This window comes from Rhodobacteraceae bacterium Araon29 (assembly GCA_039640505.1).
Classification (GTDB): Bacteria; Pseudomonadota; Alphaproteobacteria; order Rhodobacterales; family Rhodobacteraceae; genus CABZJG01.
Window position 1 is genome coordinate 1322074 of the sequence record CP046865.1, and the last position, 57671, is coordinate 1379744.

At 49.2% G+C, this 57671-nt stretch carries 57 protein-coding genes, 1 tRNA gene and 1 pseudogene (1 of these 59 running past the window's edge); 40 read left to right on the top strand and 19 right to left on the bottom strand.

Going from position 1 to position 57671, the window contains the following annotated elements:
* A protein-coding gene (arsJ, locus tag GN278_06170; GenBank protein XAT60442.1) for an organoarsenical effux MFS transporter ArsJ crosses the window boundary here: on the top strand, positions 1 to 145 show its end. It extends 1103 nt beyond the left edge of the window; only the last 145 of its 1248 coding nucleotides appear in the window; the start codon falls outside the window, past its left edge; its stop codon occupies positions 143 to 145.
* Positions 146 to 181: 36 nt separating this feature from the next.
* Here the strand turns inward: arsJ and GN278_06175 are convergent, their stop codons facing one another.
* A complete protein-coding gene (locus GN278_06175) occupies positions 182 to 1213 on the bottom strand; it encodes a histone deacetylase family protein (GenBank protein ID XAT60443.1) in 1032 nt (343 codons plus the stop codon).
* Positions 1214 to 1361: 148 nt separating this feature from the next.
* Positions 1362 to 1913, bottom strand: a complete 552-nt coding sequence (locus tag GN278_06180) for an NADH ubiquinone oxidoreductase (protein XAT60444.1) — start codon at positions 1911 to 1913, stop codon at positions 1362 to 1364.
* 198 nt (positions 1914 to 2111) lie between these two features.
* Here GN278_06180 and GN278_06185 point away from each other — a divergent pair, with 198 nt between their 5' ends.
* The 4 genes from GN278_06185 to GN278_06200 all read left to right on the top strand — a co-directional run bounded on the left by GN278_06185 (position 2112) and on the right by GN278_06200 (position 6395).
* Complete coding sequence (locus tag GN278_06185) at positions 2112 to 2576, top strand: 2Fe-2S iron-sulfur cluster binding domain-containing protein (GenBank protein XAT60445.1); 465 nt, start codon at positions 2112 to 2114, stop codon at positions 2574 to 2576.
* A gap of 3 nt (positions 2577 to 2579) precedes the next feature.
* Positions 2580 to 4772 (top strand): molybdopterin-dependent oxidoreductase, encoded by a 2193-nt coding sequence (locus GN278_06190; protein ID XAT60446.1) that lies wholly within the window; start codon positions 2580 to 2582, stop codon positions 4770 to 4772.
* Between the two features lie 7 nt (positions 4773 to 4779).
* On the top strand, positions 4780 to 5757 hold the full coding sequence (locus GN278_06195) for a hypothetical protein (GenBank protein ID XAT60447.1): 978 nt from the start codon (positions 4780 to 4782) through the stop codon (positions 5755 to 5757).
* 101 nt (positions 5758 to 5858) lie between these two features.
* Positions 5859 to 6395 carry a redoxin domain-containing protein gene (locus tag GN278_06200; protein XAT60448.1) on the top strand — a complete coding sequence of 179 codons (537 nt, stop codon included), beginning with the start codon at positions 5859 to 5861 and terminating at the stop codon, positions 6393 to 6395.
* Between the two features lie 373 nt (positions 6396 to 6768).
* Here GN278_06200 and GN278_06205 read toward each other — a convergent pair whose 3' ends face one another.
* From GN278_06205 to GN278_06215, 3 genes are all read right to left on the bottom strand, one after another.
* The gene (locus GN278_06205) at positions 6769 to 8193 is read right to left on the bottom strand and encodes an NAD(P)H-hydrate dehydratase (GenBank protein ID XAT60449.1); all 1425 of its coding nucleotides are present in this window, start codon (positions 8191 to 8193) and stop codon (positions 6769 to 6771) included.
* A 192-nt stretch (positions 8194 to 8385) separates the two neighbouring features.
* Positions 8386 to 9135 (bottom strand): hypothetical protein, encoded by a 750-nt coding sequence (locus GN278_06210; protein ID XAT62566.1) that lies wholly within the window; start codon positions 9133 to 9135, stop codon positions 8386 to 8388.
* A 57-nt stretch (positions 9136 to 9192) separates the two neighbouring features.
* Positions 9193 to 10506: an aminopeptidase gene (locus tag GN278_06215; protein ID XAT60450.1), complete on the bottom strand. Its 1314-nt coding sequence runs from the start codon at positions 10504 to 10506 to the stop codon at positions 9193 to 9195.
* Between the two features lie 247 nt (positions 10507 to 10753).
* On the opposite strand from GN278_06215, the gene GN278_06220 reads away from it, so the two are divergent.
* Entirely contained in the window at positions 10754 to 11494 is a 741-nt protein-coding gene (locus GN278_06220; protein ID XAT60451.1) for a DUF2652 domain-containing protein, read from the top strand.
* A gap of 23 nt (positions 11495 to 11517) precedes the next feature.
* Here the strand turns inward: GN278_06220 and GN278_06225 are convergent, their stop codons facing one another.
* Positions 11518 to 12678 (bottom strand): MFS transporter, encoded by a 1161-nt coding sequence (locus GN278_06225; protein ID XAT60452.1) that lies wholly within the window; start codon positions 12676 to 12678, stop codon positions 11518 to 11520.
* A gap of 500 nt (positions 12679 to 13178) precedes the next feature.
* On the opposite strand from GN278_06225, the gene GN278_06230 reads away from it, so the two are divergent.
* The 5 genes from GN278_06230 to GN278_06250 all read left to right on the top strand — a co-directional run bounded on the left by GN278_06230 (position 13179) and on the right by GN278_06250 (position 16112).
* Complete coding sequence (locus GN278_06230) at positions 13179 to 13925, top strand: hypothetical protein (GenBank protein ID XAT60453.1); 747 nt, start codon at positions 13179 to 13181, stop codon at positions 13923 to 13925.
* Positions 13926 to 14078: 153 nt separating this feature from the next.
* On the top strand, positions 14079 to 14558 hold the full coding sequence (locus tag GN278_06235) for a sel1 repeat family protein (GenBank protein XAT60454.1): 480 nt from the start codon (positions 14079 to 14081) through the stop codon (positions 14556 to 14558).
* A gap of 118 nt (positions 14559 to 14676) precedes the next feature.
* A complete protein-coding gene (locus GN278_06240) occupies positions 14677 to 14940 on the top strand; it encodes a DUF4389 domain-containing protein (protein XAT60455.1) in 264 nt (87 codons plus the stop codon).
* Positions 14941 to 15033: 93 nt separating this feature from the next.
* The gene (locus GN278_06245) at positions 15034 to 15594 is read left to right on the top strand and encodes a heme-binding protein (GenBank protein XAT62567.1); all 561 of its coding nucleotides are present in this window, start codon (positions 15034 to 15036) and stop codon (positions 15592 to 15594) included.
* Positions 15595 to 15779: 185 nt separating this feature from the next.
* Positions 15780 to 16112, top strand: a complete 333-nt coding sequence (locus GN278_06250) for a nuclear transport factor 2 family protein (GenBank protein XAT60456.1) — start codon at positions 15780 to 15782, stop codon at positions 16110 to 16112.
* Positions 16113 to 16188: 76 nt separating this feature from the next.
* Here the strand turns inward: GN278_06250 and GN278_06255 are convergent, their stop codons facing one another.
* Positions 16189 to 16506: a hypothetical protein gene (locus GN278_06255; protein ID XAT60457.1), complete on the bottom strand. Its 318-nt coding sequence runs from the start codon at positions 16504 to 16506 to the stop codon at positions 16189 to 16191.
* A gap of 215 nt (positions 16507 to 16721) precedes the next feature.
* On the opposite strand from GN278_06255, the gene GN278_06260 reads away from it, so the two are divergent.
* Both GN278_06260 and GN278_06265 read left to right on the top strand, forming a co-directional pair.
* Positions 16722 to 17336, top strand: a complete 615-nt coding sequence (locus GN278_06260) for a hypothetical protein (protein XAT60458.1) — start codon at positions 16722 to 16724, stop codon at positions 17334 to 17336.
* 73 nt (positions 17337 to 17409) lie between these two features.
* Positions 17410 to 17673 carry a hypothetical protein gene (locus GN278_06265; protein XAT60459.1) on the top strand — a complete coding sequence of 88 codons (264 nt, stop codon included), beginning with the start codon at positions 17410 to 17412 and terminating at the stop codon, positions 17671 to 17673.
* 336 nt (positions 17674 to 18009) lie between these two features.
* Here GN278_06265 and GN278_06270 read toward each other — a convergent pair.
* The 4 genes from GN278_06270 to GN278_06285 form a co-directional block, all read right to left on the bottom strand.
* Positions 18010 to 18084 (bottom strand) — tRNA-Glu (locus GN278_06270).
* Positions 18085 to 18214: 130 nt separating this feature from the next.
* Positions 18215 to 19954, bottom strand: coding sequence for a single-stranded-DNA-specific exonuclease RecJ (recJ, locus tag GN278_06275; GenBank protein XAT60460.1), 1740 nt, complete (start codon positions 19952 to 19954; stop codon positions 18215 to 18217).
* Between the two features lie 45 nt (positions 19955 to 19999).
* Positions 20000 to 20977 carry a class II fructose-bisphosphatase gene (gene glpX / locus GN278_06280; GenBank protein XAT60461.1) on the bottom strand — a complete coding sequence of 326 codons (978 nt, stop codon included), beginning with the start codon at positions 20975 to 20977 and terminating at the stop codon, positions 20000 to 20002.
* Positions 20978 to 21017: 40 nt separating this feature from the next.
* The gene (locus GN278_06285; protein XAT60462.1) at positions 21018 to 22304 is read right to left on the bottom strand and encodes a homoserine dehydrogenase; all 1287 of its coding nucleotides are present in this window, start codon (positions 22302 to 22304) and stop codon (positions 21018 to 21020) included.
* Between the two features lie 143 nt (positions 22305 to 22447).
* Here GN278_06285 and GN278_06290 point away from each other — a divergent pair, with 143 nt between their 5' ends.
* The 18 genes from GN278_06290 to ribD all read left to right on the top strand — a co-directional run bounded on the left by GN278_06290 (position 22448) and on the right by ribD (position 40548).
* The gene (locus GN278_06290) at positions 22448 to 23053 is read left to right on the top strand and encodes a TetR family transcriptional regulator (protein XAT60463.1); all 606 of its coding nucleotides are present in this window, start codon (positions 22448 to 22450) and stop codon (positions 23051 to 23053) included.
* Positions 23054 to 23240: 187 nt separating this feature from the next.
* On the top strand, positions 23241 to 24182 hold the full coding sequence (locus GN278_06295; GenBank protein ID XAT60464.1) for an NAD-binding protein: 942 nt from the start codon (positions 23241 to 23243) through the stop codon (positions 24180 to 24182).
* A 178-nt stretch (positions 24183 to 24360) separates the two neighbouring features.
* Positions 24361 to 25791 carry a glutamate dehydrogenase gene (locus GN278_06300; protein XAT60465.1) on the top strand — a complete coding sequence of 477 codons (1431 nt, stop codon included), beginning with the start codon at positions 24361 to 24363 and terminating at the stop codon, positions 25789 to 25791.
* Between the two features lie 41 nt (positions 25792 to 25832).
* Positions 25833 to 26810, top strand: coding sequence for a threonine dehydratase (locus GN278_06305; GenBank protein XAT60466.1), 978 nt, complete (start codon positions 25833 to 25835; stop codon positions 26808 to 26810).
* Between the two features lie 35 nt (positions 26811 to 26845).
* Complete coding sequence (locus GN278_06310; protein ID XAT62568.1) at positions 26846 to 28099, top strand: sarcosine oxidase subunit beta family protein; 1254 nt, start codon at positions 26846 to 26848, stop codon at positions 28097 to 28099.
* A 75-nt stretch (positions 28100 to 28174) separates the two neighbouring features.
* Positions 28175 to 28456 (top strand): sarcosine oxidase subunit delta, encoded by a 282-nt coding sequence (locus GN278_06315; protein XAT60467.1) that lies wholly within the window; start codon positions 28175 to 28177, stop codon positions 28454 to 28456.
* Positions 28453 to 31386 carry a sarcosine oxidase subunit alpha family protein gene (locus GN278_06320; protein ID XAT60468.1) on the top strand — a complete coding sequence of 978 codons (2934 nt, stop codon included), beginning with the start codon at positions 28453 to 28455 and terminating at the stop codon, positions 31384 to 31386. The genes GN278_06315 and GN278_06320 overlap by 4 nt, the downstream gene beginning before the upstream one ends.
* Positions 31379 to 31927 carry a sarcosine oxidase subunit gamma gene (locus tag GN278_06325; protein ID XAT60469.1) on the top strand — a complete coding sequence of 183 codons (549 nt, stop codon included), beginning with the start codon at positions 31379 to 31381 and terminating at the stop codon, positions 31925 to 31927. Before GN278_06320 ends, GN278_06325 begins: the two co-directional genes overlap by 8 nt.
* 92 nt (positions 31928 to 32019) lie before the next feature.
* Complete coding sequence (locus tag GN278_06330; protein XAT60470.1) at positions 32020 to 33966, top strand: DNA primase; 1947 nt, start codon at positions 32020 to 32022, stop codon at positions 33964 to 33966.
* A 109-nt stretch (positions 33967 to 34075) separates the two neighbouring features.
* Positions 34076 to 36055 carry an RNA polymerase sigma factor RpoD gene (rpoD, locus tag GN278_06335; GenBank protein ID XAT60471.1) on the top strand — a complete coding sequence of 660 codons (1980 nt, stop codon included), beginning with the start codon at positions 34076 to 34078 and terminating at the stop codon, positions 36053 to 36055.
* 227 nt (positions 36056 to 36282) lie between these two features.
* On the top strand, positions 36283 to 36657 hold the full coding sequence (locus GN278_06340) for a hypothetical protein (GenBank protein XAT60472.1): 375 nt from the start codon (positions 36283 to 36285) through the stop codon (positions 36655 to 36657).
* 3 nt (positions 36658 to 36660) lie between these two features.
* Complete coding sequence (locus GN278_06345; protein ID XAT60473.1) at positions 36661 to 36894, top strand: hypothetical protein; 234 nt, start codon at positions 36661 to 36663, stop codon at positions 36892 to 36894.
* Between the two features lie 125 nt (positions 36895 to 37019).
* A complete protein-coding gene (locus GN278_06350) occupies positions 37020 to 37250 on the top strand; it encodes a hypothetical protein (GenBank protein ID XAT60474.1) in 231 nt (76 codons plus the stop codon).
* A 98-nt stretch (positions 37251 to 37348) separates the two neighbouring features.
* Positions 37349 to 37831, top strand: coding sequence for a hypothetical protein (locus GN278_06355; GenBank protein XAT60475.1), 483 nt, complete (start codon positions 37349 to 37351; stop codon positions 37829 to 37831).
* Positions 37832 to 37958: 127 nt separating this feature from the next.
* A complete protein-coding gene (locus GN278_06360) occupies positions 37959 to 38333 on the top strand; it encodes a VOC family protein (GenBank protein ID XAT60476.1) in 375 nt (124 codons plus the stop codon).
* A complete protein-coding gene (locus GN278_06365) occupies positions 38330 to 38752 on the top strand; it encodes a YjbQ family protein (protein XAT60477.1) in 423 nt (140 codons plus the stop codon). The genes GN278_06360 and GN278_06365 overlap by 4 nt, the downstream gene beginning before the upstream one ends.
* A gap of 218 nt (positions 38753 to 38970) precedes the next feature.
* Complete coding sequence (nrdR, locus tag GN278_06370; GenBank protein ID XAT60478.1) at positions 38971 to 39438, top strand: transcriptional repressor NrdR; 468 nt, start codon at positions 38971 to 38973, stop codon at positions 39436 to 39438.
* Positions 39439 to 39465: 27 nt separating this feature from the next.
* The gene (ribD, locus tag GN278_06375) at positions 39466 to 40548 is read left to right on the top strand and encodes a bifunctional diaminohydroxyphosphoribosylaminopyrimidine deaminase/5-amino-6-(5-phosphoribosylamino)uracil reductase RibD (protein XAT62569.1); all 1083 of its coding nucleotides are present in this window, start codon (positions 39466 to 39468) and stop codon (positions 40546 to 40548) included.
* A gap of 8 nt (positions 40549 to 40556) precedes the next feature.
* On the opposite strand, the gene GN278_06380 is transcribed toward ribD, so the two are convergent.
* The 3 genes and pseudogenes from GN278_06380 to GN278_06390 form a co-directional block, all read right to left on the bottom strand.
* On the bottom strand, positions 40557 to 42491 hold the full coding sequence (locus GN278_06380; GenBank protein XAT62570.1) for a capsular polysaccharide biosynthesis protein: 1935 nt from the start codon (positions 42489 to 42491) through the stop codon (positions 40557 to 40559).
* 101 nt (positions 42492 to 42592) lie between these two features.
* The gene (locus GN278_06385; GenBank protein ID XAT62571.1) at positions 42593 to 43687 is read right to left on the bottom strand and encodes a polysaccharide export protein; all 1095 of its coding nucleotides are present in this window, start codon (positions 43685 to 43687) and stop codon (positions 42593 to 42595) included.
* Positions 43688 to 43810: 123 nt separating this feature from the next.
* Positions 43811 to 45120: pseudogene (locus GN278_06390) on the bottom strand (capsule biosynthesis protein CapA).
* Positions 45121 to 45229: 109 nt separating this feature from the next.
* Between GN278_06390 and GN278_06395 the strand changes: the two are divergent.
* Entirely contained in the window at positions 45230 to 45844 is a 615-nt protein-coding gene (locus GN278_06395) for a riboflavin synthase (protein ID XAT60479.1), read from the top strand.
* Positions 45845 to 45920: 76 nt separating this feature from the next.
* Here GN278_06395 and GN278_06400 read toward each other — a convergent pair whose 3' ends face one another.
* Positions 45921 to 46952: a helix-turn-helix domain-containing protein gene (locus GN278_06400; protein XAT60480.1), complete on the bottom strand. Its 1032-nt coding sequence runs from the start codon at positions 46950 to 46952 to the stop codon at positions 45921 to 45923.
* Between the two features lie 250 nt (positions 46953 to 47202).
* On the opposite strand from GN278_06400, the gene GN278_06405 reads away from it, so the two are divergent.
* The 5 genes from GN278_06405 to GN278_06425 all read left to right on the top strand — a co-directional run bounded on the left by GN278_06405 (position 47203) and on the right by GN278_06425 (position 50562).
* Positions 47203 to 47829: an ATP-dependent Clp protease proteolytic subunit gene (locus GN278_06405; protein XAT60481.1), complete on the top strand. Its 627-nt coding sequence runs from the start codon at positions 47203 to 47205 to the stop codon at positions 47827 to 47829.
* Positions 47830 to 47974: 145 nt separating this feature from the next.
* Entirely contained in the window at positions 47975 to 49240 is a 1266-nt protein-coding gene (clpX, locus tag GN278_06410) for an ATP-dependent Clp protease ATP-binding subunit ClpX (GenBank protein ID XAT60482.1), read from the top strand.
* Between the two features lie 101 nt (positions 49241 to 49341).
* The gene (locus GN278_06415) at positions 49342 to 49725 is read left to right on the top strand and encodes an NADH:ubiquinone oxidoreductase subunit NDUFA12 (protein XAT60483.1); all 384 of its coding nucleotides are present in this window, start codon (positions 49342 to 49344) and stop codon (positions 49723 to 49725) included.
* Between the two features lie 10 nt (positions 49726 to 49735).
* Positions 49736 to 50185 carry an outer membrane lipid asymmetry maintenance protein MlaD gene (mlaD, locus tag GN278_06420; protein XAT60484.1) on the top strand — a complete coding sequence of 150 codons (450 nt, stop codon included), beginning with the start codon at positions 49736 to 49738 and terminating at the stop codon, positions 50183 to 50185.
* A complete protein-coding gene (locus GN278_06425) occupies positions 50182 to 50562 on the top strand; it encodes a DUF2155 domain-containing protein (GenBank protein XAT60485.1) in 381 nt (126 codons plus the stop codon). The genes mlaD and GN278_06425 overlap by 4 nt, the downstream gene beginning before the upstream one ends.
* Here GN278_06425 and GN278_06430 read toward each other — a convergent pair.
* From GN278_06430 to accB, 3 genes are all read right to left on the bottom strand, one after another.
* Positions 50511 to 51149 carry a leucyl/phenylalanyl-tRNA--protein transferase gene (locus GN278_06430; GenBank protein XAT60486.1) on the bottom strand — a complete coding sequence of 213 codons (639 nt, stop codon included), beginning with the start codon at positions 51147 to 51149 and terminating at the stop codon, positions 50511 to 50513. The genes GN278_06425 and GN278_06430 overlap by 52 nt on opposite strands.
* Before the next feature lie 88 nt (positions 51150 to 51237).
* On the bottom strand, positions 51238 to 52584 hold the full coding sequence (accC, locus tag GN278_06435) for an acetyl-CoA carboxylase biotin carboxylase subunit (GenBank protein ID XAT60487.1): 1347 nt from the start codon (positions 52582 to 52584) through the stop codon (positions 51238 to 51240).
* Between the two features lie 10 nt (positions 52585 to 52594).
* Complete coding sequence (gene accB / locus GN278_06440; protein ID XAT62572.1) at positions 52595 to 53092, bottom strand: acetyl-CoA carboxylase biotin carboxyl carrier protein; 498 nt, start codon at positions 53090 to 53092, stop codon at positions 52595 to 52597.
* Positions 53093 to 53363: 271 nt separating this feature from the next.
* On the opposite strand from accB, the gene GN278_06445 reads away from it, so the two are divergent.
* Entirely contained in the window at positions 53364 to 54905 is a 1542-nt protein-coding gene (locus GN278_06445; GenBank protein ID XAT60488.1) for an AMP-binding protein, read from the top strand.
* Between the two features lie 67 nt (positions 54906 to 54972).
* Here GN278_06445 and GN278_06450 read toward each other — a convergent pair whose 3' ends face one another.
* A complete protein-coding gene (locus GN278_06450; protein ID XAT60489.1) occupies positions 54973 to 55362 on the bottom strand; it encodes a hypothetical protein in 390 nt (129 codons plus the stop codon).
* 455 nt (positions 55363 to 55817) lie between these two features.
* Here GN278_06450 and GN278_06455 point away from each other — a divergent pair, with 455 nt between their 5' ends.
* A complete protein-coding gene (locus GN278_06455; GenBank protein XAT62573.1) occupies positions 55818 to 57032 on the top strand; it encodes a DUF4102 domain-containing protein in 1215 nt (404 codons plus the stop codon).
* Positions 57029 to 57628, top strand: a complete 600-nt coding sequence (locus GN278_06460) for a hypothetical protein (GenBank protein XAT60490.1) — start codon at positions 57029 to 57031, stop codon at positions 57626 to 57628. Before GN278_06455 ends, GN278_06460 begins: the two co-directional genes overlap by 4 nt.
* The last annotated feature ends 43 nt before the right edge of the window (positions 57629 to 57671 follow it).

Consider the following 57671-nt stretch of genomic DNA (forward strand, 5'->3'; position numbering starts at 1 on the left):
TATGTCCAATGCGGCCGGACGACTTTTGGGAACTGTTCTTTCGGGGCTGAGTTATCAATTGGGCGGCGTTTGGCTGTGCTTGGCTGTGGCCAGTGCCATGTTGCTTATAAGCGCGCTGGGCGCTCACAAGCTGCGCTCAGTTTGAACTTTTTTAGAGCATTTAGCCACGCATATTCAGTCATTACTCTGTAGGTGAAGTGGCAAACACATCCAAAAAACTGGTCAGGTTATCCGCCAGCGCATCACAGATGTAGCCACCCTCTTGTACCAGTAGGGTTGGCCGGTTTAACGCCTTGATCGCTTCGGCAATACGAGCAAATCCTTTGGTGGTAATGGCCAGACCTTTAAAGGGGTCATCGACAAAAGCATCTAGTCCCAATGCCACCACAATTACATCCGTTCCAAAGTCATCTATATGTTTTAGGGCAAGATCAAGATGCTGCAAATAGGCATCATCTGCCGTGCCGCGCTCCAACGGTATATTCAGGTTATAACCGACGCCCTGATCTGTGCCTTTTTCCTGAGAATGACCCCAGAAAAAAGGATAAAACCGCTCTGGATTAGCATGCAGAGATACTGTGAAGACGTCATGTCTTGGATAAAAAATACCTTGCGTGCCGTTTCCATGGTGCACATCAATATCCAAAATGACGGGCCGAAAACCGTGATTGCGCAGGCGATCGGCTGCAATTGCGGAATTGTTTAAGAAACAAAATCCACCCGCAAGATCGGCAAAGGCGTGATGTCCGGGGGGACGTGACAAAACATAGGCGGCGCGGTTTCCGGCGGCCAGTGTATCAGCCCCGGCTATTGCCGATTGCGCCGACCAATAGGCCGCATTCCAAGTGCCTTCGGCAATCGGGCAGGCAGTATCCGCTTGATGAAACCCCGCTTGACCCACCGCGGATTTCGGATAGCTGTCTGTGCGGTTCATCGGGTGAACATTTGGGATCACTTCGGCGCCGCCGCCTTTAATATGGCCCCAACGTTGATAGATAGTTTGTAAAAACCGCAAGTATTGCGGCGAGTGTATCGCGGCAATCGGGCCCAGTCCGGCATCATCTGGGCTTAAAAAGTTACATCCAGCCGCCACCGCGCCTTTTCGCAAAATTTCAATGCGCTGCGGCTGTTCCGGGTTGGGTGAGATCGCACCATTGGCCATGAAATGCTTCGGGTTATGGTCCCACTGGCGCTTGTCAAAAAAGGCTTTCATCGTTGATCCTAGTCCTGTTTGGGGCAAGAATAGGCAAAGCGTCTGTTATTGTCACCGCAAAACCAAGGATATCAAATTGGACCGTTAATGTTTTACAGACCATTTTTACAATTATATTGAATTGAGGCGATGTGCACAGAGGTCTGCGTCAGTACAAACTGATTTCTTCTACCCAAAGGTCGGCCCGATGATCTTTGCCGTAGGCGACCACGCCCAAGCTAGAAATAGACCGTGGCCGCAAGGATTTGCGCATGCCACGACCTGATGAGACAAAGCTGTCAAATGGCAACCACACCTCGGTCCACTCGGATGTTGTAGGGAATTCTGCTGAGTAATATTGCCATGGAAGATAACTACCTGATGTTCTCAAATGGATATAGTATGTTTCCCCATTGCCTTTAACGCGCAACCGCAGCCCTTTCGCATTTTGCGCGGTTTTACCGATAAAGCTCGTGCGAATTTGGATAAATCCGCCGTTATTGGCGGTTGAAACCCGACCGTAAAGATATGCGGCGGGTCCAATATCGGTTTGCACAATACGGGCGCTGCCATTAGATACACCGCCCATGACCGTATCGGCAAAGTAGCTCCACTGGCCATTTGAATTTGGTGAAAAGTCATCAATCAGCATGGATTGAGCCCCCCCTTGATGGGCGAAAAGCATAAAACCGATGATGAGCCAAATGCGCTTAACCAACATGTCTGACAGCCTCCTTTTTTCCAAATGTAGGGCGCAAAGTACCTTTGAGAAGGGTTCTTTACGGAAAAATAGGTCTATTTTGGAGGCTGGTTAAACCGATAAGCCGCCACCGCTGGATTGTGAGGCAGCCTTAATTTTTTGGTTGCCAAGTTTCCACACTGGGGCATATCTTGATATGGCGCGACCACAGGAGGCAGCATGAGCAAAGCTTTGCGGATTAACGGGGAAACCCATGAAGCCGACCTTCCTGATGATGTGCCTCTTTTGTGGGTATTGCGAGATGCTTTCGGTCTAACTGGAACGAAATACGGTTGCGGTGTTGCCGCCTGCGGCGCTTGTACGGTGCATATAGATGGCACAGCGATGAGATCATGTCAGGTGACACTGGGCGACGTAGATGGCGAGATTACCACAATTGAAGGGCTAGCGACTACCGACATGGCGATTTTGCAACAAAGCTGGATTGACCACCAGGTGGCGCAATGCGGTTATTGCCAATCGGGGCAGTTGATGCAAGCAGCCAGTTTGTTGGCCGACAACCCAAACCCAAGTGATGCGGAAATAGACGCTGCCATGAATGGCAATCTCTGCCGCTGCGGGACCTATCCAAGAATTCGCCGCGCGATACATGATGCGGCTGAAAAACGATTGCAGCAGGGGTAGCCAATGGGACGCATCAAAACAATTGCACGCCGCAGTTTTCTTGTTGGATCTGCCGCTGTTGTTGGCGGGGTTGCCTTTGGCGCTTACAAGCTGCGCGAAACACCGCAAAACCCTCTGACGCAAAGCTATGGAAGTGCGGCGCTAAATCCGTTTGTCATTATTGATCAAAACGGGGTGACGCTCATTGCTCCAAAAGCGGAAATGGGGCAGGGTGTACACACTACATGGGCCGCGCTTATCGCCGAAGAGCTAGATTTGGACTGGCAGGATATAAAAGTGCTGCACGGCCCGCCGGCCAAAGCCTATTATAATTCGGCTTTGATGGGCATGGCGCTGCCGTTCCAAGATTACGAAATGACGGATTTCAAGAAATCCATACAAGAAATTGTGGGCGACACCGCAAAGCTTATTGGATTGCAGCTTACTGGCGGTTCGACATCTGCAAAAGATGGATTTGATCGCATGCGTATTGCTGGGGCGTCGGCGCGGGAAACGCTTAAACTGGCAGCGGCGCAGCAATTGGGTATCCCAGTAGATCAGCTATCAACCGATGCGGGCCATGTACTTGCCCCAGATGGCAGCAAGCTGAGCTACAGTGCACTGGCGCTTGCAGCGGCAGAGATTGATCCTCCAAGGGTGACGCTGCGGGATCCAAGCACATGGCGCTATCTTGGCAAAACCATGCCGCGCATCGACATGGCCGAAAAGGTCACCGGTGCGGCGAAATATGGCTCTGACATCGCGCTTCAAGGTTTGCGGTTTGCCACCGTTAAAATGAACCCCAAACATTCTGGAATGAAATCTTTTGATGCGCGAGTGGCAAAGGAAATGCCCGGGGTTGAAAAGGTTATAGATCTGGGCGACGGCTTTGCGGTTGTTGCCACTAACACATGGCTTGCGATGCAGGCTGCAGAAGCCGTCAATGTCATATGGGAAGCTGCGCCTTATCCCCAGACAAGCGATACGATGCAAAAGGCGTTTGTCGCCGCTTTGTCTAAGCAGCCGGAGGCGATAGAGTTAAAATCCGGTGATTTTGATGAACCGCACAAAGGTACAAAAATTGATGCCGAGTACTCTGTGCCTTGGCTGGCACATGCAAGCATGGAACCAATGACAGCTACGGCGCTTTTCGAAAACGGTGAACTATCGGTATGGGCCGGAAATCAAGCTCCTCTATCAGCGCAAAAGGCCTGTGCAGAAGCGGTTGGTATTGAGCCCGAAAAGGTCACTTTAAACACGCCCTACATTGGGGGCAGTTTCGGGCGTCGCGGCAATACGGACTTTACGGTGCAAGTGGCTAAAATTGCAGCAGCTCTGCCCGGCACACCCATCCGGCTTGTTTGGAGCCGCGAAGAAGACATGCGCAGGGATTATTACCGCACTGCGGCCACTGCCCGTTTCAAAGGCGTGATAGAGAATGGAACCGCCCTTACGATAGATGGAAACATCGCAGCGGTCTCAAGCGAGGTTGTTGGCCCGGGCAAACACCTTCCCGGTGTGCAGGATCAGCCCTATGATATCCCCAATTATCGCATGGCAGGCCATGCGGTGAACCTGGCGGTGCCAACCGGATACTGGCGTGCGGTAGAGCACTCGTTTAATTGTTTTTTTCTGGAAAGCTTTATTGATGAAATGGCAATTGCTGCTTCACGCGATCCACTTACCTTCCGGCTTGATATGCTAGCAAAACAGCACGCGCCAAGCGCCAAACTGCTTGAAACAGTCGCCGAGATGTCAAGCTGGGGTGCAGCAAACGGCGGAAATTCTGCCAAAGGTGTTGCGTTCAGCTATTCTTTTGGTACGCCTGTGGCCACAGTCTGTGAGGTGGTTAATACAGACGGGATGATAGAGCTATCGAACATTTGGATTGCTTGTGACGTGGGAACAGCACTGGACCCGGGAAATATCGAAGCCCAAATGGTAGGAGGCTCGCTCTATGGATTATCTGCGGCTCTATACGGTGAGATAACTTTTTATGACGGTGAGGTAGAGCAGACAAATTTTCCCGACTACGACGCCATTAGGATGGCCAATTGCCCGGACTTTGAGGTCAAAATACTTGAAAATAATCCCTATATTGGGGGGGTGGGTGAGGCCTCGACACCTCCTGCCGCACCGGCGCTGACCAATGCGCTTTTCGCTTTGACTGGACAGCGCGCGCGCAAATTGCCACTTTATACGCAGTTCAATTTATAGGGCGGTTATGGAAGTTACGTTAAAGCGTGTTTGGTTTTACAGTATGGCTCTTGCGGTGCTGGCAACTTGCAGTCTGTGGTCTCTAAATATTTTTATTGGCGATATGGTGTTTGCCGAAGATCAGGGATTTAACTGGTATTATTGGAAACGCACCGATCCCGACTTTTGGTCCCGCGCAAGTATGTGGGGCGCCTATGTGCTGCACCAGCTCTTTATCTGGGGGGTGATCGCATGGGCCCAGAAAAATCGTGATAAGCTGCGTAAACGCAATAAACTGCATGGGATCAACGTGATTGCGCTCGCTGGAACCGCCTTTTTCGTGGTGCTTCACTATGCCCAAACCGCGGTTTTCTACGATGGCTTGGGACAGGATTTGCCGGTGATCTCATCGCAGATGTCGGTGATTTTCCTCTTGGTCATTGTGCTTTTGATGGAAGCCCCGAGGCGCGGGCTATTTTGGGGTGCGGGCAAGTCATGGTTTTCCCGCATACGCCCGATTTTGATCCGCTATCACGGCTACTACTTTGCTTGGGCGATCACCTTTACTTATTGGTACCACCCAATGGAAACCACGCTTGGGCATTTGTTTGGCTTTCTCTACACCTTCTTTTTATTCATTCAGGCGGGATTTATCTTCACCACCGTGCATACCAACCGCTATTGGACAGTATTCCTAGAGGTTTTGGTTCTGGTGCATGGTGTGGTGGTTGCCCTTGTGGCAGGTCAGGACTTTTGGCCGATGTTTGGCTTTGGCTTTCTGTTCCTGCTGGTGATGACCCAAATCCATGGATTAGGTCTGGCCAAGCGGTGGATTTGGATGTTTACGGCTGCTTCCGTAGCTGCTGCCATCGTGGTCTATTCAGAGCGCGGCTGGGATAAGGCAAACGAGGTGCTGAGAATACCGATGATTGACTATATCCTTGTGTTTTTAATTGGCGGTATCTTGATTGCGGTACAGCGCTTGCGCGAAGCGCGCAGAGGATAAAATTATCGTTCTTTCCGAATATTCGGGATGCACGCAAAATGCTTCTTAACAAGCCCTAGGATTTCTAGGATCCGCCCAAAGGACCGAAAAGGACAGATACAATGCTTATCCCAACCCAACAGGCACCCTCTTTGGCGGTGCCAACTCTGGCCCATGGAGACTTTACTCTGGCTCACCAAAAGCCGCAGAATTTCACTATGGTGGTGTTTTTTCGCGGCCTGCATTGCCCGATTTGTGCCACCTACCTTAAGGATTTGACACAGAAGATTTCTGAATTTGAAGCGCTGGGCGTTGAGTGCATTGCGGTCTCATCCGACCCGCGCGATCGGGCCGAGCAAATGGCGGAGAAAGTTGGCTCGTCCAAATTGCGGTATGGCTATGATTTTAGCATTGCCCAAGCGCGGAACTGGGGACTGCATATTTCGAAAGGCCGCGGAAAAACATCCATCGGGGTGGAAGAGCTTGCGCTATATGCCGAACCGGGAATGTTTTTGATCCGTCCGGACAATAGCCTGTTTTATGTCTCTTCTCAGTCGATGCCTTTTGCCCGTCCGTCTTTTGCAGATATGCTTGGCGCAGTGCGCTTTATACTTGAGAAAAACTATCCAGCGCGCGGGGATGTGGTTTACGAAAAATAAGTAACGACAAACTCAGAATACTTATCTTTTTATTGAGGCATTTTATGCCGAATTTTAACTTCCCAGGGTTGATTTTCCTGATAAATATCTTTATTCAGGTTGTATGTTGGCGCGTGTTTTTATAGCTAGTTGTATCTTATCGCTTCTGTTTGTGATTGCTATAACTTTGGTTGGCTATGAGTTGAGCGAATTTGGTATAGAAATAGCTAGAACCTTTGTTATTGTATTTACGGCAGGTCCCATAATCATTGAAAGGTTCAATAAGGGCCCGTTTAAGAATAAATACCTTACCTTTTAAGCGAAATTTTCGCAGCGTATCTATGTTTCATACTTTGGGCAAAAGTAGCCATCAAAGATGTATATTGGCGCTTCTTTAGGATAAAGCGTCAACTGCACGGCCAAGCTGGCCGATTAAATCACCAGCAGTGATGCGCGCGTGACCTTCCTCAATCAATAAACTGGCGGCTTTGCTGTGCAGCCAGACCGCGGTGCGTTCAGGTGTGGCACACCCCTGTGCCAAGAGCGCGCCTAAAATGCCGGCTAGCACATCGCCCGATCCTGCAGTGCCCAAAGCGCTGTTGGCAAAGGGGTTGACATAAATTGGATCTGGGCCGGTAAGGGTTCCTGCGCCTTTTAGAACCCACTGGCCGCCATATCTGTCTTGAAGTTCTTGAAGAGCTGCAAATCTGTTCTCTGGCAAAGTGCCGAGCAAAGCCCGGGCTTCGCCGGGATGCGGGGTGGCAATCCACGGCGCGCCGCGCTGCTTGGGGCGGGTGCGGGCCAGCCAATGCAGACCGTCGGCATCTAGTACAAGAGGGATATCTAACTCCCATACGACGCTTAGAAAGGCGTCTGCCTCTGCGCCAAGCCCGGGGCCAGCCACAATCGCATCCATGTTGCGCGCGGTTTGGCAAAAGGGGTCAAGCGATTTTTCCACACCAATCAGCTCCAGCGGTCTTTGGGCAAAATCCGGACCGCACACATAGACTTTCCCTGCGCCGGTTTTAAGGGCTGCCAACCCCGCCAGTGCACCGGCGCCCTCCATGCCGCTCCAACCGCCGAGCACCAGCACATTGCCATGGGTGCCTTTGTGCCCGCTTGGTGCACGTTTTAGGGATGGAAGGGCGCTTTTTTCAATTAAATATGAGGTTGGGTCCACATGGGTTTCAGGAGCTTCGCATCCAAGATTGTCAAAACAAAGCTCGCCGCAGTAATCTGGCCCTGATCCGGTATAGCAGCCTTGTTTTCGGGTTAGGCACATCATTGTGATGTCCGCAGTAACTGCCGCCCCGGGCGCCAAGCCAGAGCTTGCATCGAGCCCTGAAGGCACATCAATCGCAATCACATGCGCGCCTTTTTGACGGGCCTGATTGACCCATTTAATGGCCGTTTTGATATCCCCTTCGGGTGGCCGGTTAAAGCCTATGCCAAGAAGCCCATCAACAATAATATCGCCGGGCGAAATCTGCTTTAAGTCCGGCAAATCTGCTTGGGTGTCTAGGCCAAGCTCTTTTGCAAAAACGCTCACGGGATGCAGCGGATCAAGCGCTGCGCCGCAAGATAGCAAGCTGACTGCCCGCTGCTTTAGCAGTGCCAGTATAGCCACCCCATAGGCATCGCCGCCATTATTGCCCGCACCTGCAAGGCACCAGATTTTACCGCCTGCATCAAAGCCCTGTAGTTTGTCGAAAACAGCGCTTGCCGCCCGCATCATCAGCAAGCTGGCGGGTGCTTTGGTTTGACAATATATCCGGTCTAGTTGCCGCGAAGAATGTGCATCGTAAAGTTCCACCTGCATGACCTTTATAAAACAGTCCCCTAGAGCTTATGGGGCAAAACCAGTCTCGACCAGAAAAAAATGTTGTTCCACAGCCTCGTATAGCTTTGCCAAGCAGCAAGGTGCTCAGGCTCTTTTTTTTTGCGCTGCTATTAGCGTGAATTATTTAACCGCTGGTCCCTGCCGTTTGGTGCGCATTGCGCCATTGTGGGGTTATTGGGCAATACTACACCGAAGCGCTGGTTGGTGATCCAAATACACCGTAATAGCATCGCCCGGATGTACCGGATAAAGCCCTAGCGTCGTCCCAGTAAGCACCAGATCGCCATTTGACAGTTTTAGATCGTGCGCTGCCAGATGATCTTCTAGCCAATCCAGTGACCCCTCTGGGCCGCCCGGCATCGGCCACAGCGTGTCAGTGTCAAAAACTTCGCCATTGATCCTTACGGATAGGGTTGCGGGCTGCTCCATATAGGTGTTCGAAGCCTGCCAAGACTTTGCTGGCACCATCACGCCGGCATTCAAACCGTTATTTGCGATCAACTCTGACAGATTCTTTTCCGGTGCTCGGAAAACAAAATTGTGCAATTCGATAACTGGAAAAACGGCGGCAATCTTACCATGATGCCCGATTTGAAGCGCCATTTCGCCCTCAATGGCCAGATTGCAGAATGCTTCGGGTGCCAGCACAGTTCCATCATCCCGAATTTCGTCTGTGAACAACGTGCCACGGATCGGGCCCGCCATCCCGAATTGTGCTGTTGTGCCCGGGCCAGTACAGCCGACTTTATAGCCAGCAACGTGCTCGCCTTCTGCGACACGAAGCTTGGTCATTGCATCTTGCACTGCGTATGCTTCGCTGACATCCAAGCCAAAACCCGCATCAGCAAAACAGGTCCCAGGAGTGCGTGCCCGATAATCTTGTACTTGTCGCACTGCAAGCTGTTCGATGTCACTAGCCAATATCATAACCTGCAACCTTTGCGATAAAGCGGGCTGGAGTAGCCCTTAAAACACTTACTAGTCTGCGGGATTTTGGCTTGAATGATGCTTTGCAGGGTGATTATCAGGCCCCTCGCTGCCGGCAATAGAAAAGGCCCATTCGCCATCACGCAGCACAGCCACCTTGCTGCCATCTTCGCTAATGCCGTCAATATTGATATCTTGCGAACCGATCATCCAATCCACGTGGATCATCGAGCTGTTGCCGCCGCGCGCGGTGATGTCCTCTTTGCTCGCGGTGTCGCCGTCGGTGAAACATTTTGAATAACATTGCCCCAAAGCGATATGGCAGGCAGCGTTTTCATCAAACAAAGTGTTGTAGAATAGCAAACCGGATTGCGAAATTGGCGAGCTATGCGGCACGAGCGCGACCTCGCCCAAGCGGCGTGCCCCCGGATCACTGTCCAAAAGCGATATAAGCACGTCTTCACCTTTGCTGGCTTTGGCGTCGACAATATTTCCCTTTTCAAAACGCACTTCGATATTTTCGATAAGATTGCCTTGATGAGACAGGGGTTTGGTTGAGCGTACATAGCCCTCGACCTTTGCGGCATGGGGCGTGGTAAACACCTCTTCGGTGGGGATGTTCGGATTGCAAGTGATACCATTTTTTGCGGTTGAAGCGCCGCCCATCCAAGCGTGTTGTTCGGCCAGCCCCACACGTAAATCAGTGCCCGGGCCGGTGAAATGCAAGGCGGCAAACCGGTGGTCATTCAGCCAGTTTGTGCGGTTGCGCAGCATATCATTATGCGCACGCCATTCACGGACCGGATCGGGTCCTACCACCCGCGAGGCGGAAAAAATTGCGTCAGCAAGTTGGGCTTGTGCGGCCTCGGTAGACAGCTCTGGAAACACACGTTTCGCCCAAACAGCGCCAGGCCAAGATACAATGTTCCAATTGACGTTGAACTGGGTAATGCGTTCCAAAGCCGGTAAATGTGCCTTTGACATGGCTTTGTTAACACGGCTCACACTGCTGGGGTCCTGACCTGATAGAAGCATCGGGTCGTCCCCGACGATTGCCAGACGTGCGGTATTGTTATCAAAGGCTTCGGCCATGCCATTATAAAGCCAGTTTGCGGCTGTATCAAAACTACTGGCAGAGCCGTGTGCGTACCGCGCTAGAGTGATCTCGGGATCAGACAACAGCGGGGTGACCACACCTGCGCCTGCCTGATAGGCATGCACAGCAATCCGGCGCACCAGTGGCAAAGCCTCGGCCGGCGCAGTGATCAAAAGATCCTGACCCTGCTCGAGGGCAAGCCCTGTTTGAACCGACAGCTGTGCCAGTTTATCAAGTTTGGTTTCATCAAATGGGAGCGTTGCAGTCATGGTCGATATCTCTAATGAGGCAGATTTGCGCATTTCGTATTACGAGTGAAATTGCGGTGGCACAACTAAATTCTGTAATCATTTGCTTTACTGGAAGGCCATAGGTCGTAATACGCTTAATTTGCCAGCACGTGCCATACGCTACCCAAAGGGCCGCAACGTTACAGGTTTTCGTGCCCAGCCTTCTTATGGTATCTTCAATTTACGTCGTGAAGTGTTGGTAGGTTAATACGTAGGAGAAGGCATAATGTCTCAGTCTGGTTTTTTGTTAATTGCCGATATCAGCGGCTATACCGAGTTTATTCAGCTTCATAATATGCGAAAACGGCCGATAGTGGGCGATAAAATGGCCGATATGTTCGAGTCGCACGCAGAAGTTATAATTTCTGATTTGCTTGAAACAGTTATCGACGCAATTGAGCCAAAAATGCAGCTTAATAAGCTAGAAGGCGACGCGGCATTTTTCTTTTGTGACGTCACAGACGATAAAAATCAGTCAGATGAAATTATAGAATTGATGGACGCGGCCAATGAAGCCTTTAAGGCCAAATTAACCGAGCTTGTTTTTGTGCAGGCTTGCGGCTGTGATCCTTGCCGCCAGTCGAAAAACTTAAGGTTAAAAATTGTTGCCCATAAAGGTGAATTCACGGTTCAAAAAATCCGCCGATTTGAAGAACTGGCTGGAGAAGATGTTGTTTTGGTTCACCGCCTGCTTAAAAATGATCTAAAAAGTGATGAGTACTGGCTGGTTACGCCCGAATTCTACGCAGGTTTGAACCCGGAAAACCAAAGTCTGTTTGCCAAGGTTAGTCAAAAGCTTGAAAACTTTGGTACAGTGAAATTGAACTATCTTGAGTTCAGCACGCCCGAGCCTCGTAATGAAAAAGTCGAAAGCCGCTCGCGGACTTTCAACTGGTTCGTTCAGGCCGGTTATTTTTCGCGGATGCTGATTAAACGTGGGCTTCGTGGGAAGTCTCGGGGGGCCTAATCGGATAAGCCGCAGCGGTTCTGTTAGCCAGCTTGTTCAATCGCTGCTGGTTTAATCAGGAAATAAACCAAGGCTGCCAGCAAAGCCCATAGAATTGCTAATAAGTGCATGATTAAGTTAATGGAATATGTTTCTGCCAGAAAGCCAACGATGGTTGGTCCAAAAACAAATCCGGTAAAGGCAATTAAGTTAATATCGCCAACATTTTTTTGGGTTTCAGCATCGTCGTTTGTGACACCAAGACCCAATAAAACAGGGAAGAAATTTGACGTAAGTAATCCAAAAATAAAAAACCCGCAGACAATCACTGAAACATTACCTGCCTGTAAACAAAATAGAAGCAAGACGCACCCAACGAGCGTAAAAGTCACGCCAACGGTGCGTTCACCATAGCGGCCAAGCAAACGTTCGCCGAAAATCCGCGAGATGATCTCACCGGAATTGAAAGCAAAGATAATGATGCCGCCCAATGCCAAGGCCACGCCTAAATCCCGCGTTAACCACAGGGCCGACCAATCCATAATAATACCGACAGTGCCAAAATTTAGGGCCGCAAGAATACCCAAAAAGATCGCTGTCCTTGATGTAGGTTTCGCCGTTTTTGATTGCTTGGGTGGGATATGGTGAACGGTTTTAAGCTTGGCTAAAGCGAGCGCAAGTAAAAGCACAAGTATGGATGCACAGAGCAGCGCATATTCCTCTTTTTCAAAATTGCTAAGGAGTAATCCGCCCAAAATCGTACCTGTCAAACCGCCGATCGAGAAACACGCCATGTGAAATGGCATGAGCTTGCGGCCCAATTTCTTTTCATAGCTTGCAGTGGCCGAAACAACGCTTGAATTGAGCACTCCAAAACTAATGCTTATGGGAAGGGCTAAAACCAAAAGAGCCATATAGCTCTGCGACGTTGCCCAAATAAAGAAAATTACAGGGAAAGACAAAAGACCAGCCTTAATCAAAAATTCGGGTGAAAAACGGGTAAGCAAAAAACGATTAGAGATTTGGATTGATGCCAAAGAGCCAATGCCAAACGACATTAATACAAAGCCAAAGTCAGATTCGGATATTGAAATTTGATGGATTTTCCAGGGAATAAAAACAAACCACACAGCGATTAATGTCATTGCCAACCAAATTGAAACTCTGGTGAGAATTAGATTTCGGGACAATTCATTAATAGACATTTTCAATCCCTTGCTAGAAAAACTATATTTGTGGGTGTTAATATTAACACCCGAAGATGCAGATATTTCCTAATCTAAATATTAATTAATATTGGATATTTATGAAATGATAGGAGTCAAAGTGTTAATTTAATTAGGATGGGAAATATATTTACGCATTTGCATAATTATTAATCACTTTGATGTAAGGACAATGCTTTTGGGCTGGATAAACTTTATGTCTGAGTAGGTTCCGTACATCCTGCAAGGGAAGGTCTGACAGCATTTTGCGCCACTAACAGCCTTTGTCATTTACCCCAGTAGAATTTTTTTCACAGCCATATAATGTTTTGATGCCATACACTTTAAATCTTTGTCAGTGTTTTGATCCAATTTTTATTTACTGAGCAAGGAGTTCAAACCATTTTTTGATTTGTTGAAAATTGAAGATTATAGAGTTTGCCGTCTTGAATAATCATCGCAAGTGTTATGTTGTAGGGTATTAACATAGGAAAAAATCAATGTTTAAACACCAAATCGCCGGTTTTGCGGTCGCTATAGCCTCTATCGCCACCACGAGTATTGCTCAAGACAGCGCCCAGTTGTCAGTGGGAATGGCCTATATAAGTAGCGCTTCACCTTATCAGGGTGTAGCGTCATCGTCGCGTGTCATGCCATCTTTGTCATTTGAAAGCGGTGATCTAAAGCTAAGCGTTCAGGACGGTATTTCGTATCGGGTTTTCGCCGCGGGTGAAAATCAAATTAGGGTTAATTTGGCCCCTAATTTTCAACCCTACAAAAGCTCAGATTCGTCCACGCTAAGCGCAATGGATCGCGATATGAGCGTTGATGGTGTGGTTGCCGGGTCGTTTGAAATTGCCAGAGGGTCAACATTACGCCTAAAGGCTTCCACCGACCTCAGCAATAAGTTCAATGGCCATTTGGTGGATGTATCGTTCAGTCAATTCATTCCTTTGGGTGGGATACCAACTATCTTTTCACTGGGTAGCAAATGGTATGATAGCAAACGGTCCCAATATGATTATGGTGTATATGCCTCTGAAGTGGTCGCTGGCCGCGCTGAATATGCGCCCGGCGCTGTTGCTGTGACGTATTTATCAGTGAATTCATTCATGACTGTGACTGATAATATTAGCGCATTTGTTAATATATCAGCAAATTTGCTTCCTAAAGAAATCACCAACAGCCCGATTGTAAGCCAAGAAAGCACGGTGAGTACTGTTGTGGGATTATCTTACAGCTTTTGACAGTACAAAATCTATTCCTGCCTCGGTAAAATCGGGGCGAGTTAGGTTCATAGCGAGATCATTGGATCACTCAAGTGGTGATAAATTCTGTTGAGTTGTGACAGATAATTATCTAGCTTTGAATGGCCTTGTTTTTGAGTAAGGGGTTTTCTAATGCGTTGTTATTTCGTTGCAATTATTCTGTGGGCCTTTGCTGTTCCTCTGTTGGCACAGGATTTCAATACCGGTATGGCGGCATATAAATCGGGGGATTTATCGACCGCTTTAGAAGAATGGGAGCCTTTGGCAGAAGAGGGTAATGCCTTTGCGCAATTCAATCTTGGTATCATGTATGACTATGATATCGGTGATTATAAAAAAGCTGTCAAATGGTACGGTTTAAGCGCTGCGCAGGGGCTTAATGCGGCCCAATTTAATCTTGGTGTGATGTATGATTATGGCTATGGTGTCGCCCAAGATTTTATCTTGGCCTATCTGTGGTTCGATTTGGCAGGCGTTAATGGCCATAAGGATGGCTTTAAAAATAGAGACGTAATTGCCCAAAAGATGAGTGACGAAGATATCTCACAAGCCCAAACTATAGCTGTGAAATGTTTGGATAGTGCTTACCAAGACTGTGGGTATGAACCATAGAAAATCATATTTAGCTTAGTCACCACAGCAAATGTGATTAATGCGTGTCATTGCCTTCGGCGTATAATATTGAACTCTGCAATTGGTTGCCACGCCCGCTTCTAAACAAAGGGAAACAATGAAAGAATTAGCTAGCTCTCAACGGAAAAGTATTCTGATCAGAGGCCTTCAAATGGCAGTGATCGGCATAATTTTCAACTTAGGCATCACCGTATTGACGTTCTTAGCCATTATTCAATTTTTCTGGATGCTTTTTACACAAGATAAAAATAAACTCATTGCCAATTTGGGTGCGAGCTTGAAGATATGGTTTGGTGGCGCAACAGAGTTTTTGTTGGGCACAAGTGATACAAAACCATTTCCGTGGTCTGCCATGGAATGAGCGTTGAGCATGTGCATAAGATAAGAGTGTTTTTAAAATATATTAAAGGCAAACGCAGGGACACTTGGTATGCGACTGGAAAAGATTAACTATCTGCTTAAACTGCTCTTGATCAGTATCCCGCTTGTGTTCTGTTTTATGGGAGAGGCTATGGCTTATGAAGAACCTGAATACCTGCTTGTAAAACGTACTGATTTCTATGAGATCAGGCTGTACGAAGATAGGCTTGCTGTTCAAACCCATCAAAGTTCAGGCGAAGATAGAGCTTTCGGGCGCTTGTTTAGGTATATCTCGGGTTCGAACCAAAGCGCTTCGAAAATCGCAATGACAACCCCCGTCATCCAATCCGATGATGGCAGCGGTTTGGTGATGCATTTTTTCCTCCCCAAGTCTTACTCGGCGCAAACAGCCCCAACGCCACGGGCTGATAATGTTACGCTGGTCACGGTAAAAGGCGGATATTATGCGGTTCTTAAGTATTCGGGTCGTTCTAATAATGAAAACCACCGCAAGCATACGGCGGCACTCAAAGAGGCGTTGGATCAAGATAGTGTAACCATCCAAGGGGTGGCTATTCGCGCCACCTATAATGGACCTTTTACCCCGTTTTTTTTGCGCAGGAACGAAGCAATGTTTCGTGTGAAGTGGGAATAGCCGCCGTGAGGCAGACCTGTGAAATGTATCAAATACCGGCCGGCGAGTTTGCTAAAGGTTTGCCGCATAATTCAAAATAAACCAATTTAATAACTTAAAACCAAGGGTTTGTTTAATATATCAATGAATAGTAATTACCTGAGCAGTAGATTATGCGCCAACTACACCAATATCTGGAGAATTGAATGCTGTATGAAAAGATGTTTAACGCTTGGGACAGTTTGGACGTTGAAACCTTTCTAAGCTGTTTTCATGAAGAGTATGAGTTTATCTGGCATTCAACGGGAAAGGTGACCAATTTACAAAATACGGATTGGGACCGGTTGGCGGCGCTCATGTCTGCCTCTGATATTGAAAGCCGCAGGTGTATTTATGAAAATGATGACATTATGATTGCCCATTCTATTGCCACCTATGCAAACGGCAGCCGTGATGCAGTGATGGCGGTCTATTTGAAAAAAGATGGTCTGATCTTTAAACAGGAAACCGGCGCGACGCCTCTTTCTGCAAAAGAATAAATCCATGTGCAATATAGCGAAAGCTTTTCGGTTTATTCCAACACTCTGACATTGTTTGATTTTCTTCTGCGCTCACTTACAAATCTTCATGCAACATAATTTGACGCCATAATTTACCATCTTTTTTTAAACAGGTCAGGGTGACTTTCCGCTTATAATCGGGTGCTGTAACGCAATGTTCCCAAGAAACGACCTTGTCGTCCTCATAAAGGATTTTTCTGTCTGAAGACTTAAATTTTCCACCAGCAAAATCTTCCTGCATATGCTTTATAAATTCGTCTCTGGTCAGCATTTCTGTTTCCCGAAGATACATGTAATCTTCATGGAACATGTCATTGACCATAGATAGATCACCCCAATCAGTGGATTGATCTAAAAATTCAGTCATTTTCATTTTATGTCCCCTCAGATTTTTCGAATTTCAAAAAACGCTTGTGCAAATGTTATTCAAAGAAGACTATAAATACAAAGTATAAATATAATAGCCGACCACAGGCAGTGGTTTATGAGTAGAGTACTGTATCGATTTTGTTGCGCGTTTTTTCGTGGAGCATAAGAGGCAGCAGAAGCGATAGTCCTTTATTGGACCAAGGATGGAGCACACCCAAGATGTTTGGCCGCAAGGATGACAGCGAAGATAAAATAGCTCCGTTTAGGGTCTTGAATCTGAAAGGTGTATCACAGTTTTTTTACCAAAAATCTAATCTTGTAACTGGCGTTTCGCTTACTGCAATTTTTGTCGGTTACCTCTTGTTCGTGATGATGGGCAAAGGTGCAGGCTTTGAAGTGGCCGATAGCAATATTAGATCGCTTGGCACGTCGTTTGGCTTTGATCAATTGGATGTGATCGCATTTTTAGCCATTCGCAGCGATGAAATGATCACTGCGTATATCACCTTTAACCAAGTTTGGGATGTACTGTTTGGACTGATTTATGGGCTGATGTACATAGTGTGGGTATCGGTATTGTTCAAACCCCTATCCCAAAAGGCAGGTCGTTTAAACTTGGTGCCATTCCTTCAGGTAATTTTCGACTGGCTTGAAAACTATCAACTAGCCTTGCTCTCAAAACAGTACTTGGCAGATGGCATGATTTCTATGTCAAACGCTCAACTGGCCTCGGTTTTCTCTGTGATCAAATGGGGCTGTTCCGGTCTTACATATATTTTGATTTTCACTGGAATTGTTTTGATGGTCATGCGCGTACTTTTGAATAAAAATTAACAAGCGTGACCAAAGCAAACTATCCTGATAGAATATAATTAAATCCAACAGATATAAAAATTAAGAGGACCAAATGCGTATTATTTTAATTGCCTTAGCGATAGTATCTGCTTCGCAAGCCGTCGCTGAAAGTCCCATGCAAAAAGCTTATCCTCATGATGTTTGTGAAAAAATCTCTGGAACCATTGATTTCCTTTTGGATCTTAGTGCAAAGCATTGGGATGAGTTGGGCAAACAGCCAGAAAATGAAAAGGTGGCGCTAAAGTTAAGTTGGACAGTGGACTTGGCTGCAAATTATACAACCATTTACACCGCTTTTTGTGAGCACAGTGACTAAATCAGTCGTATTTTCTAGTTATTCCCAATTTGAAACTTCTGATTTGTATCTTTTCAATGATAGTAAAAGCTGGCCAAGGGTCGCAACAATAGGACTTGTATAAGAAAACTCTAGGCGTTTTTGGCCAAATACTCCGCATATAAGGCATGCGGATTTAATCCGCATAGTAAAACGCTGAGGAGTGGTTTTGATTAATGATTCCCTAAACAGGGCCATTATTGCGGTAATTGGCATAAAGTGAAGTCTGCAAAATTCATCGAAATCTAACTTTAAACAAAGCTGGAGTACGCACATCAAAAGCGTCATAAGTACATGTTTTAATGAAAGAATATAAAGTGGCAGCCCGTAGGGGAATCGAACCCCTCTTTCCAGGTTGAAAACCTGGCGTCCTAACCGATAGACGAACGGGCCACAGCTTGGTAGTGAGCCGTCTTCTAGGCAAAGCCAGTCGAGCTTGCAAGTGGAAAATCTGCCTCAAAGTGCGATTTTTTGTCATCAAGAGAACGTGGCGCGTCCAAGCCGCAAATCTTTATCTAATGTATCAAGCTGTAGCAGCATCTTCTAGGCGAAGTTGAACTGATTGCCGGCCACGCCATGTGTTAATTTCAAGCCGTCCAGCAAGGTGAAACCGCGCCCCGCCATGATTTTGCAATGCCGGTCCGAGCGGGCCGTCAAATGCGCCAAAAGAAATAGCATCGATTGGGGTACCGGTTTCGCTGCCAAAGCTAATTTTGAGATGGTTTTCCCCCACGCGTTTGGCAAATTTGATTGCCATATCGGCAAAGGCAAACCTTGGGCCGGCAGCGCCTGCGCCAAAGGGGCCTGCGCGGTCCAGTTGCTCGATCAACTCGACATTGGCCGCAGTGGGCATCAGCATAGAATCAAGATGTAAATCCGCAGGGCCAAGCGCGTCGCTGCCCTGCGCCTTAAGCAACTGTGCAAGGCGTGCCATCGCGGGTTCAAGTTGATCACGCGACAAGGACAAACCGGCTGCCATTTTATGGCCACCGCCTTTTTGCAAAAGGCCGTCGGCCGCCAGCCTTTGGATTTGAACGCCAAGGTCGATCCCACTGACTGAACGGCCCGAGCCTTTCCCGATATCTCCATCAAAACCGATCACAATGGCTGGCCGGTTGCTGGCTTCTTTGAGCCGCGCGGCAACAATGCCAACAACACCGGGATGCCAGCCGTCACCTGCAGCCCAAACCAAGGGCTGATCAAAGCCGCGTTCGGCGGCTTGCTCAAGGGCAACGCTTTGAACTTGGTTTTCTATGGCGCGGCGCTCGACATTTAATTGATCAAGGCGGTCGGCCAGCGGCTGCGCTTCACTTAGGTGGGATGCGGTGAGCAACCGCACACCAAGATCGGCCTGACCGATCCGCCCACCGGCATTGATCCGCGGTCCAAACACATAGCCAAGGTGATAACTGCTCGGGGTGCTGTCAATCCGTGCACAATCTGCAAGCGCCACCAAACCCGGGCGGGCCCGCTGCGCCATTACCTTAAGCCCTTGGTGCACAAAGGCCCGATTAACGCCGATCAGCGGGGCAACATCGGCCACAGTGGCCAATGCCACCAAATCCAGCATGGACATCAATTCGGGACCATCTTTGCCTGCACTGCGCAATTGCCGGCGGCACTCGACAAGGCATAAAAATACTACTGCGGCTGCGCAAAGATGCCCAAGGTCGGCGGTTTCATCTTGGCGGTTAGGATTAACAACTGCCAAACAGTCGGGCAGAGTTTCGGCCCCCAGATGGTGATCAAGCACAATCACATCTGCCGGTTTCGCCGCCTCTATAGGTGCGTGGCTGAGGGTGCCACAATCTACGCAGATGATGAGGCTGTGGGCGGACGCCAGTTTTTGCATGGCGGCCGTGTTCGGGCCATAGCCTTCATCAATCCGGTCTGGAACATACAGTGTCGGGGTACAGCCAAAATGGCGAAGCCAAAGGCAAAGCAGCGCCGCCGAAGTTGCCCCGTCAACATCGTAATCCGCAAATATAGCAATTTTTTCCCCACTGCTGACCGCCGCGATAAGCCGCGCACTGGCTTTGCTCATATCCCGAAGGCTTTGTGGGTCCGGCATCAAGTGGCGCAATTGCGGGGTTAAATAGGCCTCGGCTTCATCGCTCGGCACGCCAAGACGGGACAGCGTTGCACAAAGCGCCTGCGGCAAAGCGGTGCTCTGGGTCATCGCTTCGGTGCTGCGCAAAAGCGCCGCTGAGGGGCCCACCCACCTGCGCCCGGTTAGGGATGTAGATACACCTAGAAAGTCCAATATCCCTCCCATTATCAGTGGCTCTGGGCCACAGGCCTTTTTGGGTTATGCCGGTCTTTTAGTCGGGTTGCGGTAGCGCATGCGCCGGACCGATCCGGTTTTTGAGCGCATTAAGATGGTTTCCGTTGTCAAAAATCCAACTTCGCGTTTGATCCCTGGCAGCAACGAGCCGCCGGTCACGCCGGTGGCGGCAAAAATCACGTCTTGGGTGACCATATCATCTCGGGTGTAAATTCTGTCGAAATCTGTAATCCCGGCTTTGGCGGCGCGGCCTTTTTCATCGCCGTTGCGAAACAGGAGCCGGCCATAAATCTGCCCGCCCATGCATTTGAGCGCCGCCGCCGCCAGCACGCCTTCAGGAGCGCCTCCGGCCCCCATATACATGTCAATGCCGGTGATTTGCGGCTCTGCACAGTGCATCACCCCCGCCACATCGCCGTCTGTGATCAGCCGGATTGATGCGCCCGTGGCCCGAACTTCTTCAATCATGTCTTCATGGCGCGGGCGTTCAAGAATGCACACGGTAATATCTTTGATGCCGCAATTTTTGGCCTTGGCCAAAGCTGAAACCCGTTGGCTGGGCGTCATATCTAAGGTGACAGTATCAGGTGCAAAACCCGGCCCAATAGCGAGTTTTTCCATATAGACATCTGGGGCGTGAAGCATAGAGCCCCGTGGGCCCATGGCAATCACGGTGAGGGCATTGGGCATATCTTTGGCGGTCAGCGTTGTGCCTTCCAAAGGGTCCAGGGCGATATCCACGCCGGGTCCATTTCCGGTGCCAACCTCTTCACCGATAAAAAGCATCGGCGCTTCGTCGCGCTCGCCTTCGCCGATCACAACGACGCCGGCAATATCAAGCATATTTAACTGTTCGCGCATCGCATTTACCGCTGCCTGATCAGCGGCTTTTTCATCTCCGCGTCCGACCAAGTCCGCCGAGGCAATAGCTGCTGCTTCAGAGACCCGCGCCAAACCCAATGATAACATCCGGTCACTGAAATCGACTTTAGCTGATGACATAATGAAATTCCTTAATATGTTTTACTGTAATCTCGCAACACTAGACCTCTTCGATCCGCAATGCCACTGGAGTGCCTTGTATGACATCGGTTTTGGGTAAAGCCGCCAGAGCGCCATCCAGCGCTTTGCGCTGTGCTTTATGCGTGACAATAAGCACCGGAGCGTTTGCATCGGCATGGCCGTATTGCCGCATCCGGTCAATTGAAACCCCCCATTCGCCCAGCACGGCCGCAACTTTTGCCAAAGCGCCGGGTTTATCTAGAAGATGCATTCGTAAATAAAACGGTGCCGGTGTTTGCGATTTTGAGGTGGCTGGCTGTGTGAGTTGCGTTGCAGGTTGCCCAAAAGTGCTGATCCGCGTGCCGCGGGCGATATCGGCAATATCCGACAGAACTGCGCTGGCGGTTGGTCCTTCGCCTGCACCGGCTCCCCGTAGGACAATTTGGCCCACGTTGTCGCCTTCGAGCACCACCATATTTGTGCCGCCTTCAAGTTGACCAAGCGGTGAATTGGCCGGCACCAGACAGGGTGACATGCGCTGCTCTAATCCGCGGCCGGTCATTTCGGCCACGCCAAGCAGTTTGATCCGGAACCCCATATCAGCCGCTCGATGAATGTCATCGATTGAAATGGATCCGATACCTTCGGTTTCCACCGCATCAAAATTCACTTGCGATGCAAAAGCGATTGAGGACAGCAGGGACAGTTTATGCGCTGCGTCGATCCCGCCAACATCCAAATTTGGGTCAGCCTCCAGATAGCCAAGCGCATCCGCTTCGGCGAATACCTCGTCATAGCTCAGTCCGCTGGCCTGCATACGGGTAAGGATATAATTACAAGTGCCGTTCATCACCCCCATAACCCGCGTGATTTCATTACCCGCCAAAGCTTCTGTCAGGGATTTAATCACTGGAATACCACCCGCAACCGCAGCTTCAAACCGTAGAACAGCATCGGCGTTTTCTGCTTGCGTGGCTAAGGCGTGGCCGTGATGGGCAAGCAAGGCTTTATTTGCGGTTACGACATCTTTGCCGCCGGACAGAGCCGCTTCGGTTGCGGCTTTTGCTGGCCCATCGTGGCCGCCCATAAGTTCGACAAATACATCGACATCATCGCGCTGGGCCAAGGCGACAGGGTCGCTTTCCCACGCATATCCTTCCAACGGCACGCCCCGATCTTTGTCGCGGCTGCGTGCAGAGATGGCGCTTATTGTAATCGGCCGTCCGGTTCGCTGCTCTAACAGTGAAGCTTTTTGGCGGATGATTTTCACCACGCCGATGCCTACGGTTCCCAGTCCTGCTATCCCCAGACGTAAAGGGTGCGTCATCAAAGCCTCCGTTGCTACCAGCCATGCTTACCGCGATGTAGCGAGTTCACAGCTTTTGTGCAACGGTCGTCAGTAAAATACGGCCAATTAAACCAACGCAGAGGGTACTTTTATCTGAACGTATGTTCATATAGTATAAACCTATGGCACGCACGACGGGATCACATTCACAAAAAACTGGACCAAGGGTGACACAAGCAGCCCAGAGTCTGTTTGCCCAATATGGCTATGCGGCGGTCTCGATGCGCCAGATTGCAGCCGAGGTTGGTGTGCAGGTTGGTGCGCTTTATAATTACACGCCTGACAAGCAGTCGCTTTTATTTACGTTGATGCAAGAGCATATGAGCGGCTTGCTGGCAGCTTGGAGAATGCAGCAAGGGCCGGAAAATAGCACTGCTTTGCAGGGTCTACTGGCATTTGTTGACTGCCATCTGCGCTATCATCTGCCCCGGTCCGAGGCGGTCTTTATTGCATATATGGAATTACGCAACCTCACGGCAGATAACTTTGATCATCTAGAAAAGATGCGCAAAAGCTATGAAGACGCGTTAGAGGCCATTATTAAAAAGGGCATGCAAACCGGCGAGTTTGAGGTTGCTGATAGCAAAATTGTGACCTTGGCCATTATTGGAATGCTCAAAGAGGTGAGCACATGGTATCGGCCTGATGGGCGGTTGACCGAAGAGGCACTGATCGAAAGATACCAAACAATGGCCCGCCAGCTTGTTGGCGCAGGGGCTCATTCGTAAACGCAAATGATACGCAAAATATAAACGGTATATTTTGTTGGCCTGATGCAAGGGCTATGCAGCCTTGTACTGCTATGTTTTGGATCAGCCTTTAGGTGGCTAACTCGGTTCTGTTATGTCGCAATCGGGCAGGATGCAGAGGAAAAGCTGTGCCAACTTTCCAAAAAAATAACATAGGACATGAAAAATGCGCGTTGGATTTATTGGTCTTGGGAATGTGGGCGGTAAACTCTCGGGAAGTTTGCTTAGAAATGGTACTGAACTGGCGGTGCATGATCTAAACCCAAAGTTAGTTGCCGATTTTGTTGACCGCGGCGCCGTTGCGGGCGGATCGGCTTCCCAATTGATGCAAAGCTGCGATGTGGTGATCACCTGCCTGCCAAGCCCAGCGGCCTCTGCCGCGGTGATGGATGAGATGTTGCCGCAAGTGACGGCAGGTAAAATCTGGCTTGAGATGTCGACTACGGATGAGGCCGAGGTAAAGCGCTTGGGCGCGGCGGTAATTGCTGCCGGCGGCGCTGCAGTTGACTGTCCTGTGTCTGGTGGATGTCACCGCGCTGATACCGGCAATATAAGCATTTTTACCGGTTGTGAGCGTGATACATTTGAACGTATTTTGCCGCTACTGACAAAAATGGGGCGGCGTATTTTGCATACGGGGGAGTTGGGCTCGGCCAGTGTGCTGAAAGTGATTACAAACTTTATGGCCACCGCCAATTTGGTATCCTGCGCCGAAGCGCTGACGGTTGCCAAAGCTGCGGGGATGAACCTTAATGTGGCTTATGAAGCGTTGAAAATCTCTTCGGGAACTTCTTTTGTGCATGAAACCGAAAGTCAGGTTATCCTTAACGGTAGCCGCGATATTTCCTTCACAATGGATTTGGTGGCTAAAGACATCGGTCTGTTTCAAGAGCTGGCAGATCGCGCCCAAGTGCCGCTTGAATTGAACCCGCTGTTGATCGCGATTTTTCAAGATGGAATAAGCCGCTTTGGACCGCGCGAGCTGTCGCCAAATATTATCAAACGGCTGGAAGAAGCTACCGGACTAAGCATCCAAGCGCCCGGGTTTCCGGCTGAGATGGTCGATGACGAACCGGAGGAGCCGGGATATGAGGTAAAAGTCAACTGACCTTAGGTCTGTAAAGGTTTTGCGGGTCTAACCTGCAGTATCTCGGTATCATCCTCCTTTAACTGTATGAAAAACGCATTTTTTTTAACCTTATTGCTAAAAATATGATCTAACCTGCAGCGAGTCGTGCCGAATTGTGCCGCGTCCCTTGCGGCTGTTTCAAATGGAGAAAAAAGCGATGAAACCTGCGAATGAGCCCAGTTTTAGAGAGAGTGTTGATTTGATGTTTAGCCGTGCTGTGCGGTTGATGGATTTACCTCCGGGGTTGGAACAGAAAATTAGAGTGTGCAACGCTACATATACAGTGAGGTTTGGGGTGCGGCTCAGGGGGCAGATCCAAACATTTACCGGATATCGGGCGGTGCATTCGGAACATATGGAACCGGTCAAGGGAGGTATTCGCTACGCCGAGGCTGTCAATCAGGATGAAGTAGAAGCGCTTGCCGCTTTGATGACCTATAAATGTGCGCTGGTTGAGGCGCCGTTTGGCGGATCAAAAGGCGGGCTTTGCATCAACCCGCGTGACTATGAGGAACATGAACTTGAGCTCATCACACGGCGCTTTGCCTATGAGCTGATCAAGCGCGATCTGATCAATCCAAGCCAGAATGTACCTGCGCCTGATATGGGCACGGGCGAGCGGGAAATGGCATGGATTGCCGATCAATTTGCGCGCATGAACACCACCGATATCAATGCCCGGGCCTGTGTGACCGGAAAGCCGTTGAATGCGGGCGGTATTGCCGGGCGGGTCGAGGCCACCGGCCGCGGCGTTCAATATGCGCTGCAAGAATTTTTCCGCGAACCAAAAGATATGGCCAAAGCCGGTCTTTCCGGAACGCTTGACGGCAAAAGGGTGGTAGTGCAAGGGCTTGGAAATGTGGGCTATCATGCGGCTAAATTTCTGCAAGAAGAAGATGGCGCGCGCATTACCGGAATAATCGAACGCGATGGCGCTTTGGTTAGCGACAGCGGCCTTGATGTCGAGGCTGTACGCAACTGGATAATCGAACATGGCGGCATTACCGGATACCCTGACGCCACCTTTGTTGCCGAGGGTGCTCAGGTGCTTGAGCAGGAGTGTGATATTTTGATCCCGGCAGCGCTGGAAGGAGTGATCAATCTAGAAAATGCGGCAAATATCAAAGCCCCGCTGATTATTGAAGCTGCCAATGGGCCGGTAACTGCCGGGGCAGATGATATTTTACGAGAAAAAGGCTGTGTCATTATCCCAGATATGTATGCCAATGCCGGCGGTGTGACCGTGTCCTATTTTGAATGGGTCAAAAACCTAAGCCATATTCGTTTTGGCCGCATGCAGCGGCGTCAGGAAGAGTCCCGTCAGGAATTGGTGGTCCGCGAATTTGAAAGCCTATCGCAAGCCATGGGCGACAGTTGGAGCCTGTCGCCGGGTTTTAAACAGCGCTATTTGCGCGGCGCAGGCGAATTGGAACTGGTGCGCTCAGGCCTTGATGATACCATGAGATCATCTTTCCAAGCCATGCGCGAAACCTGGCATGGCCGCGAAGATGTCACCGATCTACGCACCGCCGCCTATCTGGTTTCAATCGGCAAGGTGGCGGCAAGTTATCAAACCAAAGGATTGTAACGCTTAAATAGTATATAAGTGAGAAAGGATTGATCTGCGCCATGTCCGGATTTGTAACGCAGGCCGAGTTTGAAGCTGCACAGAAAATTGTTTACCGGCACATAAACCCGACACTTCAGCACGTTTGGCCAATCTTAGCAGACGAAATGGACTGCGAGCTGTGGGTTAAACATGAAAACCACACGCCGCTTGGGGCCTTTAAAATGCGTGGCGGCCTGGTCTATATGCATGGCCGTGCCCAGGCTGGCCTTGGCAATGGTGTGATAACGGCCTCAACCGGCAATCATGGCCAGTCTATCCCCTATGCTGCCGCACAACATGACATTCCGTCCGTGGTTGTGGTGCCTACCAATAACCCGCGCGATAAAAACAACGCAATCCGGGCACTGGGCGCTGAATTGGTCGAGGTGGGCCATGATTTTGATCAATCTAAAATAACTGCTGAGCAACTGGCCCAAAGCCGAGATCTGCATATGGTTCCATCCTTTCACCGCGCCCTTGTCCAAGGGGTCAGCACTTATGCCCATGAGCTATTTTCAGAAGCAGGTGAGCTGGATGCGGTTTATGTACCCATCGGTCTGGGCTCTGGCATTTGTGGGGTGATGGCGGTGCGGGATCTTTTGGGACTTAAAACCCAAGTGATCGGAGTGGTCTCTGAACGGGCCAATGCCTATCGGCTGTCAGTCGAGGCTGGAAAGCCAGTGGCAACAAATGCCGCGAATAGTTTTGCTGAAGGGATTGCAGTGCGTGCACCGCACCCTGAAGCCTTAGCCGCAATCAAAGCAGGCGCAGAGCGTGTCATAGAGGTCAGCGAAGATATGATTGCCGAAGCGATACGGCTTTTGTTTCGCGCAACCCACAACGTGGCAGAAGGTGCTGGCGCGGCGGCTTTGGCCGGTTTAATGAGCGAAAAGGCGAAAATGGCCAATAAACGTATTGGCGTGATATTATGTGGTGGTAATATAGACGCAGATAAATTCGCAGATGTGCTGGGTGGAAATACGCCGGTTCCGGGGTAGGCAAACAGCGATGGGAAGAAAAAGGGTGGCCAATGATGCGGTTTTCCGCTTGGGAAGTGCTAAAGCAGGGTCTGTCAGGTAATAAAGGCTGGACGCCGCATTGGCGCAGCCCTGATCCTCAAAGCAGCTATGATGTGATAATCATTGGCGGCGGCGGCCATGGTCTATCAACAGCCTATTATCTTGCAAAAAACCATGGTTTAACCAATGTTGCGGTGCTCGAAAAAGGGCATCTGGGCAGCGGTAACATTGGCCGCAATACCACCATTGTGCGTGCCAATTATATGCTGCCGGGAAATTCTGAATTTTACAGCCATTCGTTAAAATTATGGGAAGGTTTGGAGCCTGAGCTAAACTACAACGTGATGCATTCGCAGCGCGGCCAAATCGCGCTTTTCCATTCTGATGGGCAACGCGATGCCGCCGTCCGGCGCGCAAACGCCATGATCAACCGCGGCGACGAAGCAGAAATGCTCAGCCAGCCTGATCTGCGCAAAATGCTGCCTTATCTGAATTATGATAATGCACGCTTTCCAATATATGGTGGTATTTTACAGCGCCGCGCAGGCACAGCGCGCCATGATGCTGTCGCATGGGGCTATGCGCGCGGAGCAGATAGTCGCGGCGTTGATCTTATTCAAAACTGCGAAGTGACAGGCATTGATATTGAAAATGGTGTGGTTAAAGGCGTTCAAACCACGCGCGGTGCGATCCGCGCCAAAAAAGTCGCTATTGTGGTGGCGGGCCGCTCTAGTCAAGTGGCCGCGCTGGCTGGTATGAAATTGCCAATCGAAAGCCACATCTTGCAGGCATTCGTGACCGAGGGATTAAAGCCCTGCATTGATCATGTGGTCAGCTTCGGCATGGGGCATTATTATATCAGCCAGTCGGATAAAGGCGGGCTCGTTTTTGGCGGAAACCTCGACTATTATGCCTCATATGCATCGCGGGGCAATTTGCCGATGAAAGAGCATGTGATGGAGGCTGCCATGGCCTTGATGCCGATGATAGGCAAGGCAAAAGTGCTGCGCTCATGGGGCGGCATTATGGATATGTCGCCCGATGGCAGCCCAGTGATTGATAAAACCCACATTGAGGGGCTCTATTTGAATTGCGGCTGGTGCTACGGCGGCTTTAAGGCTGTTCCCGGATCGGGCTATAGCTTTGCCCATTTGCTGGCTACGGATAAACACCATGACACTGCCGCTAAATTCCGGCTGGACCGTTTTAAATCCGGATACGGGTTGATGGACGAAGAAGGCACCGGATCGCAGCATAATCTGCATTGAGGACGTTATGATCAAAATGCTTGGATATCACGGCCAAACACCAGCGCAGCGCCATAGAGCAAAATCGAGGACAGCATGAGAATTCCCTGTCCCGAATGCGGACCTCGTGATCGGCGCGAGTTCTATTATCAAGGCGCGGCTACCGCTTTAGAGCGCCCAGAGGCCGACGCCGATGATGCAGCATGGGATGCGTATTTGCACATCCGCGATAACCCGGCCGGGGAAACCCGTGATTTGTGGTACCATCAGGCAGGCTGCGGCCGTTGGCTTGTGGTGCGCCGCAATACTGTAACCCATGAGGTGCTCGGCGCCGAGTTGGCGCTTGCGCACCCCAAGGCCAAGGATGACAGCGCATGAGGGTGAAAAGCGCAGGTCAAATTGATCGCAGCCGTCCGTTGAAGTTTAGCTTTGACGGGGTTAGCTATAGCGGATTTTCCGGGGATACTTTGGCCTCGGCGCTGCTGGCCAATGATGTGCGTCTGATCGGCCGGTCCTTTAAATATCATCGCCCGCGCGGGGTTCTAACGGCGGGCAGCGAAGAGCCGAACGCCTTGGTCACCCTGCGCCGAGGCCAAAACCAAGACCCCAATATCCGCGCCACCCAGCAAGAGCTTTACGGCGGGCTTGAAGCACTTAGCCAAAACCGCTGGCCCAGCTTGAATTATGATCTTTTGTCGATAAATGATCTGGTCGCGCCGTTTATATCGGCCGGTTTTTATTACAAAACCTTCATGTGGCCGAAAGCCTTTTGGGAACGGGTTTATGAGCCGTTGATCCGCCGCGCTGCCGGGCTTGGGGCCTTGAACGGCGCGCCGGATACTGACCGCTATGAGCAAGCCTTTGCGTTTTGCGATCTTTTGGTGATCGGCGCCGGTCCGGCGGGGTTGATGGCTGCGCTCAATGCGGCGCGCTCGGGGCTTGAAGTGATCCTTGCTGATGAAGACAGCCGCTTTGGCGGCCGCCTGAACAGTGAAACTTACGACATTGGCGGCGCTGCCGGGGCAGATTGGGCAGCGCAGGTCACAGCAGAGCTAAAAGAGATGCCAAATGTGCGTCTTATGCCACGCACCACGGTGACGGGCGCCTATGATCAGGGCACGTTTGGCGCGCTTGAGCGGGTCGCGCAGCATTTGCCTTCCGGGCAAGGCGATCTGCCCGAGGCCTGCTTTTGGCGGATTGTGTGCCGCCGCTCGATTTTGGCGGCTGGCGCGTTAGAGCGCGGCATTGCTTTTGCCAATAATGACCGGCCCGGCGTGATGATGGCCTCGGCGGTGCGCAGCTATGTGAACCGCTACGGTGTCGCGCCCGGCAAGGCGGTGGTTATCTTTGGCAACAATGATAATGCCGCGCGCACGGCAAAGGACCTTGCCGCCGCCGGCGTGCAGATTGCCGCCTATGTTGAGGCCCGCGAAAGCGCGCCGATCACAGGCGATTTCCCGATCTACACCAATGCGCAGATTTGCAACACCACCGGACGGCACGGGCTGGACGGGGTTACCCTGCGCCACGCGGGCGGCGAGACCAAGCTTGCGGCGGATTGTTTGGCCATGAGCGGCGGATGGAACCCCACGGTGCATCTAAGCTGCCACATGGGCGGTCGACCGGTTTGGGAGGATGGCCTCCAGGCGTTTCTGCCGGCCAAAGATGCAGTGCCGGGCATGCTTTATGCCGGATCAACCGCCGGGGCGATGTCAACCCAAGCCTGCCTGCGATCAGGCCTGCAAGCCGCCGCGCAGGCAATCCGCGATCTTGGCAAAACACCAGCAAAGCAAAAGATGCCTCAGGCCGAAGATGAAGCATATGCGGTCACTGCACTGTGGTCAGTGCCCGGAAAAGCCCGCGCTTGGCTCGATTTTCAAAATGATGTAACCACCAAGGATGTGGCGCAGTCGGCGCAGGAAGGCTTTGCCTCGGTCGAGCATATGAAACGCTACACTACCCAAGGCATGGCCCCCGATCAGGGCAAAAATTCAAATGTAGCAGCTTTGGCGGTTTTGGCAGATGCCACTGGCCAAAGTATTGCGGGCACAGGCACCACCACGTTCCGCCCGCCCTATACGCCGGTTGCCATTGCTGCCATGGGCGCATCTGGCGTCGGCAAAGGCTTTGCCCCCGAGCGGATCAGCGCGGCGCAGAAAGCCATTGAGGAACGCGGCGCGCCGCTGATTGAGGCCGGGCTCTGGTACCGGCCAAGCTATTTTCCGCAGCCTGGCGAAACCACATGGCGGCAATCGTGCGACCGTGAGGTTGCGATGGTGCGCACATCGGTCGGGGTCTGCGATGTCTCTACGCTGGGCAAGATAGACATTCAGGGATCCGATGCCGGTAAGCTGCTTGATCTTGTTTACACAAACCGGTTTTCAACATTGAAAGAGCGCCGCGTGCGCTATGGTTTGATGCTGCGCGAAGACGGCTTCGTGATGGATGATGGAACCACGGCGCGGCTTGGATCAGAGCATTATGTGATGACCACCACCACGGCTGCCGCAGGCGATGTGATGCGGCATCTTGAATTTGTGCATCAAGGCCTGCATCCCAACTGGGATATCAACCTGATGTCTGTCACCGAGAACTGGGCGCAATTTGCCATTGCTGGACCAGACGCCAAAGCGCTGATCGACGGGCTGCTCGATACGCCACTAGATCCGAAAAGCTGGCCTTTCATGAGTTGCGGCACTGTCAATATAATGGGGGTCAAAGCCCGGCTGTTCCGGATTTCCTTTAGCGGCGAGCTTGGCTACGAGCTGGCAGTTCCGGCGCGTTATGGCGACAGCCTATTTCGCATTTTGCTGGCGCGGGCCGAAGAAATGGGCGGCGGCGCCTACGGTATGGAGGCGCTGAATGTTTTGCGCATCGAAAAAGGCTTTATCACCCATGCCGAAATTGATGGCCGGATCACGGCCTTTGATATTGGGTTTGACAAGATGATCAGCGACGACAAAGATTGTATCGGCAAAGCCGCAGCGCAGCGCCCGGGTCTGCGCGATCCAGAGCGTGAGCGGCTTGTGGGGCTAAAACCTGTGGGCGCGGTCAAACAACTGACCGCTGGCGCCCACCTTTTTGCTGCCGATGATGCGGCTGTTAGCGATCATGATCAGGGATACATTACATCGGTGGGATTTTCCCCGACCTTGGGGCATTATCTGGGCTTGGGCTTTTTGAAAAATGGCCCCGAGCGGATTGGTGAAACCATCAAAATGGTGGATCATATGCGCCAGATTGAAACTTTATGCGAAGTGATCCCCCCCGTGGCCTTTGATCCAGAAGGAGGGCGCACGCGTGCTTAGCCTGACTGCAAAATCAGCCTGTGATGGGCTTTTGCCACTGACCATAGGCTCAGTATCGGTGGTGGAAATGAGTTCGGCGGTCATTACCGCGCTGGGCTGCCGCACAGATCAGCAAAAAGCACTTTCCTCGGCCCTGAAAACACACCATGGACTGGCGCTTCCAGCCACGCAAAGGGCAACAGGAAAAGCCTCGGCGCGTTGCTTGTGGTATGGCGCGCAATATCTTTTGATCGGTCCAAAACCGCATCCGGCCTTGGCCAAAACCGCCGCCCTAGTGGATCAGTCAGACGGCTTTGCGGCGATCACACTCAAAGGCACGCACAGCCGAGAGGTGCTCGCAAGACTGGTTCCAATTGATCTTAGCCCTGCTGTGTTCAAACAGGGCCATAGCGCCCGCAGCCTGTTGCAGCATATCCATATCTCCATCACGCGCGTTTCCAAAGATGGGTTTTTAATTCTGGCGCCGCGCTCGATGGCGGGAACACTGATCAAGGATTTGAAGTCAGCGATGCAAACTGTGGCGGCGCGGGATACGCTTTGAACGGCTTTTGGTTTAAAAACCTCATTTCTGGATAAAGCTTATGTGTGCAGAGAGGGCTGGACTTTGCAGAGCCAAGGGAAGATATTTACACCATGAGCCTTCCGCCCGGATTCCTTGACGAGTTACGCACCCGTGTCAGCCTAACCTCAGTGGTTGGACGCAAAGTGTCATGGGATATGCGCAAATCCAATCAGGGCAAAGGCGATATGTGGGCACCTTGCCCATTTCACCAAGAAAAAACGGCCTCGTTTCACGTCGATGACCGCAAAGGGTTTTACTATTGCTTTGGCTGTCAGGCCAAGGGCGATGCGATCAGTTTTATCAAAGACACCGAAAATGTGAGCTTTATCGAAGCGGTTGAAATTCTGGCAGGTGAGGCTGGGATGAGCATGCCAGCGCGCGATCCGCAGGCGCGCGAAAAAGCAGATCATCGCAGTGAGCTTAGCGATGTGATGGAGCAGGCGGTGCGGTATTTTAGAATGACGCTGAACACCGCCGCCGCCGCGCCAGCACGCAGCTATCTGGAAGGGCGCGGGTTAAGCCCCGCCACCCAAGAGCGCTTTGATCTGGGATTTGCGCTGGATGATCGCAGCGCGCTGATCCGCCATTTGACAGATAGCGGTGTGGCCATTGAAAAAATAATTGAAACCGGACTGTGTATCAAGCCCGATGATGGCGGCGCGCCTTATGACCGGTTTCGGGGCCGCATTATGTTTCCCATTCGCGATATGCGCGGTCGGTGCGTTGCTTTTGGCGGCCGGGCCATGGACCCTGCAGCGCGGGCCAAATACCTAAATTCGCCTGAGACCACTTTGTTTGACAAAGGCCGTTCGCTTTATAATCAGGCGGCGGCACGCTCAGAGTTAGGCAAAAATAGCCCCTTGATTGTGGCCGAAGGCTATATGGATGTCATCGCGCTGGTTGAGGCCGGATTTAGTGCATCGGTTGCACCGCTTGGAACGGCGATCACCGAAGATCAGCTCACCTTGATGTGGCGCATGCATACAGAGCCAATTATTGCCTTAGACGGGGATGCGGCCGGATTGCGCGCCGCTTTCCGGTTGATTGATCTGGCACTGCCGATGCTGGAAACCGGCCGTGCGCTGCGCTTTGCGCTGATGCCGCAAGGCCAGGATCCGGATGATGTTATCCGTCAGGGCGGCCCGCAGGCCTTGCAGGGGCTGCTGGATCAGGCGGTACCCATGGTCGAGCTGATGTGGCGGCAGGCCACCGAGGGGCAGGTTTATGACAGCCCTGAGCGCAAAGCTGCGCTGGATAAAACAATCGGCTCTAAAATCGCGTTGATCCGTGATCCGGGGCTGCGCACCCATTATCAAAATGCGGTCAAAGATCTGCGCTGGAACTTGTTTCGCCCTCAGCGCAATCCTTCGGCTGGGCGCGGGCGATTTGGGGCAGGCGCGCGGCCAAGCTCTGCGCAGCCTTCGACCAAAGCATCGGCTTTGGCCGCCGCTGATGACGGCGTTGCACAATATATCCGCGAGGCTGTGATTATTGCGGTTCTGGTTGCCAGCCCGGCGGTGATCGATCAGTTGGTTGAGGATCTCAGCATGCTTGAATTTGCAGATGTGGAACTTGACCGGATGCTAAAGATTTTGCGCGGTGGCGGTTTTGCCAACCGCGGCGAGGTCGAGGCGCGGGTTACCGAAACGCTGGGCGCCGGGGCGCTTGAAAAGCTATGGGCGAGCGGACATGTGGCGATCACGCCCTGTCTGCGTCATCCGGGTAATATTGAAATGGCGCGAATGACGGTAGAGGAAGAGCTGGCAAAACTGGGCAGTGAGCAGGGCCTTGCCGCCGAGCTGAGCGAAGCTACAAAGGACCCGCAGCAGGCGCTGGATGATACCTCTTTATGGCGGCTTACCCGTGCGGCAGAAGCCAAAAATCGCGCCAGTCAACCCGATCAGCAGGACAAGGTTCAATACGACCTTGGGGACAATGGCGCCCGAATCAATCGCGATGAGCGCAGTAAATTAGACGCTCTTTTAGAAGAAATATCCTCTAGTAGACCCAAACATTGAAATTTTGGTGAGGAATTCCCAGATAAAAGCAGGTAAACCGGTGTGCGAATCACTAGATCACGGTAATGATTCGTCCATCCGAATCACTTGCCCCAGTTAGGATACAATAATGGCCGCAAAAGACGCTGACGATCGCAAGCCCGAAGACCAAGACGCCGAGATTTCTCTGGATATGAGCCAAACGGCGGTCAAGAAGATGATTTCTGAGGCACGTGATAAGGGGTATATCACCTATGATCAGCTGAACCATGTGCTGCCCCCGGATCAGGTATCCTCTGAACAAATCGAAGATGTCATGTCCATGCTGTCCGAAATGGGCATCAACATTATTGAGGACGAAGAGGCCGAGGAAGAAGATAAAGGCACCACAGATTTGGTCGCAGCCGCGGGCGCGAAAGAAGTTGTTGTCTCAGCCGGACAAACCGAAAAGCTGGATCGTACCGATGATCCGGTGCGTATGTATCTACGTGAAATGGGATCGGTTGAGCTGCTGAGCCGAGAAGGCGAGATTGCGATTGCCAAACGTATCGAGGCGGGCCGCAATACAATGATCTTGGGGCTTTGCGAAAGCCCGCTGACATTTCAAGCGATCACCATTTGGCGCGATGAATTGCTAAGCGAAGATATTCTGCTGCGCGATGTGATTGATCTTGAAGCGACCTTTGGGGATCAGTTGAGCGAAGACGGCGAAGAATCAGTGATTAACACCGCTGCGGTGTCTGACGCCCAGCCCAAGGCACAAGAGGCGCCGGAACTGGACGCCGATGGCAACCCGATCATCAACGATGACGACGATGACGACGATGATGAGCATTCAAATCTGTCGCTCGCGGCGATGGAGGCGGCGCTTAAACCGCAGGTTCTGGAAACTCTCGACCGGATTGCCAATGATTATATCAAACTCTCCGAAATGCAGGATTCGCGTATTTCCGCAGCCCTTAGCGAAACTGGAAGTTATTCTGAATCTGACGAAGAAACCTATCAGACACTGCGCGCAGAAATCGTCGAGCTCGTCAATGAACTGCATTTGCACAACAACCGTATCGAAGCCTTGATTGATCAGCTTTACGGCATCAACCGCCGGATTATGCAGATCGACAGCGCCATGGTGAAACTGGCCGATCAGGCACGGATCAACCGCCGTGAGTTTATCGAAGAATATCGCGGCCACGAATTGGATCCGACCTGGATGGAGCGGATGGCGGAAAAGCCCGGACGCGGTTGGCAGATGTTTATCGAACGGGCTACGTCAAAAGTGGCCGAATTGCGCACCGACATGGCGCAGGTCGGCCAATATGTTGGCTTGGAAATCGGCGAGTTTCGCCGCATCGTATCCCAAGTGCAAAAAGGTGAAAAAGAAGCCCGTCAGGCGAAAAAGGAAATGGTCGAAGCCAACCTGCGTCTGGTGATCTCAATCGCCAAAAAATACACCAACCGTGGTCTGCAATTCCTTGATTTGATCCAGGAAGGCAACATTGGCCTTATGAAAGCGGTAGATAAATTTGAATATCGCCGCGGCTATAAGTTTTCCACTTATGCCACCTGGTGGATCCGTCAGGCGATCACACGCTCAATCGCTGATCAGGCGCGCACCATCCGTATTCCGGTACATATGATCGAAACAATCAACAAACTGGTGCGCACAGGGCGCCAGATGCTGCATGAGATTGGCCGCGAACCCACACCCGAAGAGCTGGCGCATAAACTTCAAATGCCGCTGGAAAAAGTCCGCAAGGTGATGAAGATCGCAAAAGAACCTATTTCGCTTGAAACCCCCATTGGCGACGAAGAAGACAGCCAACTGGGTGATTTCATTCCGGACTCGAACGCGGTTCTGCCGCTCGATAGCGCTATTCAGGAAAACTTAAAAGAAACCACCACCCGCGTGCTGTCATCGCTGACGCCGCGCGAAGAGCGGGTTTTGCGGATGCGCTTTGGCATCGGCATGAACACCGATCACACGCTCGAAGAGGTGGGCCAGCAATTTAGCGTGACCCGCGAACGTATCCGTCAGATTGAAGCCAAGGCGCTGCGTAAGCTTAAGCATCCCTCGCGCTCACGCAAACTGCGCAGTTTTCTAGATCAATAAAGCAACGCTTTGACATTTTAAGTGCCTTGATTGCCGCTCGGCAATCAAGGGTGGTAGGCTTGTGCGGCGCGCACACTCTATGATTGCAAGTGGATTTTTGATGGTCCAGTATTGCAATAATTTGAGATTAAGCATGCCTGCATGCAACGCGGCATTTAATAGAATCACACATTTCTCAGAGAGAGCAAGATTAATTTTACACGCGCACAAATAAAAGGAAGCGAAGAATGTCAATTTCGGATCAAATAGAAAAATATATTAACGCAATTGAACAAAGAAATTTGAAAGAAATTTCAGAAATTTTTTTTAAATCAAGCGAACTAACAATAGTTTTCCCTAATGGATCGGAAGTCATAGGGTATGATAATATTGTTGAAATGCATAGATCGTGGTTTTCCGAAAAAAATTGGATTTGGAATGGCCGCCATATCCGCACAATGACATTTGAAGATACTGCAATTACGGTTATAAAATATGAATACATAAGCGAGCCAACTAGCCAAACTATTGGAGAAAACGATTTTTTATTGTCATTGACTTGGAAGTGTGTTGGTGGCGATTGGTTTGTTATATTTGATCAAAACACACCACTGCGAGGATAGTAAATGACGAAAACACTAAAGGAGTTTGACTATATTTTCACTAGCAGTGGAAAATTGATGATTTTATATTTAGGACGCCAGATAATGGTAGTTAAAGGTGAGCGCGCCTATAAGCTCCATAGTAGGTTAAAATCTGTCGATTTTTTCAATGCTCAACTTATTCTGGCCAAAGCTACGAAAAATTTTAAACGCGGTAACGAAAGTTTATGCAAATTGAAGCAGGACCAAAAACGCTAATAACGAATATAAAAAAAAATTTGCACTCATGGTATCTTCATCAACGGATAACTATTTGACAGATACAGATTTTAGGTAAGAACGCGCTGCCTGATTGTTGCCAGTGGACGTGGGATTTTTAGAAGATGGAAGACAAGCCTAAAGTTGTTCTGTCCGTCAATCACGATGGAGCAACAATATGCGTTGATGTATTTCGACGGCCTGATGGGTCGTATGGTTTTGAAGAATACAGAAGAGATCCCGAAGACAACACTGGCTGGTTTGCGATAGGGCACCATTCGCATAAAAATTTTACAGATATTGATAGTGCCAAAAACGCAGCAATTCAGCATATTCATTGGCTAGACGGCTTTTAAGAGCTGACACTCGCAAGGGGTATATAATTTGAAAACCATTTATCTCATCCGCCACGCGCAATCGACCGGTCAGTAACCCAATGGCGACCTGACAGAACTTGGAAAAAAAACAGGCGCAGGATTTAATCGCACGTCTGAGTTACATTCGCCCGGATGGCGCATATTCAAGCCCCTATCTGAGGGCTCTGGATACAATCAGGCCCTTTTGCGATAGCGCTGGCCTTGATATTCAAACCGATCCCGATCTTGCTGAGCGGCAGCTCAAGCCGTTTGATCTGTGGCTTCCCTTTGATGAATTGATCCATCACCTACGGCTCTCTTTTGAAAACTGGGACTATAAAATGGAAGGCGGCGAGCCGCTCAATGACACCCAACGCCGCGCCCTGCGCGGGCTCAGAAAAATCGCGCAAAGCAATTTCGAACGCCCGATTGTTGCCGCACACGGAAATCTTATCGCCACGGTGCTGGGCGCCATAGACCCGGACTTTGGGTTTGAGCAATGGCGCGCCATGAAGAACCCGCATCTTTATGCGCTTAGCTATCAGCAGGATCAACTGAGAGGCTTTGAAGATATTGGCTAAACAAGGCCACGCTTTTCTTTTTTAAAATACGATATGTGCCCTTAATTTTGACACAGCTGTGTCAATTCGCATGGCACACAAATATGTGCTATCTTGGCTTCAACGCATTGATCAAAAGGGGGATGCCGTGAACCTCGGACAATTTTCAATCAGCCTGGCGGTGAAGAATTTGGCCAATTCAAAGAGCTTTTATGAAGCGCTTGGATTTACAGCCTTTGGTGGCGCAATCGAGCGCGATTACCTGATTATGAAACAAGGAGAAACACTCATCGGTCTGTTTCAAGGCATGTTTGAGAATAATATCCTCACCTTTAATCCGGGTTGGGATTCAAGCGCCTGCAAAGTTGATCCGTTCAACGATGTGCGTGAGCTGCAGGCGCTGCTGCTCGACAAGGAAATCGCTTTGGATGAGCCGCACGCCGACCCTGAGGGCAAGGGGCCGGCGCATTTCATTTTACATGACCCTGACGGTAACATGATCATGGTGGATCAGCATCGGTGAGGCAAACTACTTTTACCCTTCAAACCCAAGGTCCGGGGCTTTATGAATTTACTGGTGATGCGGCGCGCTGGCTGCGCGGGGTTCATCCTAGTGGCGACGGCCTGCTGACGCTGTTTATCCGCCACACCTCGGCCAGTTTGGTTGTTCAGGAAAACGCTGACCCCGAAGTGCAGACCGATCTGGCGGAATTTTTTCACCGATTGGTGCCGCCGACGACCGATCCGTCGATGTCTTATTTAACCCACACTTATGAAGGCCCCGATGATATGCCGGCGCATATCAAAGCCGCGCTTTTACCCAGCCATTTATCAATCCCGTTTTCGGATGGCGCGCTGAGCCTTGGCATGTGGCAGGGGATCTATTTGTTCGAGCATCGCAGCCGCCCGCACAGCCGTCAGGTGGTGGCCCATATAGGCTAAAAAGGGGTATTTTTCACACCTCCGCGATACTGCCGCGATACCGACGCAATACCGACATGGCGTTTTTTGAAGGGCAGGGTGGCACTTTGCAAAAAAACCGCAAGGTTTAGTGAGTGAAATTGCCCACTACACAAATCGTAGCGGCTGTCCTATAGTACCTGTGGATAACTTAGCGTAGCACCGAAATCTGCGCTGCCCACTAAGCAAAGGATGTGCCCATGCGTTGCCCATTTTGCGGAAATGTTGACACCCAAGTGAAAGATTCCCGACCCGCAGAAGATCATGTTTCGATCCGGCGGAGGCGGTTTTGTTCAGCCTGCGGCGGGCGGTTTACCACCTATGAAAGGGTGCAACTGCGCGATTTGGTAGTGATTAAATCAAACGGCCGGCGTGAGGAATTTGAGCGCGATAAACTCGAACGTTCGATCCGGATCGCGTTGCAGAAGCGCCCGGTTGAGCATGAGCGGATGGAGAAAATGATTTCCGGCATTGTGCGCCGTTTGGAAAGCATGGGCGAGACAGATATTCAGTCAAACAAGATCGGCGAGATTGTAATGGAGTCGCTGGCGCGGATCGACACGGTGGCCTATGTGCGCTTTGCGAGCGTTTACAAAAACTTTCAGGCTGCAGATGATTTTGACAAGTTTGTCAGTGAGTTACGGCCTAAAATTACACCAGAAGAATAGGCGGCGCAGGTGTCGCATGACCGTTTTATGGCACTGGCGCTGGCCTTGGGCCGCCGCGCTCAGGGGCGCACATGGCCCAACCCCGCAGTGGGCTGTGTGCTGGTGCGCGATGGTCAAATTGTAGGGCGTGGATGGACTGCAGATGGGGGCCGGCCGCACGCCGAACCCCAAGCCTTGCAGCAAGCGGGCGGCAAAGCGCGCGGCGCCACTGCCTATGTCACGCTTGAACCCTGCGCCCATCACGGCAAGACCCCGCCCTGTGCGCAGGCACTGATTGATGCGGGCGTCGCCGAAGTCGTCGCCGCCATTGGCGACCGTGACCCAAGGGTTAACGGCGCCGGTTTCGCCATGCTGCGCGCGGCCGGAATTTCAGTGACTACAGGGGTGCGGGCGCAGGAAGCGAGCCAAGACCACGCAGGCTTCTTTTTAAGGATCACCGACCACAGACCGTTCGTAACGCTTAAGCTGGCAAATAGTTTCGACGGCCGCATCGCCACCGCCAGCGGCGAAAGCCAATGGATCACACAATCCCCCGCCCGCCGTGCAGTACACGCGCTCAGAGCTCGCCACGATTCGGTCATGATTGGGGGTGGCACAGCCCGCCATGATGATCCAACGTTGACAGTGAGGGATCTCGGTATTGCGCATCAACCTATTCGGCTAGTTCTGTCCAAGAGCTTGAATCTGCCCAATAATAGTGCTTTGCAGCGAACCCTCGATAGGGCGCCGTTGTGGCTTTGCCATTCTGAGGATGTGAGTGAAGAGCGCAAAGCGCATTGGCAAAACGCTGGTGCAGAAATGATTGAGTGCCAGGAAAAAGATAGTGCTATTGTACTCAAGGATATGCTGGAGAAACTGGCAAGCCGAGGGCTAACCCGAATTTTTTGTGAGGGCGGAGGTATGCTTGCTGCCTCACTTATAAAAGCAGATATGGTGGACGAGATTGTAGGCTTTCAAGCCGGAGTGATCATAGGCTCTGAGGGTCAACCCGCTATTGGGCCGCTTGGGCTCAAGCATTTGAAAGAGGCTCACCGCTATGGATTGGTTAGTACGACTACAGTTGGTCCGGATGTGATGAACCTGTGGCGCCGCAAGGGCAAGCATTCATAGATAAAAAATTAGCGCCAGAAAGGGTGTGGAGTAGCCAAGAGGCCTTGTGCTTTTGCAAGTAAACGATTGACTTTTGAACGTGGTAAAGCTTGGCTTTTAGAAAGGCGATCAACCACAACTTCTACTGGGCAAGCTTGCTTTGTAACTGGATCGAAATAACGTGGATAAGCAATGAGCGTAGCATAAATTAAACTATCCAAATCAATACACTGATTGCGCCGTGCGGGTATAGTTGCTTTATCTGTGGTAAGTCCCCATCCTGCATAAAATGGCACTCCGTAGGTGGTGACTTTAAGTCCTCTTAGCAGGGCTTCAAAACCTGTCAAAGAGGTCATCGTATGCACTTCGGCCACTTCGGACAAAAGATGGGAGACATCTGCGTTATCAGTGATAGCATCAGCATAGAGCAAAGCTTGCTCCAAAGGAATGCGGCCTTTGCGCAGTTTGGCCTCTACGTCGGGGTGAGGTTTATAGATGATTACATCGTTTGGGTTATTGCTGCGAACAACGCGGAGTAAATCTAGATTGGTTTGAACGCGCTGGGTACCACGTAGAACCGAGGCATCATCCTCAACTTGGCCCGGAACCAAAATCCGCTTACCAGCCGGCAACTTATGAGTTTTTCCAGGTAAGTTGTACTTTGTAAGCTGCTGATTGATAAGAGAGTTTTTTAACCTTTTTATGCGATCAATTTGATCCTCCCTGAGGAGAATGCTTGATTTAATTAAGCGTTCGAGCCGGCTTTCCTGACTAGGGTCATAATATATTCCCAAGTCGTCGCAACTCAGTGAGAGTGGAGGAGTTAATTCAGCGCCCAATCCCCGCGATCGCAAAAAACCATCCTCAATGCGGATAATATCTTTATCACTTTCTTTACCTGAACCTGCCCATACCAATTTCCGAGTAGATGCTAGGCGCGTTGATTTCACCATGGAAGATACAAAGCTGACGCGGCCATGCTGGCCAAAAAATTGTCGCAATGGCTTTCGTTTCCACATACGGATTTTATAAGCTTGCCAGCCTTTGTGGTCCTCACGCCAACTACGAGTGGTTGCCTCAAAGGTATCAAGTGCGCACTCGAGGGAACACATTCGATCACGATATGGATCATACCATTTTGAATAAATCATCATTACCGCCATAAACAGTTGCTCTGCGTTGAGCTTTCTGTTGCGTCTAGGCGGCGGGTTGACGTCTTTGCTGAGCCCCCATCCAGCGTAAAAGGGCTGTCCAAAAACAACAGGCCGGTGACCATTTAAAATGGCTTCAAAGCCAAATTGCGAGGACAGTGTGTAAACTGCGATTGCGCCGTCTAATAAAGCCCAGGGCGAGCAGGTGTTTTGATAAAGATGCACCTTAGGGTCGAGGCAGTGACTTGGGCCATAATAACCACTGCGTAAACCCGCTTGGGCTTCAGGGTGAGTTTTAATGATAATTCGATGGTTTTGATAATCTTCTTTCGCGGCGCGAAGCATAGCATCAAAAATCTCTTGACTGCCGTTTGAGGCGGTTACTGATGCGTCACCTCGGCTTTGATCAATCACTAGAACATAGCCCGGTGATGGTAAATTGGCATCAGGGTCAAAAGCGCTGTATTTTGTTAGGTGATTTTCTTTTATCCGCGATATTAGAGACTTAGCTCTTTTTAGCATTCTCTCGTCATCTAGAGGATTCCGTGATAAGATATGTTCCAGATCGCTTGGGCTTTTGGCGTCAAAATGCACACCGCTTCGATCTAATAAAATACCTAAAGGCGCTTCATTTTTTTGTTGCCCGGGAAATAATGAGCGCAAAAATGTATCTTCAATCCGCAATAAAGGTACTTTGTACTTTTGGGCAAAATAGGTTCCTCTGTATGAAGTTGGTGAATTTCCCCAAACTGCAACCACATCGCCTTCTTTGGGCAAACCCAACGATATTTGATAACCTGACAATGTGAGCATACGGCGAACGCACTTTTGTTTGAAAAATCCACCGTTATAGACAAAAGCGCGCTTAAAATCTGAGACATCTGCCCCTTCAAAGTAGAGGTTGCTGACCACAATTATTGACCCAGCAGCGATTGTGCAGATGTGTTGATTGTATCTGCAGCTCCTAATGATCCTGTGGTTGCCGCGATTACTTTATTCCACTGAGCAAATGGAGCTTCTGTAACATATACGGTGTCTTGATCTCGTATGACAAAGTCACGTGCCGTAAACATTCCATTTGGTTTTGTAAGATCAAGCACATAAACCAACCTTTGCGCGCCTTTTAAATCTTTTCGCCCTAAAACTTGATTGGCAATTTTTTCATCTTCATTCCTAAACACAAAAATGCCCTTTGGATCTGCAGCATTTGCATTTAAACCACCAACCAATGCAAGTGCCTCAATTGCTGAAATAGTTTGGGTTGGAAATGAAATCCGCCCCTGTTTTGCAGTCGCACCAAGGGATGTAAAGGCTCGGGTGTCGGTCTCAACCAATATCCTGTCACCTCCTCTGAGGGCCACATCCATATCTGGATGATCATACAAATCTTGGAACCACACCTTTTCACGCTGTTTGTTGCGAATCACAGTGATCTGCGCAACCTCGGGTTCAATGGTTACCCCGCCAGCTTTTGCCAACATTGCACCCAACGTACGGGTTGGCCGTTCGATGACATAAATGCCTTGACCACCCACGGCCCCAATAATTGATACGGTAGATCCATCACCAGCAAAACGCCGCAATTGAACTTGTGGATCCGGCGTTTGTTCTTTTAGGAGGTTCGCAATAATCTGGCGGACAGCCTCTGGGCTATTTCCTGCCGCCTTGATACGTCCTGCATAGGGAACAAAAATATATCCACTTCCGTCAACTTGGACACCCTCTAGTGTCGTGGCGTTAAGCCCTTTTCCAGCCAGCAGGCTGTCGTCAACATTTTCCCAAATAGAAAGCCCTAAGGTATCGCCAGCACGGATTGTATCAGATCCAATAAGATTAGCATTGCGAAACTTTCGACTAAAACCCAAAGCAGGAATAACTGCTGTGGCGCGAGCTACATGGTCATTTACTGCGAGTATAAAAGCATTGCCTTGCTTTTGCACCGAACCCGAATAAATTTCTGTCTTGGATGGTCCGACCCTAGGAAGGCCGCATGCAGATAAAAAGCTTATAGCAACTATCTGTACAGCAAAGATTTTCCAGCGAAATGCGCCTAAATGAAACATTTTTCCACCTAAAATAATTAAAATATGATTGTAATACCCTATACGGGAAAAAGCCATGGGTCAAAGCCATCATCCGCTGACACCCGCCTGAAGCGGAGGTTGCAATTTTCTTTTTTGGTTCCGTTTACGGTGGCTTAGGGCGTCGTAAGGGTCATAGTTGTCCAGCATCATATCAACAACGCGGCGCAATAATTGTTGCCTAGCTTTTCTTGAATAATACCCACCTGCCACTTGGGATGTTTCGAGTAAAAACCTTCGAAAATCACGGTATCCCCGGGCATTTGGTGACGTTGGCCTGGCAAAAAACTCTGCCAAATCTGCTTGTGAAACAAATTCTGGTTTATCATAAATGGCATTTCCAAAAATCTTCAATGGCAAACCGCGCCACAGCACTTGCTGAGCAGCAGTAGAATTAATTGTCACTGCGCTGCGCGCTTGATCAAGCAAGTTCGCTAGCTTGCCACCCCGCACGTAGTGGATGCGATTGGAAACCTGATAAATCTTTCCAAGGTTTTTTAAAGTCTGCCGAATCGCTGCCCGGCCATCTTCCAAAGGATGTGCTTTTATCACCAAATGATGGTGGCGAGGCGCTCCTTGATGAAATTTCTCGACGACGGTTTCCAGAAATTGCCGGTTCTTTTTAAATGACGAATGGCTTTGGAGTGACGAATCATGCTCGAGCTGAAGTAATACCAGGTGATATGGAAACCCGCCTCGAAGAATACGAATTGTTGCCAACTTGCGTTCAATTGCATGAACCGGCAGGAAAAAAAGCCGCCGAAGATGTAACTTAAACTCCTGAGCTACTGTTAAATCCCGGTGAGGTTTGAAATGTGGGAATGCGCGATTTGCGAACATTATGAACCAATGGTAAAGCGCACCATAAAATACATGCTGACGTGTATCCCCCAATGGCTGGGAGGCATTTGTGTCTCAAGATCGTGGGCGGTCAATTCATCCTGCATTTGTGTCAACTTCATTTGCATCAATCGCGAGTTTCCGTTGGAACCACCGCGTTCATAAGTTACCCAATATGGGCGTAAGTAACCTTCTTCAAAGACATGAACCGTAATGTTAAGCTTTCGGGCTTCTGAAATTGCGCTTTGATGAATTTCCCTTGTATCGCCATAAAGAACTAAATCTGTGATATTTTTATCTAAGGCCAGTTTTCGAAATGTTGTGGGCCATTCGGAGTAAGGCTCGTTAAAGCTGATGAACCTGTTGCGTGGACGCCAGAAAGCTTTATCTGCAGAATTAAAACCAACCCTCCAGCATGTACATTTCGCAAGCTCAAGCATTTTTGCTAATTGGCAAAAAAACGGCCCATGCGGCCCTTGTAAAAACAAAAAGACCCGATCATTTTTCAGGTTCTTGTTCATTTTAACAATTTACTCCATAGTTAAAGGGCCTATCTTTGACTAGCCGGTTACCTGTCAATTTGGTCAAAAATGCGTCATTAATAAGCAAACAAAAGGAAACTTTTTTACTATGTTTACAGGTATCGTTACCGACATCGGAGAGATTATCAGGTTAGAACAGCGGGGTGATTTGTGTGCCCAGATCAAAACCTCTTATTCAACATCCGGAATAGCACTGGGTGCTTCTATCGCGTGTGATGGGATCTGTCTAACTGTAATTGAAATTGGCGATAACTGGTTTTCTGTTGAGATAAGTGCGGAAACAGTGTCAAAAACAACGATTGGGTATCCCTTTCAAAATAAGCCAGATAAGGCTTGGCAGGTTGGTCGAAAAATTAATCTCGAACGTGCTTTGAAAGTAGGGGATGAGTTGGGTGGCCATATTGTATCTGGCCATGTTGATGGCGTGGCTCAAATTGTTCAATTGGGGGATGTTGGCGATAGCACCGAAGTAACATTAGAAGCTCCAGAAGAGCTTGCAAAATATATTGCTGTGAAAGGGTCTGTGGCGCTCAATGGAACGTCACTGACTGTTAATAAAGTAGACGGGAAATGCTTTGGTATTAATTTTATTCCTCATACTAAAACGGTGACAACTTGGGGGCAGATGAGGCTTGGAGATATGGTTAATATCGAGATTGATACAATGGCAAGATATGTAGACCGCTTGCATGCCTCAGACTGATTTGCAGACTTCTTAAAATAGTTATCTGACACGAATACTAAAGCTCAACTGTGCATGTAAAGCGAGGTTGTGATATTTAGTTTCTGTTTTTTACCCTAGGATCAGTTTTCCAACCTTTTCTGAAGGCCTTGGGTGATACTCCAAATTTTGTTCTGAAATGGCGTGCTAGAAGAGATGTGCTGTTAAATCCGGTTGCCATAGCGATTTCGGTTATTGGCAAATTTGTTTCATTTAAAAGGCCATGAGCCCGCTCAAGTCTCAAACCATAATAAAACTGGGTGGGAGATTGATGAGTGTATTTCTTGAAAAGCCGCTCTAATTGGCGACGAGAAATTTGCAACTTCGCGCAAAGCTCCAACAGGGGTAAGGGATCCTCAACCGTTTCGGTCATAACATTGATCGCGTTTAATAGACGTTGGTTTCGCGATCCAATTGCAACTGAAATTGAAGACTTTTGCGGCGCCCGACGTTCACTAGCCCTTTTGTGAATACACATGTCTGATATTACAATTGCAATTTCTCGGCCATGGTCAGTTTCAATCAAATCTAGCATCATATCCGTGGATGCGCTGCCACCACCACAAGTTATCAAGCGGCGATCTTTTTCGTATAGGTTTTGAGTTGGGAGATAATCTTGGAAGCTTTCAATGAAACTAGGTTGATTTTCCCAGTGTACTGTAAAGCTCCGGTCACCAATAATACCGGATTGAGCCAAAGCAAAAGCACCGGTGCAAATACCACCTAAAGTAGCCCCCATGCGGTTTTCCCTGCGAAGCCAATTGATGGTTTCTGGGCCAGCGGCTGACAATGGTTCGACCCCAGAGCAGATAAATGAAGTTGCTCCTTGAGGGGGTGATTTCAGAGCCATGTCGGGTGTAATTTTAACTCCATTAGAGCATATGACATACCCGCCATCTGGTGTCATTGTATACCAGCGGTAGAGTTCCGTTTTTGTGAGCTGGTTCGCAATCCGAAGAGGTTCTACGGCTGCGCTAAAGGCCAGCATTGTAAGCTTTGGTAAAAGCACAAAGTAAAATTCGCGCGTCCTAGCGTTCTGTTTTAAGTCAAGCCGCGCTGCGCCCTTTTGAATAAAACGTTCACGATCCACAAAACCCACCTATTTCGGTCTCACTAACACTATAATCACACTGCTTGTGAATGTGAATGTTGAAATGAGGATACTGTTTTTAATGTAATGAAAAGCAATGGAGTGGGGTGCTTGAATTGCCGGCACTAAAGGTTTAATTCGAGACTAGGCAGCAAATTTGTCGCAAGCTATTGCCGTCAAGGTGTACCAACACTAAGACTACCAATAATCAGTTGCATGAATTTGTACAATTACGGATAGGCAGGGCATAATGAAAGATCCTCACGACTTCTACATGAATACTTTGGTCCCAATGGTGGTAGAACAGACCAGTCGCGGTGAGCGCGCATATGATATCTTTTCTCGGCTGCTCAAGGAGCGCATTATTTTTGTCAATGGGCCCGTGCACGATGGAATGTCAAGTTTGATTGTTGCCCAGTTGCTCCATCTAGAGGCAGAGAACCCGTCCAAAGAAATTAGTATGTATATCAACAGCCCGGGCGGTGTGGTAACAAGCGGTTTGTCGATTTATGACACAATGCAATATATCAAGCCGAAAGTGTCAACTCTTGTGATTGGTCAGGCTGCTTCAATGGGGTCTTTGCTACTAACGGCTGGCGAAAATGGCATGAGATTTTCACTGCCCAATAGCCGCATTATGGTGCATCAACCTTCGGGTGGATACCAAGGTCAGGCGACAGACATAATGATCCATGCAGAAGAAACTCTAAAGCTCAAGAAGCGGTTAAATGAAATTTATGTACACCATACCGGGCAGAGCTTAGATAAGGTAGAAGCTGCGCTTGAGAGAGATAACTTTATGTCCCCTGGTGAAGCCAAGGACTGGGGTTTGATAGATGAAATAGTCACGAACCGTGAAAAAGGGGATGACGAATAGAGCTCTGAAAAACCAGCGCGGACCGTCGTTCTAATTGGTAATGATTAATTTTGCCATTGTAGAGCTTGGAAGCCTGTCTTAAGCTGGATAGCAGGGGAATTTTGAATTGGGCTTTTCATATGAGAGAAAAGTCGAGAGGTGAACAATGGCGACAAATTCGAGCGGTGAAAGCAAAAACACTCTTTATTGCAGCTTTTGTGGTAAAAGCCAACATGAAGTTCGCAAACTGATTGCTGGCCCAACAGTTTTCATCTGCGATGAATGCGTGGAGCTGTGCATGGATATTATCCGTGAGGAAACTAAAGGCTCTGGGCTTAAGTCATCTGAAGGCGTCCCAACACCTCGCGAAATTTGCGATGTTCTAGACGACTATGTGATTGGACAGTCGTTTGCAAAACGAGTTTTGTCTGTTGCCGTTCACAACCACTATAAGCGCCTCAACCATGCTGCAAAATCGGGCGATATCGAACTCTCGAAATCGAACATTCTATTGGTTGGTCCGACTGGGTGCGGAAAAACTCTTTTAGCTCAAACGCTTGCTAGAATTTTAGATGTGCCTTTTACCATGGCTGATGCGACTACTTTGACCGAAGCGGGTTATGTTGGCGAAGACGTTGAAAACATAATCTTAAAGCTTTTACAGGCGTCGGAATATAACGTCGAACGAGCCCAACGGGGTATCGTTTATATCGACGAAGTTGATAAAATTACCCGAAAATCTGAAAATCCATCAATTACACGGGATGTGTCTGGCGAGGGTGTCCAGCAAGCTCTGTTAAAATTAATGGAAGGCACTGTCGCCAGCGTGCCGCCCCAAGGTGGCCGGAAGCATCCTCAGCAAGAATTCCTGCAGGTAGATACCACCAACATATTATTTATCTGTGGCGGAGCTTTCGCGGGTCTTGATAAAATTATAGCGCAGCGGGGAAAAGGCAGTGCCATGGGTTTCGGCGCTGATGTCCGAGATAATGATGACCGTGGTGTTGGCGAGGTATTTCAGGATTTGGAGCCAGAAGACTTACTAAAGTTTGGCTTAATCCCAGAATTTGTCGGGCGGCTTCCAGTTCTTGCGACCTTAGAGGACCTTGATGAAGAAGCACTCGTGACAATTTTGACGCAGCCCAAAAATGCGCTGGTAAAGCAATACCAGCGTTTGTTTGAACTAGAGGATACCGCACTCAGCTTCACTGATGAGGCTCTAAAGGCGATTGCCAAAAGAGCAATCGAGCGAAAAACCGGGGCGCGAGGGCTTAGATCAATTTTAGAAGATATTTTGTTGAATACGATGTTTGATTTGCCAGGGCAAGACGAAGTTCAAGAGGTCGTTGTGAACGAAGAGGCCGTTACTGCCGAAGCTGCGCCGTTGATGATTTATTCTGATACCAAAAAGGAACCTGCTTCGGCTGGTTGAGCGTTCGCAAGGAAATGTCTTTGACATGTGGCCGTGGTTGCTGGACTAGACCTAAGGTTCGTTTTAGTGCATAGAACGCTGAGACCAATTCGGAGAATTTAATGGGTATCTTTAACACTTTGGTGAGGGCCGTGACTTGGTGGAATGGCCAAACGCTGAACACGCAATTTTTTACCTGGCGTAAAGGTGTTAAAGTGGGGCACGACACTAGTGGCAATACCTATTATCGGACATCTGATGGCAAACGGCGCTGGGTTATTTTTAATGGGGATAGTGAGGCAAGTCGAGTCAGTCCTGATTGGCATGGCTGGTTGCACCATACATGGGATGAGCCCCCAAGCGAGCAACCCATTGCCCGGAAGTCATGGGAAAAGCCGCATCAGGAAAATCTTACGGGAACTGCAGCGGCTTACGTACCAACAGGTTCAATCCGAAGGGCAAACCTTCAAGCGCGCTCTGATTATGAGGCTTGGCAACCTGAATAGGATGTGAGGCATGTCTGAAAATACCACAGAAGTGACCGTTGGGGGTTTAGTACTCGCTCTTGCGGTTGGATTTTCTATATTTGTATTTCAAATCACGGGGCTTTCAAACTCGTCGGGTTCGTATCCCATTTATGCTTCTTTTCGCTCAGCCGATGGAATAAAGGTCGGAACAGATGTTAGACTGGCAGGGGTAAAGATTGGAACTGTCAGCGCCCTTGATTTGGATAGTAATACCTATCGGGCTGTATCTGTGATTTCTTTGAAGGATGACATACGTATTCCAGAAGACAGCGCCCTAGTAATTTCCTCTGAAGGGCTACTTGGAGGTAATTTTGTGGAAGTCGTTCCTGGCGCATCATTTGATTATCTTGCCTCGGGCGGTGAAATCGTTGATACTCAAGGTTCCGTTAGCTTGATATCGTTATTGATGAAGTTTGTCTCAGGCGGTCAAGATAGATGAAACGATTGGCTGAGGCACTGTTTGCCCTGTTGATACTTGGACTTCCCGCAAAAGCTGAAATTGCTACAGCGCAGGCTGATGGTGCTGTATTGCGTAAACTCGACAAAGTAAGTGGAACGATAACGGATCAGACACTGTTACAAGAAATGACCACGCAGGTAGGCAATTTGTCCGTGACTTTAAGTGAATGTCGTTACCCTATAGACAATCCTGCTGGTGATGCATTTGCACGAATAATTATTCGCTCTGATAAGCAGACAGCGCCAGTTTTTCAAGGGTGGATGATCGCCTCGTCTCCTGCTCTAAGCTCACTTGATCATGCACGCTATGATGTCTGGGTGCTGCGCTGCACAATACCTGAAGCGGACACTGAATAGGACGGGTCAGTAAAGTCGGCAGCTAAGTTTAAGGCCTCTCTTAAATGCTTCATATAGTTTACCCTAGGGATCTCAACGGCTCCAAGAGAGGCTAGATGTGGTGTAATGAATTGGGTGTCAAATAGTTTAAAGCCAGTGTGTTTAAGCCGGTGAACTAAATAAGCCAGAGCAATTTTGGACGCATTATCGCGACGAGAAAACATACTTTCACCGAAAAAGGCCGCACCTATCACAACGCCATAAACCCCGCCGATTAGTTGCTTCTCTTGCCAGACCTCGAGAGAATGGGCCATTTTATTTTTGGCAAGGGTGCAATAAAGTTCGAAAATTGTGTCATTAATCCAAGTTTCGGGTCGCTCAGCACAAGCGCTTATCACTTCTGAAAATGCTGAACTGATTTTAATATTATAGTTCTCTTTCAAAATACATTTGCGCAAAGACCTGGAAATATGAAAGTGGCTCAGGGGTAGTATCCCTCGGTATTCGGGGTCAACCCAAAACAGATCAGAGGCTGTACTTGTTTCCGCCATAGGAAAAAGGCCACGCCTATAAGCACTTAAAAGGATGTCTTGCGAAAGCTCGTGCACTACAGGCTCACATACACTCTATTGCCACGCCAAAGAAGTGACAGATCGGAAATGGAATGGCAAGTTACTCAAGATATTTGGCCAAGACTTAATTGGATTTTTGGTCCAACCAATGCTCCAGCCAGTGAATATTATAAGCACCACTTTGAATATCTTTCTCTGACAGAAGGGCATCAAAGAGTGGGATCGTGGTGTCAATTCCATCAATAATCAACTCACTGAGTGCGCGGCTTAAGCGGGCTAAAGCTTCTTCTCGATTACGGCCGTGTACTATTAATTTGCCAATCAGGCTATCATAGAAGGGCGGTATTGAATATCCATTGTAAAGAGCGCTATCCATGCGTACTCCCAAACCTCCGGGGGCATGATATGCGGATATCTTACCTGGACACGGGGCAAAGTTTGGAAGCTTTTCTGCGTTTATACGTACTTCGATAGAATGACCATTAATCTGAAGGTTTTTTTGAGCAAATGACATAGGTTCGCCTGCTGCAACCCGTATCTGCTCGCGCACTAAATCAACGCCAAAAATTGCTTCGGTTACTGGATGCTCAACTTGCAACCTTGTATTCATTTCAATGAAATAAAATTCACCATTTTCATATAGAAATTCGATTGTGCCTGCGCCGATGTAGTTAATCTTTGCGACGGCATCAGCGCATACTTTGCCAATAGCACTTCGTTGTTCTTCTAAAATAGAGGGGCCTGGTGCTTCCTCAAAAACCTTCTGGTGTCGCCTTTGAAGAGAGCAATCTCGTTCGCCCAGATGAACTGCTTTTCCCTTGCCGTCGCCAAAGACTTGGATTTCGATATGACGGGGAGTTGTTAGGTACTTTTCAATATAGACTTCGTCATTGCCAAACGCGGCTTTGCCTTCGGCGCGAGCTGTCATAAAGGCGTGGTCCATATCTGTTGCGCTCTTTGCAACTTTCATTCCGCGACCGCCGCCGCCTGCTGTGGCTTTGATGATGACTGGATAGCCAATTTGCTCGCCAATCTTTTTGGCTTGTTCAAGTGTCTGAACTCCTCCGTCAGATCCTGGAACACATGGCACCCCAAGTGCTTTCATGGTATCTTTGGCCGTGATTTTATCGCCCATTATGCGAATGTGCTCGGCTGTTGGCCCTATAAAGCTAAGGCCATGGTCTTCAAGAATTTGAACAAACCTGGCATTTTCCGATAGAAATCCGTATCCTGGATGTATTGCTTGTGCCCCTGAGATTTCACAGGCAGATATAATTGCAGGTATAGACAGATAGCTGTCGGCGCCAGGTGGTGGGCCGATGCAAACAGACTCATCTGCCATGCGCACATGCATTGCATCACTGTCAGCAGTTGAATGGACGGCTACACAACGTATTCCCATCTCGCGGCAGGCGCGAATGACACGCAAGGCAATTTCGCCTCGGTTTGCAATCAGTATTTTTTCGAACATATTCGCCGCCTTATTCGATTATGACCAATGGCGTGCCGAATTCAACTGCCGCGCCGTCCTCAACCAAAATGCGTTGAATTGACCCAGACTTTGGCGCTGGAATGTGGTTCATGGTTTTCATCGCTTCAACGATGAGCAATGTATCGCCCTCATTGATCTTAGAACCAATAGTAATAAAGGCAGGGGCTCCAGGTTCTGCTTGCATGTAGATTGTTCCTACCATCGGCGAGGTTACAGCTCCAGGATGGTTGGCAGGATCTTCAATCGAGTTGTTGGATGGAGCGACATTTAATACCTCGGCAGGAGCACTTTGCTGAGGGGCAGAAACCGCCACTGGGGCCGCCATAGCCTGCGGCGCTACATTTTTGATTTGGCTGACCCTGACATTAAGGGTGTCATCTTCGCCATACTCACGCATGACTTCTACTTCGGATAGCTCATTACTCTTGAGCAAGTCTGCAAGCGCCTGAATAAAGGCGATGTCTTGGTCGCGGGTTTTCTTTGTCATGTATACCTCAAAGATCAAAATAGTGGTTCTGCTCAAACCATTCTTCTAATACCTTTATAAGGCAAGCTGTGCCCAGTGAAAAGAAAGTCGTGCAATAATGTCGGCGTGTTTAGGGAAATAGTCTGTATTTTTCCCTCATTTTAGCAAATTACGGGACCGTAAGGCCTGAAAAAGATGAATTTCTACAGTTGGGATTATAAATATTTTGAGCATTGCCATGACTGGTGCTTGTAAATAGTTTCAAAGGCGCCAATTTTGAAAGGGCTAGAATATGAATGTTGCGCGTTGGTTAAGCCGAGCAGCAAAAGAGAAAGGAGACAAACCAGCGCTGTTTAGCGGGAAAAAACAATGCGGCACCTATAAAGATCTACATGAAATCGTTGGCCAAGCTTCAAATTGGTTGAAGAGTGCGGGCATTAACCCCGGTGACCGTGTTGCTATATTTATGATGAACCATCCTGATTATCTTCGTCTTTTGTTTGGGATATGGTTTTCAGGCGCAATCGCAGTCCCTATTAATGCAAAACTACATGCAAGAGAGGCAATTTGGATCATCAAAAATGCTGAGGCTAAAATCACCCTAACCTCAGGCCAGCAATTTAAAGATCTTCAAGGAGTATCAGATTTCTGGAGTGACGATGTCAAACTTATAGATTTGTCCGAGAATACATTGCAAAGGTTAACCGAAAACCGTGCTTGTGAGCCAGTGTTACCTCGGGCCAGTTCAGATTTGGCATGGTTGTTTTATACTTCTGGAACAACAGGTCGGCCAAAAGGAGTGATGATTACTCACGGAATGTTAAAATCCATGGCTAAAGCTTATTTTATCGATGTAGACAATGTGTACCAAGAGGATGCAGCTATTTATTCAGCGCCGTTCTCTCACGGAGCGGGTCTTTATAGTATCATGCATGTGCTGAAAGCTGCGCGCCATGTTTTCCCTGAGTCGGGTGGCTTTCAGTCGGAAGAGATTTTAGATTTATCTGAGCATTTTCAGTCAGTACATATGTTCGCAGCCCCCACAATGGTCAAGCGCTTGACGGCTGCTTCAAAGGCCAATGGCCGTGAACCTAAAGGGATAAGAACCATCGTCTATGCCGGTGGACCAATGTATAAATCTGATATCATTGAATCAGTTGATTGGTTTGGTCCGGTATTTGTGCAAATTTATGGTCAGGGCGAATGCCCTATGGCGATAACGGCTTTGTCGCGTAAAGCTGTAAGTGATCGCAGCCACCCACGTTGGGAACAGCGGTTGGCATCAGTCGGAAGGGCGCAGTCTGTGGTGGAGGTGCGAATAGGTGATCCATCCGGAGGGTCAACTGTCGAGGGTCAATTGGGAGAAATCATGGTGCGAGGTGAACCCGTTATGTCCGGATATTGGCGAAATCCTGAGGCTAGCAAAAAGGCATTGGCTAAGGGTTGGCTTCATACTGGTGACATTGGCTACATGGATCATGAGGGTTACATCACACTAAAGGATCGTTCGAAAGATTTGATCATCTCTGGTGGGAGCAATATTTACCCACGTGAGGTAGAAGAGGTGCTGCTGATGCATCCCTGTGTTATTGAGACCGCCGTTGTTGGGCGATATCACCCTGATTGGGGTGAAGAGGTCATTGCTTTTATTGTGTTGAACGATCAAATGAAACATTTACAGAAAGAAATGGACGAATTTTGCCGACGCCACATCGCAGCCTTTAAGCGACCAAAAGGTTATATTGTTAGGAACAACTTACCGAAAAACAATAATGGAAAAGTCCTGAAAACAGAACTACGAAAACTTCTTGAGAACTCCTCTATTTTACGATGATGATATAAAAATGTCATGCAATATAATAGTTTAAAAGCTTGAAAGACTTGATATAAAGTTTTGCACTTTACTTCGTTAAAGCAGAGTAGTCAGCAATCATTGCTTTGATTGCGTTATTTGAGGCTTGTCGGTCAATTGGCCAATTGCCGGCGCGGATTCGCGAGCGTATTTCATCAGCTATTTCAATATTGACCTCAGCGGATAGGCTTTTCATCATTTGTAATACATCTTTTTTTACGCTGCTCAATTCAACTGAGATGTTAGCGGTTGAGCTAAATTGGGTCACTTGACTGGATCCCATACCAACCGTTGACATGTTACCTCGCCCATGAGTGGAAGCTTGAATGACGCGCTTTTTAGCAGCAGAATTGTCTATGAATCTGTCTGCATTCTCATAACCCGCCTTCAATTTCTGATAGGCGCCAGAATTAACGGACATGCCGATTATGTGGGTCATGGCGGTACAACCTCGGAATTAACTATACAATTCTAACAAGTTGACGGGAATTTGTAAATCGGCACGCTGCTTAGGATCTTTTGCTGAAATTACATTGCAGATGGCAGTATGATAAACACTTTTTTATCTGCCAAAGCCTTGCAGTTTGCATGGAAACATCTGAGAGGCTCAACAATACAAGCCATCGAAAGGACTATTATGTATTGAACTGTGTTGAAATGAGTAATGCAGTAAGGGGAAGCATTTGATTTTCGGCTGATGCTTGCCGAGAGGGTACTTCTTCTGAGGCAATTTATGGCGGAGGAGGTGACCGCATAACTATTATTCCAAAAGTGTCCAAAGAATTATGTATTATTGAATAAATGTGGCAGTTTAGACCTTAACAATTTCTCATTCACTCCATACAATACCCTTAAGTTCCAGAGATTTTGTGGGGGCGAGTGTGGGGGCTAATGATGAAGAAACTTAGCGCACAATATTTAAACTCCAATCTTGAGGCGGGGCGGTATTATGACGATAGCGGAACTGGCCTTCATATCCACGTGCGCAAAAGTGGCTCCAAAAGTTGGTCGCAAAAGATACGCTTTAGGGGCAAGCAGCTTGAGCTTGGCCTTGGTAGCTACCCAACCGTTTCATTAGCCGAGGCGCGCCGCAAGGCCGCAGAAAACAAAGCCCTTGCATCAAAAGGGGCTAATCCCAAGGTTCCGCGCCAGGAAATCGTAACAATACCAACTTTTGCAGAACTAGCTGACATTGTAATTGGAATAAAACAATCTGAATTCTCTAATGAAAAGCACAAAGCGCAATGGCGCTCGACGCTGGAGACTTATGCATTTCCGAAACTTGGTCCGCTACCTGTCAACGAAATTACTATTGACGATATTCAGCAAGTTCTGGAACCTATTTGGAAAGAAAAAACCGAGACGGCAAGTCGACTTCGAGGCCGTATACAATCTGTTTTGGATTACGCAATTGTAAAAAAATACATGCCCGCTCCAAACCCTGCAGTCTGGAATGGCAACCTGTCAGTTCTTCTTCCTGCAAAACCCAAATCGCAAGAGCACCACCCAGCCTTGCAGCTAAAGGATGCACAGCGGTGGTGGAGCGAATTGAAGCGCAGAGACGGAGTTGGTGCCAAAGCTTTGATGCTCCAGATGCTTACAGCTTCTCGCTCCGGTGAAATTAGGGGCATGCGTTGGGAAGAAATTGCGCTCTTTGATGGGGGTGAGGTTACTCAAAAAGGATACGCTGGTATTTGGACAAGGCCTGCTTCCCGCATGAAGGCAAAAATAGAGCATCGCGTTCCAATTACAGCACCAATGCTTGAGTTGCTCCCTCATGAAGGAGATCAAACTGGCCTAGTCTTCAAGTCAAGAACCGGAAATGCATTATCCGACATGACATTGTCGGCTCTGATGAAGCGGATGCATCAGTCTGACAAGCTCGGTTACATTGACAAAAACAGCGCGCGCCCAGCAGTGCCGCACGGATTAAGGTCGACATTTCGCGACTGGGTAGCTGAGGCAGGTCATTCTCGCGAAGCTGCAGAACTCCAGTTGGCGCACCAATTCGGAGGTGAAGTTGAGCATGCATATTATCGGACGGATTTGCTGGATGCGCGGGCGGGATTAATGTGCCAATGGCTAACTTTTTTGGATGGAAAATTATGAGCAAAAAAAGAGCGGCTCTTACAGAGCAAGAAATAGAAGCTATCAAAAATTATGTAAACAACCCGAACAAAAAACTAATTGAAGCTAAGCAATTTTTGGATAGCCTTGATGACTTAAGAAAGGCGAAAGTGATCCCTACAACCCTTGTCGCATTTGAAGTTTTAAAAACAATCCATAATGGAATTGAACATGGTTTCACGAATGCAGAGCTCCTGGAGACTGTGCCAACCTCATTGGGTCATGAGACCATCGAGTTGCCAGTTTCCGCTGCGCGCGCACTTATTTCAGCTTGGGACGACTTTAGATACTCGGCATCTCCAAAAATGGAGAAGAGCTTTGGAATTGCTGGCAAAAACAATGCAAGAAAACCGTTAACAAAATTAGATATTCAAAAGTCGGAAAAATATTATACTCGCAGAATATTTGACCTACGCATGGGAGCGAGATTGGAAGACAGAAAGCTTACCGTAGCTCAAGCAGTTGAGCAGGTGGCTGATGAAGAATGTGTTTCTACTCAGTCGGTATACAATGCCTACAAGAAGCACAGACCAAAATTCGTAGAGCTTTTCCAAGAACATGGACTTCCAATAAATTAGGTCAACGAGTAAGGGTAACTCGTTAGCTTATATCTGATTTATA

Bases quoted from the DNA above. Each gene is read 5' to 3' on its own strand.
- accB (XAT62572.1), bottom strand. From the start codon at position 53,092: ATGACAAAGAAAACCCGCGACCAAGACATCGCCTTTATTCAGGCGCTT.
- GN278_06175 (XAT60443.1), bottom strand. From the start codon at position 1,213: ATGAAAGCCTTTTTTGACAAGCGCCAGTGGGACCATAACCCGAAGCAT.
- GN278_06315 (XAT60467.1), top strand. From the start codon at position 28,175: ATGAGAATTCCCTGTCCCGAATGCGGACCTCGTGATCGGCGCGAGTTC.
- mlaD (XAT60484.1), top strand. From the start codon at position 49,736: ATGTCTGAAAATACCACAGAAGTGACCGTTGGGGGTTTAGTACTCGCT.
- GN278_06340 (XAT60472.1), top strand. From the start codon at position 36,283: ATGTCAATTTCGGATCAAATAGAAAAATATATTAACGCAATTGAACAA.
- GN278_06200 (XAT60448.1), top strand. From the start codon at position 5,859: ATGCTTATCCCAACCCAACAGGCACCCTCTTTGGCGGTGCCAACTCTG.
- GN278_06250 (XAT60456.1), top strand. From the start codon at position 15,780: ATGCTGTATGAAAAGATGTTTAACGCTTGGGACAGTTTGGACGTTGAA.
- GN278_06215 (XAT60450.1), bottom strand. From the start codon at position 10,506: ATGACTGCAACGCTCCCATTTGATGAAACCAAACTTGATAAACTGGCA.
- GN278_06320 (XAT60468.1), top strand. From the start codon at position 28,453: ATGAGGGTGAAAAGCGCAGGTCAAATTGATCGCAGCCGTCCGTTGAAG.
- GN278_06455 (XAT62573.1), top strand. From the start codon at position 55,818: ATGAAGAAACTTAGCGCACAATATTTAAACTCCAATCTTGAGGCGGGG.
- clpX (XAT60482.1), top strand. From the start codon at position 47,975: ATGGCGACAAATTCGAGCGGTGAAAGCAAAAACACTCTTTATTGCAGC.
- GN278_06310 (XAT62568.1), top strand. From the start codon at position 26,846: ATGCGGTTTTCCGCTTGGGAAGTGCTAAAGCAGGGTCTGTCAGGTAAT.
- GN278_06450 (XAT60489.1), bottom strand. From the start codon at position 55,362: ATGACCCACATAATCGGCATGTCCGTTAATTCTGGCGCCTATCAGAAA.
- GN278_06345 (XAT60473.1), top strand. From the start codon at position 36,661: ATGACGAAAACACTAAAGGAGTTTGACTATATTTTCACTAGCAGTGGA.
- GN278_06195 (XAT60447.1), top strand. From the start codon at position 4,780: ATGGAAGTTACGTTAAAGCGTGTTTGGTTTTACAGTATGGCTCTTGCG.
- GN278_06445 (XAT60488.1), top strand. From the start codon at position 53,364: ATGAATGTTGCGCGTTGGTTAAGCCGAGCAGCAAAAGAGAAAGGAGAC.
- GN278_06285 (XAT60462.1), bottom strand. From the start codon at position 22,304: ATGACGCACCCTTTACGTCTGGGGATAGCAGGACTGGGAACCGTAGGC.
- GN278_06235 (XAT60454.1), top strand. From the start codon at position 14,079: ATGCGTTGTTATTTCGTTGCAATTATTCTGTGGGCCTTTGCTGTTCCT.
- rpoD (XAT60471.1), top strand. From the start codon at position 34,076: ATGGCCGCAAAAGACGCTGACGATCGCAAGCCCGAAGACCAAGACGCC.
- GN278_06290 (XAT60463.1), top strand. From the start codon at position 22,448: ATGGCACGCACGACGGGATCACATTCACAAAAAACTGGACCAAGGGTG.
- GN278_06185 (XAT60445.1), top strand. From the start codon at position 2,112: ATGAGCAAAGCTTTGCGGATTAACGGGGAAACCCATGAAGCCGACCTT.
- GN278_06305 (XAT60466.1), top strand. From the start codon at position 25,833: ATGTCCGGATTTGTAACGCAGGCCGAGTTTGAAGCTGCACAGAAAATT.
- ribD (XAT62569.1), top strand. From the start codon at position 39,466: ATGGCACTGGCGCTGGCCTTGGGCCGCCGCGCTCAGGGGCGCACATGG.
- GN278_06330 (XAT60470.1), top strand. From the start codon at position 32,020: ATGAGCCTTCCGCCCGGATTCCTTGACGAGTTACGCACCCGTGTCAGC.
- GN278_06415 (XAT60483.1), top strand. From the start codon at position 49,342: ATGGGTATCTTTAACACTTTGGTGAGGGCCGTGACTTGGTGGAATGGC.
- GN278_06255 (XAT60457.1), bottom strand. From the start codon at position 16,506: ATGAAAATGACTGAATTTTTAGATCAATCCACTGATTGGGGTGATCTA.
- GN278_06265 (XAT60459.1), top strand. From the start codon at position 17,410: ATGCGTATTATTTTAATTGCCTTAGCGATAGTATCTGCTTCGCAAGCC.
- GN278_06240 (XAT60455.1), top strand. From the start codon at position 14,677: ATGAAAGAATTAGCTAGCTCTCAACGGAAAAGTATTCTGATCAGAGGC.
- GN278_06425 (XAT60485.1), top strand. From the start codon at position 50,182: ATGAAACGATTGGCTGAGGCACTGTTTGCCCTGTTGATACTTGGACTT.
- GN278_06205 (XAT60449.1), bottom strand. From the start codon at position 8,193: ATGCAGGTGGAACTTTACGATGCACATTCTTCGCGGCAACTAGACCGG.
- nrdR (XAT60478.1), top strand. From the start codon at position 38,971: ATGCGTTGCCCATTTTGCGGAAATGTTGACACCCAAGTGAAAGATTCC.
- GN278_06295 (XAT60464.1), top strand. From the start codon at position 23,241: ATGCGCGTTGGATTTATTGGTCTTGGGAATGTGGGCGGTAAACTCTCG.
- GN278_06220 (XAT60451.1), top strand. From the start codon at position 10,754: ATGTCTCAGTCTGGTTTTTTGTTAATTGCCGATATCAGCGGCTATACC.
- GN278_06300 (XAT60465.1), top strand. From the start codon at position 24,361: ATGAAACCTGCGAATGAGCCCAGTTTTAGAGAGAGTGTTGATTTGATG.
- accC (XAT60487.1), bottom strand. From the start codon at position 52,584: ATGTTCGAAAAAATACTGATTGCAAACCGAGGCGAAATTGCCTTGCGT.
- GN278_06405 (XAT60481.1), top strand. From the start codon at position 47,203: ATGAAAGATCCTCACGACTTCTACATGAATACTTTGGTCCCAATGGTG.
- GN278_06260 (XAT60458.1), top strand. From the start codon at position 16,722: ATGTTTGGCCGCAAGGATGACAGCGAAGATAAAATAGCTCCGTTTAGG.
- GN278_06225 (XAT60452.1), bottom strand. From the start codon at position 12,678: ATGTCTATTAATGAATTGTCCCGAAATCTAATTCTCACCAGAGTTTCA.
- GN278_06180 (XAT60444.1), bottom strand. From the start codon at position 1,913: ATGTTGGTTAAGCGCATTTGGCTCATCATCGGTTTTATGCTTTTCGCC.
- GN278_06350 (XAT60474.1), top strand. From the start codon at position 37,020: ATGGAAGACAAGCCTAAAGTTGTTCTGTCCGTCAATCACGATGGAGCA.
- GN278_06460 (XAT60490.1), top strand. From the start codon at position 57,029: ATGAGCAAAAAAAGAGCGGCTCTTACAGAGCAAGAAATAGAAGCTATC.
- GN278_06395 (XAT60479.1), top strand. From the start codon at position 45,230: ATGTTTACAGGTATCGTTACCGACATCGGAGAGATTATCAGGTTAGAA.
- GN278_06380 (XAT62570.1), bottom strand. From the start codon at position 42,491: ATGCTCACATTGTCAGGTTATCAAATATCGTTGGGTTTGCCCAAAGAA.
- GN278_06230 (XAT60453.1), top strand. From the start codon at position 13,179: ATGTTTAAACACCAAATCGCCGGTTTTGCGGTCGCTATAGCCTCTATC.
- GN278_06190 (XAT60446.1), top strand. From the start codon at position 2,580: ATGGGACGCATCAAAACAATTGCACGCCGCAGTTTTCTTGTTGGATCT.
- glpX (XAT60461.1), bottom strand. From the start codon at position 20,977: ATGTCATCAGCTAAAGTCGATTTCAGTGACCGGATGTTATCATTGGGT.